Below are 57,058 nucleotides of genomic sequence, written 5' to 3'. Positions count from 1 at the left end.
TTGCAGGTGATGCCCTCCTCCGCGGTCTCGAGCGCCGTCACCTTGGTGAGACCGACGATCCCATGCTTGGCGGCGACATAGGCCGCCTTGAACGGCGAGCCGACCAGACCATGCGCAGAGGCGATGTTGATGATCCGGCCAAAACCGTTCCGGCGCATCGCCGGCAACGCGAGTCGCGTGGTGTGGAAGGCCGACGTCAGATTGATCGCGAGGATCTGGTCCCATTTCTCGACTGGAAACTGGTCGAGCGGCGCGACATGCTGGATGCCGGCATTGTTGACGAGGATGTCGAGCCGGCCGGATTGGGCGATGGTGGCCGCGATCATCTCGGCGATCGATTTGGGCCTCGTCATGTCTGCGGCCGAGTAGCTCGCCTTGATGCCGAACTCGGCGGCGATCTGCTCGCGCGTCCGGTCGATCTCGCTCGCGACACCGAGGCCGTTGAGCACGATGTCGGCACCTGCGGCAGCCAGCGCCCGTGCGATGCCGAGCCCGATGCCGCTGGTCGAGCCCGTGACCAGCGCAACCTTTCCGGCCAGCGCGCGCGCAGGTTGAGACGTCTGTGGCTTCAGCGGTATGTTCATGCGAGATCCTCCATTGGCGATCGCAGGGCTTGGCCCCGGCGCCCGCTTTCGCAGGACCATGAAGCGGCGCCGGCCCGAATGGAAATGCCGCCTGGCTTCCGAAACCATACGCGCCCGCTATTGCGGCCGGGATGTCATTCCCTGTCCCGATCGGCTAGAGTTCTGCTGCCCGATCCTGCTGGGGAGCCGATCCATGGAAATGCATCAGGTCCGCTATTTCCTCGCGGTGGCGCAGCTGTTGAACTTCACGCGTGCCGCCGAGGAGTGCAACGTGACGCAGCCGTCGCTGACGCGCGCGATCAAGCAGCTCGAGGCCGAGCTCGGCGGCGACCTGTTTCGTCGCGAGCGGCCCGCTGCGCAGCTGACCGAGCTCGGCCAGCGCATGCATCCGCTCTTGAAGCAGTGCTATGACGCCGCCGTCGGCGCGCGTTCCCTCGCCTCCTCCTTCAAGAGCGGTGAGATCGGCGCACTCCGCATTGCGCTGACACATTCGATCGATCTGTCGCTGCTCATTCCCCATCTCAACCAGATCAGGCGGCAGTTCAACCGGCTCGAATTCCGCTTCCTGCGCGGGACGAGCCGCGAGGTCGGCGAATTCCTGAAGAAGGGCGAGGCCGAGCTCGGGATTGCCGCCGAGATCGACGAGGCCTGGGAGCGGCTCGACGTCTGGCCCCTCTTCACGGAAACTTTTGAGCTCGTCGTCGGCGATGGCCATCGGCTGGCCGGCCGCAGCTCGGTCGAACTGGAGGACTTGCGATCGGAGCAGCTTCTGAGCCGGACGTTCTGCGAGCATTCCGGCCGGATCTCTGCGAGCCTGCGCGAACACGGCATCGATATCGAACATGGCCACGAAGTCTCGAACGAGCGCGATCTGATCGAGCTGGTCGAAGCCGACATGGGCATCGCCATGCTGCCGCACACCTCGCCCGTGCCGGAACGGCTGACACGCGCCGCGGTGACGGGGCTGGACGCCCGCCGTACCGTCAGCCTTTACGGGGTGGCCGGCCGGCAGCGCACGGCAGTGGGCAATGCCGTGATGCGCATGCTGCGCGGCGCGGACTGGCGAGAGCTGGCGGGCTAGTGCGCACGCTGTTTTTCCTTCTCCCCTTGCGGGAGAGGGTGGCTCGCCGCGACAGCGGCGAGACGGGTGAGGGGTTGTCTCAGCGCGCTAGTCTCTTGCATCGAGGGCGCAGAGAGAACCCCTCATCCGGCGCTTCGCGCCACCTTCTCCCACAAGGGGAGAAGGGAAGAAAGCGCGTTATGCGAAGCTCAGCTTTCCCCTGCGTGCATCCTCCAGCGCCGCCAGGAGATCATCGATCTCCATGCGCTTGCGGAAATCGGGATCGACGAAGCGGGCCTTCACGAGGCCGTCGCGGCCGACCACGAACACGGCCGGGATCGGCAGGACCCAGCCGTCATTGCCGTGGAATTTCGCCATGTCCTGATAGGACAACAGATGCTGGATCTCGGCGCCGAGCCAGATCGCGAGATTGAGCGAGAGCGCGTAGCCATTGTCGAGATCGGTCAGGATCGGAAACGGCGCACCGGCATCTGACTTCAGCTGCCGCGTATATTCCAGCGTTTCCGGCACGATTGCGACGACCTGTGCCCCTATCGCCTTGATGCGACCGAGTGCCTGGACCACCGCGCGGACATTGAGCCGGCAATACGGGCACCAATGACCGCGGAAGAACATCACCGCAACCGGGCCGCCCTCCAGCAGCGCATTCAGCGCGACGAGACGTCCACTCTCGTCGGGCAGCATGAATGGCGGCATCGCATCGCCCGGACGCGGCGCCGTCTCACCACCCCCGTTTCCGTTCAACCGCGCGACCAGGCGATCGACCGCCTCGCCATAGGCGGGGAACACCTTGCGGCTGGCGTCGGCATAGGCGCGGAGCTGGTCGTTCAGCGTACCGTCCATGTCGCGGCAGCGCTGGAAGGCAAGCCTGAGCTGTTCGGCGTCGGCGGGCGAGAGAGACGTCATCTTCTGCTCCGGCGTTCAGGGGACGAATATTAATTGCGTGGTCGGGCCGCCCGCAAGGGGGCGGCCGTCCTGCGCACGTGATCAGTTCACGTAGAAATTGCCGGTCGGATCCAGCCGCCCCGACGTGGAGTACAGCGTACCCTTGTCCATGAAGAAGACGGTATTGTCGGGAACCTTCTTCGCGTTCTTCATCATCGCGTCGTGGTTCTTCTCGGCCGGCGCCATGGCCATCGCCGACATCTTGCCGGGCCCGCCATAGACGTAGGCCATGCCAGCCTTGAAGTCCCAGGCGGCCTCAGAGAAGGCCGACGTGGCGATCACCGCGAAGGCCGCGGTAAAGATCAGGGTTTTGGACACTTTCGTCATGAGATGCTCCTCCGGATTGACGTGAACGCCCGCCAATCGGGCGCCCTGTCATCGGACGCCAGATCCCCCGGAGGCGGAAATGCCGATGCCCAATCGGTTCGATAGCCGCGGCGCATCAACATAGCGCCCGGCTATCGCATCGAAAGCGAGCCGGCATTTCAACATCGACGCGGTCTCGACGAAGCTCCTGCCATAGCCGGCGACCACCACGGTTGCGGCCAACACAGGAGAGTTCCCATGTCTAGGCATCACATCGTGTCGCGCGTGGTTTGGACAGGCGTTGCCGTTCTCGGGGCGCTGACATTTGCGACACCGGTTTTCGCCGGCGAGTGCCCCGCCGACAAGATCAAGCCGAACGCCCAGCAGATGGTCGATTACAAGCCGGTCGGCGTCACCGATGTCACGCTCGGTGCGATCGACCTCGGCAAGCAGCCGGCGCATATCGAGGGCCGCGAGCTGCGCTTCCGCAAGCTGACGATCGCGCCCGGCGGCATCGTGCCCTGGCACAGCCATGACGACCGCCCTGCTTTGATCTTCGTGCAGCAGGGCGAGATCGTCGAATACGCCTCCAACTGCGCCGATCCGATCGTGCACAAGGCCGGCGACATCCGTCCCGAAGTCTACGGCACCTCGCACTGGTGGAAGAACCTCGGCAAGGAGACGGTCATTCTCTATGTCGGCGACGTCCGCAAGGATCCGAACGACCACCACATGTAACGAGCGCACGGCCCCGGCGTATCGTTACCCGATGTGGTGCCCGGATCTCATGCCGGGCGCCACATCCCTCACAGGACAAGCGACCATGATCGATCTTTCCACCCCGATCAAACCGGGCGCGGTGCCCATGGATGGGCTTTCCGCAGATCTCGCGCTGCGTTCGCTCGTGATCGGCCTCACCGCATTCCTGACTGTCGTCGACCTGTTCGCAACACAGGCGATCCTACCCTCGCTGACGCGCCACTATGGCGTCACGCCGGCGGCGATGGGCTTCGCGGTCAATGCCAGCACCTTCGGCATGGCCGTCGCGAGCCTCGTCGTTGGCTTCTTCAGCCCACATATCAATCGTCGGAACGGCATCCTGCTCAGCCTGGCACTTCTTGCGATTCCGACGAGCCTGCTGGCGTCCGCACCCAATCTTGCCGTCTTTACCGCCTTACGCGTTGCTCAGGGCCTCTGCATGGCATCCGCCTTCGCGTTGACGCTCGCCTATCTCGGCGAGCAATGCAGCGCGATGGACGCCGGCGGCGCGTTTGCCGCCTACATCACCGGAAACGTCGCCAGCAATCTCGTTGGTCGGCTGATCTCGGCGGCCGTCGCCGATGGCCTTGGCCTCGCGTGGAATTTCTACGTTTTCGCTGCCCTCAATCTCGCCGGCGCGGCGCTGGTCTATTTCACCATCAAGCACGTCCAGCCGATGCATGCGATGAGCGCGACGGAATCGCCGCTCGCCGCGATGTTCGCACATTGGCGCGACCCGCGATTGCGCGCCGCCTACGGCATCGGCTTCTGCATCCTGTTCGCCTTCATCGGCACCTTTACCTTCGTCAATTTCGTTCTGGTGCGGCCGCCGCTCTCGCTCGGCATGATGGGACTCGGTTTCGTCTACGTCGTCTTCCTGCCCTCGGTGCTCACGACGTTGCTGGCGGGCAGAATAGCATCGCGCCTCGGACCACGGCCGACGATCTGGGGCTCGCTCGCCGTCGCCGGGATAGGTTTGCCGTTGATGCTGACGCCGCATCTGGGCGTGGTGCTCGCGGGGATGGTTCTGGTCGGCGTCGGCACGTTCTTCGCGCAAGCGACCGCCACCGGTTTCGTCGGACAGGCGGCCACCGACGGCCGCGGCATCGCCAGCGGCACCTATCTCGCCTGCTATTTCTGCGGCGGGCTCGTCGGCACGGCCGTGCTCGGACGGCTGTTCGACGCCTTCGGCTGGCAGGCTTGCGTGGCCGGCGTGGGTCTGGCCCTCGCGGCCGCAGCTCTGCTCACGATTGACTTGAAGCGCTAGCGCTAGTCGGCGCCTGCTGCGGAGGCTCGTCGTCGGCAATCGCGCGCCAGGCAGCGCCGTCGAGATCGTCGTATTGGCCGCTCCGCAGCGACCAGAGGAAAGCTATGAGACCGGCACCGCCGAGGGCCAGCGCCAGCGGGACCAGAATGACCAGGATCTCCATCACACGATCTCCCGCGAGGCGCTGCGCGCTCGCAACGAATTGAGCATCACCAGGATCGACGATCCGCTCATCGCGGCCGCCGCGATCAGGGGGGTCACGACGCCGCTGATCGCAACCGGTACAGCAAGCACATTGTAGCCGATCGCAAGCCAGAGGTTCTGCCGCATCAGGTGCAGCGCCTTGCGCGAAGCGTCGATGGCGGCGACCACGGGGGCCAACGGCCGGCCGAGGAAGACGAGATCGGCGGTGGCCTGGCTGAGATGCGCGGCCGAGATCGGCGACATCGAGACATGGGCTGCCGCCAGCGAAGGCGCATCGTTCATGCCGTCGCCGACCATCAGCACTTTGGCGCCGCGCTGTTTCAGTTCCCCGATCCGCGCGATCTTGTCGGCCGGGGTGACGCCGGCGCGCCATTCGGGAATGCCGAGCGCGTGCGCTGCCGCCTTCACCGCTGGCTCACGGTCGCCGGAAAGGATCTCGATGCCGATGTTGCGCGCCTTCAGCGCCGTGATCACGGCTTGCGCGTCGGGGCGCAGGCCCTGGCGGACGGAAAGGATGAACTTTTCGTTGCCCTTGCTGAATGCCACGATCGAGGCTTCGGGATCGAGCGTGGCGCCGCCGACCAGCGTCTCGGCACCGCAGAACGACGGACGGCCAAGGCGAAGCTCGACGCCGTCGACGGTCGCGCGGACGCCCTGACCGGATTCCTCGACAGCGCCGACGATCGGAGACTTCGCACCGGCAGCCTGCGCAACTGCGGCTGCGACTGGATGATGGCTCGACAGCGCGAGGCGGCCGGCGAGCGCGAAGATATCGGCAGGGATGTCGGCGGCATTCATGACTTCGAGATCGGGCAGCGTCAGCGTGCCGGTCTTGTCGAAGATGACATGGTCGGCTTCGGCCAGCCGCTCGATCGCGTCGCCCGCATTGAGCAGCACCCCCGCCTTGAACATCGCGCCCGAGGCCACCGTCTGCACCGTCGGCATCGCGAGCCCGAGCGCGCAGGGACAGGTGATGATCAGCACGGCGACGCCGGTCACGATCGCATCATGCCAGCTCGCGCCGGCGATGACCCAGCCGAGGATGGTCAGGAGCGCAGTCGCATGCACGACAGGCGCGTAGAGGCGCGAGGCGCGGTCGGCGAGCCGCATGTAGCGCGAGCGCGCCTGGAGCGCGTTGTCGAGCAGCCGCGTGATCTCGGCGAGCAGCGTCGCCTCCGAGGCCGCCGAGACCCGCACCCGCAGCGTGCCGGAGATGTTCATCGACCCCGCATAGACCGCCGTGCCCTGCTCGGCCGTGACATAAAGCGTCTCGCCGGTGATCAGGCTCTGGTCGATCTCGGAACGCCCCTCGATCACGGTGCCGTCGACCGCGCAGCGTTCGGCGGGCCGCAAGAGCACGATGTCGCCGGGATGGATCGCGGCGACCGGCACCTGCGAGATCTCGTCGGGACCAATGAACTTCGCGGCTGTCTCCGCCTTCAGCGCCGCGAGATTGCCGGCGACTGCACGGGTCCGCCGCCGCATGTTCTGGTCGAGGAAACGGCCGACCAGGAGGAACGTCAGCAGCATGATCGCGGCGTCGAAATAGGCGTGCTCGGCGTGATGGACGGTCTCGACCACGGACATGCCGAGCGCGAGGATCACGCCGATCGAGATCGGCACGTCCATGTTGGTGGTCTTGGCCGCCAGCGCGCGCCAGGCCGAACGAAAGAACGGCTGGCCGGCATAGGCCGCCGCCGGCAGCGCGATCAGCGCCGAGAGCCAGTGGAAGAAGTCGCGCTGCTCGGGCAGCATGTCTGAGACGTTGCCCGACCATACCGGGATCGACAGCATCATCACGTTCATGGTGGCGAACGCGGCGACGCCGAGGCAGCGCAGCAGGAAGCGAGATTCGGCGACCTCGGTTGCCTCCGCGCTCTCGGTCTCGAACGGATAGGCCTTGTAGCCGAGCTCTTCCAGCCGATCGATGAATCGGCCAGGATCGAGCGTGCCCGCCTTCCATTCCAGCGCGACGCGGCGGTCGGTGAGGTTCACCCGCGCCAGGGTGACATCAGGGATGGCGGACAGCCCGCGCTCGATCTTGGCCATGCAGCCGGCGCAATGGACGCCTTCGACGGCGAGATCGATGTGCTGGACGCCCTCGCCCGCGGTCCGGACGTAGTGCGAAAAATCCCGCGTGACCTGCATGACGAAATCCCTTCAGTTCAGGATCACGCGGTTGCGCGACAGGAACACACGTGCCCCCCGCGCCTCACCCTCGATCACCAGATCCCACTGGCCGGGCGCGACGGCGGCGGCATGGCCGCGATAGATGCCGATGCCGGCTTCCGTGAGCTCGACGGCGAGATCGGCGCGCTTGTCGGTCGGCCGCTCCAGTCGCCCGCCGAACTTCAGTCCGGCGATCGGCTGGCCGCCCGCATCGCGTGCTTCGACCTGAAGCACGGCGCCGCCGTCGTTGCGGCGCTCGATATGGGCGTTGACCTTCCATTTGCGCAGCGCCTGGTCCTGCGCCGCCGAGATTTCGCGGTCGTAGGTGAGGCCCGCGGCATAGGGGCTGTCGACGTCGGTACCGGGCAGCGTCGCAATCGCGAGCTTCATCATGGTCACGTTGACTCCGATCACGAGACCGAAGAAGGCGACCAACATCAGGAACACCTTGGTTCCGGTCAGCGGCTTGGAAGCCATGGCTGTCTCCTGATCCTTAAGGCGAGACGAAATTGTCGGTGGCGCTCGCGGCGACGCCCAGTCCGATGTCCATGACGTGGAAGCGGACCGGAATCGACTTCTCCGGATTATTTTCGGCCGGTGCGGTGACGAGCAGCCGCAGCTCGCTGGTGGAGTCGCGCGGAATCACGATGATCGGGCGGTCCGGCGTCACCGAATCGACGCCGACGACGTGCATCGTCGGGTTGACTGGCCCCTCCACGTCGATGGCAATGACGCGGTCGTAGCCGCTCTTGTTCAGCAGACGCACCGTGTAGGCATTGCGGATCGAGCCGTCGCTGAGCTTGACCGCGACCGGATTGCGGTCGTGCAGGACGTTGACGTCGAGCAAGCTGCGGGTCGCGAGCGTATAGATCATGATGCCGCCGACCGCCGCGATGATCGCGCTGTAGACGACCGTGCGGGCACGGACGATGCGGTAGATCGGCGCCTTGCCTTCCTGACGGCGCTGGATGTTGATGTCGTTGTCGTAGCCGATCAGCCGCTTCGGCCGGCCGATCTTGGTCATCACGTTGTCGCAGGCGTCGATGCAGAGCCCGCACTGGATACATTCGAGCTGCGGCCCGTTGCGGATGTCGATGCCGGTCGGACAAACCGCGACGCACTGATAGCAGTCGACGCAGTCGCCGACCTGCTGGCCGAGGGCACGCAGCTCGGCGGCCTTCTTCACCGAGGTGCGCTTCTCGCCGCGGTCGTAGCGATAGGTGACGTTGAGCGCCCATTCGTCGGTCAGCGCCGCCTGGATCCGCGGCCACGGGCACATATAGGTGCAGACCTGCTCGCGCATGAAGCCGGCGAGCACATAGGTCGACGCGGTGAGGATGCCGATCCAGACATAGGCGATCATCGGCGCCTGGAAGGTGACGAGCTCTTTGACCAGCGTCGGCGCGTCGTTGAAATAGAGCACCCAGGCGCCGCCGGTCCACCAGGCGATCAGCAGCCAGATCGAGTGCTTGAGCACGATCTCGTAGATGCGCTCGAGTTTGAGCGGGTCGGACGATTTGTCCTTCCTCATCCGCTCGCGCCGGTCGCCCTCGACGAGGCGCTCGACGGCATAGAACAGGTCGGTCCATACCGTCTGCGGACAGAGGTAGCCGCACCAGATCCGGCCGCCGATGGAGTTCATCAGGAACAGCGCGACCGCGGCGACGATCAACAGGCCGGTGAAGTAGTAGACCTCCTGCGGCCACAGCTCGATGAAGAAGAAGTAGAAGCGGCTGTTGGGGAGATCGATCAGTACGGCCTGGCTGGGAGCGCCGAGGCCGCGGTTCCAGCGCACGAATGGCAGGAGATAATAGACGCCGAGGCAGAACGCCATCAGGCCCCATTTGATCCGGCGGAACGTGCCGGAGACGCTCTGGGGATAGACTTTCTTGCGGGCAGCGTAGAGCGGCGCGTTGTCGTCGGCCGGCTTGAGTTCGTTCGGGTTGACGGTCTTGTTCATCGCGGAATCTTCTCGAGAGGTGCGATCAAACCTAGACCCGGCGCCGGCACGTCCCTTGATCCAACGCAAAACGGGGGCGCTTTTCTTCGCCCCCGCCGGAAGTCGTTGGCCGTGGATCGGCTTATTTGCCGCCGCCGAGCGAATGAACGTAGACCGCCATCGCCTTGATGGTGGCGGGATCAAGCCGCCCTTCCCAGGCCGGCATGACGCCGGCGCGGCCCTGGCTGATGGTCTCGATCAGACTCGCCTCGTCCGAGCCGTAGAGCCAGATCTTGTCGGTCAGGTTCGGTGCGCCCATCTCCTGGTTGCCTTTGCCGCCGTCGCCGTGGCAGGCGACGCAATTCTCCGCGAAGATCTTCTCGCCTTTGGCGGCATCAAAGCCCTTGCGGGTCGAGAGGCCCGACAGCGACCGCACGTAATTGGCAACCGTGACGATCTCGTCGCCCTTCAGCACGCCGTCCTTGCCGAAGGCGAGCATCTGGCCTTCATGCGTCTTGGCATGGCCGGAACGCGCGCCGTACTGGATGGTCTGCATGATCTGGTCGAGCGTGCCGCCCCACAGCCAGTCGTCGTCGTTCAGGTTCGGGAAGCCCTTGGCGCCGGCGCCGCCGGAGCCGTGGCACGGCGCGCAATTGTCGCCGAACACGGTCTTGCCCTTGGCACGGGCGAGCGCGAGCAGCGCGGGGTCCTTCGCGATGTCGGCCAGCGAGGCGGCGCCCAGCGCCAACATCTTGTCACCGCGGATCTTCTCGAGATTGGCGAGCTCGACCGCGACGTCGGCGCGCGACGAATAGCCGAACACGCCCGTGGTGTTGCTGGCGATCAGCGGCCAGGCCGGATAGACGATCCAGTAGCCGATCGCCCAGACGATGGTGAGGTAGAAGGCGATCACCCACCAGCGCGGCAGCGGCGTGTTGAGCTCCTTGATGCCGTCCCATTCGTGTCCGGTCGTGGACTTGCCGGTGACGGTATCGACTTCGCTATGATCGGTCATGGTCTCTCACTCCTCCCGCAACGGCAGGTGTGCTGCTTCGTCGAACGCAGCCTTGTTACGGGGCCAAAATGCGTAGGCGATGATCGCGAGAAAGATCGCGACGAACACCGGCGTCCAGATCGTCGTCACCAGCTCGGACGCGAGATTATGGACTGTCAGAATAGCTTTCATCGTTGATGCCTTCTCAGCGAAGATTGGCTTTCTCGTTGTAGATCTTGAAGTCGACCAGCGTGCCGAGCATCTGCAAGTAGGCGATCAGCGCGTCCATTTCGGTCGGCGTGCCGGTCTTGCCGTCGAAGTTGCGCACGACGGCCTTGGCGTAGCGCTTGCTGAAGGCATCGCCGCCGGCATTGTCCGGATCGGCCTGGGCCTTCAGGTCGGCGCCTGCGCTCGCTATCTGGTCGTCGGTGTAGGGCACGCCCACGGCCTTCAAGGTGCGCATGTGGTCGGCGATCGTGTCCGGATCGACCTCGGTGTGGCTCAGGAACGGATAGCCCGGCATCACCGATTGCGGCACGATGGCGCGCGGGTTGGTCAGATGGGTGACATGCCAGTCGTCGGAATATTTCGCTCCGACGCGGGCAAGGTCGGGACCGGTGCGCTTCGAGCCCCACTGGAACGGATGGTCGAACATGCTCTCGGCGGCGAGCGAGAAGTGGCCGTAGCGCTCGACCTCGTCACGCAACGGGCGGATCATCTGCGAATGGCAGAGATAGCAGCCTTCGCGGACGTAGACGTTGCGCCCCGCCAATTCCAGCGGCGTGTAAGGCCTGACGCCGTCGACCGCCTCGATCGTGCTCTTGAGGTAGAACAGCGGAGTGATCTCGACGAGACCGCCGATCGCAACCACGAGCAGGATGCCGACGACCAGGATGATCGAGTTCTTTTCGAAGACTTGGTGGCGTGTCCAGAATGACATTGCTTGAGCTCCTCATTCCGCCGGCTGAAGAGCGACGGGCATCTGGACTTCCTGCTCGCCGACGCGGACGGTCATCCAGAGATTGTAGGCCATGATCAGCGCGCCGATCAGGAACAGGCCGCCGCCGGCGGCGCGGATGATGTAGAAGGGATGCATCGCCTCGACGGTCTCGATGAAGGAATATTCGAGGAAGCCGAGCGAGGTGTAGGCGCGCCACATCAGGCCCTGGAGGATGCCGGACACCCACATCGCCGAGATGTAGAGAACGATGCCGAGGGTGGCGATCCAGAAGTGCCAGTTGACGAGCTTCAGGCTGTAGAGGCCCTTGCGATTCCAGGCCCACGGCACCAGGCAGTAGAGCGCGCCGAAGGAGACGAAGCCGACCCAGCCGAGCGCGCCGGAATGCACGTGGCCGATGGTCCAGTCGGTGTAGTGGCTGAGCGAGTTGACCACCTTGATCGACATCATCGGACCTTCGAAGGTCGACATGCCGTAAAAGGCGACGGAGACCACGAGCATGCGCAGCACGGGATCGGTGCGCAGCTTGTCCCAGGCGCCCGACAGCGTCATCAGGCCGTTGATCATGCCGCCCCAGGAAGGCATCCACAGCATGATCGAGAAGGTCATGCCGAGCGTCTGGGTCCAGTCCGGCAGCGCCGTGTAGTGCAGGTGGTGGGGACCTGCCCAGATGTAGAGGAAGATCAGCGCCCAGAAGTGGATGATCGACAGCCGGTAGGAATAGACCGGCCGCTCGGCGCGCTTCGGAATGAAGTAGTACATGATGGCGAGGAAGCCGGCGGTCAGGAAGAAGCCGACCGCGTTATGGCCGTACCACCACTGGAACATGGCATCCTGGATGCCGCCCCAGGCGACATAGGACTTCGAGCCGAACACCGAGACCGGGAGTGCCGGATTGTTGCCGAGATGCAGGACCGCGATCGTCACGATGAAGGCGAGATAGAACCAGTTCGCGACGAAGATGTGCGGCTCCTTGCGCTTGAAGATGGTGGCAAGGAAGACCAGCAGGTAGGCGACCCAGACGATGGTCAGCCAGAGGTCGGCATACCATTCCGGCTCGGCATATTCCTTCGACTGCGTGACGCCGAGCAGATAGCCGGTGCCGGCGATCAGGATGAAGAAGTTGTAGCCGAGCACAACGAACCAGGGCGCGAGATCGCCGGCCAGACGCGCGCGGCAGGACTTCTGCACGACGTAGAACGACGTGCCGATCAGCACGTTGCCGCCGAAGGCGAAGATCACCGCGGATGTGTGCAGCGGCCGCAGACGGCCGAAGCTGGTCCAGGGCAGGTCGAAATTCAGCGCGGGCCAGGCCAGCTGCGAGGCGATCATGAGGCCGACGAGGAAGCCCGCGATGCCCCAGAACATCGCCATGAAGGCGGTGAACTTGATCGGCCCCATGTTGTAGTTGGGCCGGCCATTGATCTCCGCCGGCGGCAGCGTGGCCGGCCGTTCGAAGTAGCGGTTCACGATAAAGAACACCGCAGCCAGGCTCGCCGCAGCGCTGAGCGCAGCATGAAAGGCAAAGGGCGCATCGAGCGCCTTGGCCGCAGCGATCACGCAGAGGAAGGCGGCGACTGCAAACACGACAGACAGGCCGCTTTCGCCGATGGTCATGGATTTGGAGATGGAGGGCTGGCTCATGCGGATTCTCTCTCGAAAGAACACGACGCCAGAAACCACATTCACCCTCGCGGGGAATTGATTGAAATCAAGATGGCCTTGGAGGTTAGTCGTAGCCGACGAATATTTTCTGGGTTCCTCCGTATTTCTTCGGTGCGGCCAGTTGAAGTGCCCTCTCCCCTTGTGGGAGAGGGCAGCGAGGACAGCGCGGCAAACTCGCTTGGGTGAGGGGTTGGTGCGGCGGGGAACGGTGTCTCTGTGGAGACATACCCCTCATCCGGCGCCGTAGCCGAAGCTTCGCTTCGGCGTTCTTAAGAACGGCGGCCGAAGGCCGCCTATGCCACCTTCTCCCACAAGGGGGAGAAGGGGAAAGGCATCGCGTCAGTCCCGCGCCGTCGCCTTGAGTGCCGCGATGACGTCCTCGCGGGCGATAATTCCGGCCAAATTCTGCGCGCCGTCGAGCACGATGATGCTCCTGATGCGATGCTCGACCATGATCTGGAGCACGCGCGTCAGCCGCGTCTCGGGGCCGACATAGATGAACTCGGGTGTCATGACGTCGCCGATCTTGCGACTCATCAAGTCGGGATAGCGCGGCAGCATCTGGCTCGGCGTGAAGGCGAAGCACTTCAGGATGTCGAACTTGGTGACGATGCCGACCACCTGGCCGTCATCCACGACCGGATACGAGTTGAAGTCGTCGGTCTCGAACATCTCGCTGAGCTCGAGCAAGTCGCGGTCGCGCTGCACCGTTTTGACGTTGCGTGTCATGTAGCGGTCGACGGTTTGTTCGAGAAATCTGTACATGGCGCGTCCTCCTCGAGTCGCTACTGGCCGGGCGGCCGGCCCTCAGTGCGACAGCAGCACGCTGCGGGCAGATTGTGTGACCAGATACTGGGTGACGCCGCCCAGGATCAGTTCACGAAATCTCGAATGACCATAGGCGCCCGCAACGATCAGGCCGGCGCCAACGTCGCCGGCGACCTTGTCCAATTGCGCGGCAGCGCTTTCGTTCCGCGCCGCCTCCGAGACGCGCGCCGTCGCGGTGACCCCGTGACGGGCGAGCCAGGCGGCCACGTCGCTGACGCCGGCCATCACGACCGAGCGGTTGTCGCCCTGCTCCGGAATTTCGACGATGGTGACGTCCCTCGCCTTGCGCAGCATCGGCAACGCGTCGACGACTGCCCGCCGCGCCTCTGGCGTATCCTTCCACGCCACCAGCACGCTGCGCAGATCGAGCCAATTGGCGTTATCGGGAACGACCAAAAGCGGCCTGCCAGCCTGCATCACCAGGTCCTTGGCGCTTGCGAGCGCAAAGGCGTCAGAGAAGGCGGGGCTCTGTCCGCCGCTGATGACGATGTCGGCGCAGCGCGCCTGCTCCAGGACAAAACGCGCCGGAAAATCCATGGCGCTGCGCCACTCTGCGTGTCCGCCGCGATTCCTGGTGGCGGCGCGGAACTGCGCCTCGAGACCGGCGAGCCGCCGCTTGACGGAGGCTTCGCCATCCTCGATCAGCACTTGTGCTTCAGCGCCGTCGGCGAAATAAAGCGGCGGCGCGAACTGAGCCGCGGCAACGCCGACGATGGCCGCCTCGAATCGCTCGGCAAGCTCGCCCGCGACCTGAAGGCGCGCCTCGTTGGACTGATCGAGCGCCAGGCAGACCATCACGGTCGCGTATGTCATCGGGATTCTCCGGCAGGCAATGAACTGCCGCGAAATCTAGCCTCGCCGACGCAAGGCAGGATGAGATAGATCAAATCGCCGGCCGTCATGTCGCAGGAATTCCGCCAATGAATTCAATCCGGCTTGCCTCCGAGCGAACCTTGAGCGACATTGTCATGAGCGGTAAGCACATCCTGCCGACCGCGCTTTAGCGAGGAGTGAAGTTTGGCGCCGACCCGCGTAACCCTTCCGGCAGACGATGGTCGGGGCGAGCATTTCCGGCTCCGCATCGAAGGATTCGGGGTTGGCACCTGGGATCTCGATTTGCGAACTCGGGACCTTGAATGGTCCGAGATGTCCAAGCGGCTGTTTGGCCTCGAGGGGGATGATGCCATCAGCCACGATCTCTTTCTGTCGCTGCTGGCCCCCAGCGATCGGGACCGCGTCTTGCAGGGAATCGAGCGCAGCTCGGAGAGCGGCGCAGGATTCGACGTGTCCTTCAAGGTTGGCGGTCCTTCGGGGAAGGGCCAATGGATCCGGGCCAGGGCCGGCGTGATCCGAGACGATTCCGGCTCGCCACGTCACCTCAGCGGGATATTCCTCGACATCAACGAGGAAAGACATCTGGAAGAGGCCCTGCGCTCTCAGGAGAATCATCTTCGCTCGATTCTCGAAACGGTGCCGGACGCGATGATCGTGATCGATTCGCGCGGCATCATGCAGCTCTTCAGCAGCGCCGCGGAGCGGCTGTTCGGCTACAGCAGACAGGAAGCCATTGGTCGGAACGTCAGCATTCTGATGCCGGAGCCTGATCAATCGCGTCACGACAGCTATATCGTGCGTTACCTCAAGACCAATGATCCCCACATCATTGGCATCGGCCGCATCGTGACCGGCAAGCGCCGCGACGGCACGACGTTCCCGATGCACCTTTCGGTCGGGCAGACGCAACGGGGCGGCGAGCTCTATTTCACCGGCTTCGTCCGCGATCTCACCGAACATCAGCAGACCCAGGCGCGGCTTCAGCAACTGCAGTCGGAGCTCGTTCACGTTTCGCGGCTGACCGCGATGGGCGAGATGGCCTCGGCGCTCGCCCACGAGCTCAACCAGCCGCTGGCGGCGATCAGCAACTACATGAAGGGATCGCGGCGCCTGCTTGCCGGCAGTGTTGACCCGAATACGACGAAGATCGAAAGCGCGCTGGACCGCGCCTCGGAGCAGGCCTTGCGCGCCGGCCAGATCATCCGCCGCTTGCGCGACTTCGTCTCCCGCGGCGAGTCGGAGAAGCGGATTGAGAGCCTGTCCAAGCTGATCGAGGAAGCCGGCGCGCTCGGGCTCGCCGGCGCGCGCGAGCAGAATGTCCAGCTCCGCTTCAATCTCGATCCGAAGGCGGACCTGGTGTTGGCCGACCGCGTGCAGGTCCAGCAGGTCTTGGTCAACCTATTCCGCAACGCGCTGGAAGCGATGGCGCAGTCGCCGCAGCGAGAGCTCGTGGTGGCCAACAAGCCCGTTGCCGACGACATGATCGAGGTCGAGGTTTCCGACACCGGCTCCGGCTTCCAGGACGACGTCATTCCAAACCTGTTTCAAACCTTCTTCACCACCAAGGAAACCGGCATGGGCGTAGGGCTGTCGATCAGCCGTTCGATCATCGAAGCTCACGGCGGCCGCATGTGGGCCGAGAGCAACGCATCGGGCGGGGCGACATTCCGCTTCACCTTGCCAGCAGCCGACGAGAACTGATTCATGACCACCAAGGGACATGTCTACGTCATCGACGACGACGCTGCGATGCGGGACTCGCTGAACTTCCTGCTGGATTCCTCCGGCTTCGGCGTCACGCTGTTCGACAACGCGAAAGATTTCATCGACACCCTGCCCGGCCTCGCCTTCGGCTGCGTCGTCTCCGACGTGCGCATGCCGGGCCTTGACGGGATCGAGCTTCTGAAGCGCATGAAGGCGCAGAACAGCCCGTTTCCAATCCTGATCATGACCGGGCATGGCGACGTGCCGCTCGCGGTCGAGGCAATGAAGCTCGGGGCCGTCGACTTCCTGGAGAAACCCTTCGAGGACGACCGTCTCATCACCATGATCGAGACGGCGATCCGCCAGGCCGAACCGGCGGCCAAGAGTGAGGCCATTTCGCAGGACATCGCCGCCCGCGTCGCCTCCTTGAGCCCGAGGGAGCGCCAGGTCATGGAGGGACTGATCGCAGGCCTTTCCAACAAGCTGATCGCCCGCGAATACGACATCAGCCCGCGGACCATCGAGGTGTACCGGGCCAATGTGATGACCAAGATGCAGGCGGGCAGCCTCTCGGAGCTGGTCCGCATGGCGATGCGCGCCGGCATGCTCAACGATTGAGCCAGGTCGCCTTGAGGCAGGTCAAGGCCCTTGGCGAGACCCGTGCTAGTCAAGCAGCATGATCGAGGTCAGCTCACACCATGCGCGGCCGTCGTCTCCCACAAAACCCACCGTCTATGTGGTCGACGACGATGCCGCCGTCCTGGGATCCCTGCGGTTCCTGCTGGAGACCGACGGCTTTGCCGTGCGGACCTTCAGGAGCGGCACGGCCCTGCTCAACGCGAGCGGTGCTCGGGGCGCGGACTGCTACGTGATCGACTACAAGATGCCCGACATCAACGGCATCGAGCTCGCCGGCCGGCTGCGCCAGTCCGACAGCGAGACCCCCGTGATCCTGATCACCGGCTATCCGGACGAGAACATCTCGGCCCGGGCGGCCGCGGCGGGGGTGAAAGACGTGGTCCTGAAGCCGCTTCTCGACGAAAACCTGCTCAAGCGCATCCGCCGCGCCATCCAGGAGCACCCCCGCGCCTGACCTACGGGATTCTACGTAAGGCAACTCCCTTAAGATATCGCTCGAAATTTTCGAAGCCCCCGATACCGCGTACCAATGCGTCATCACAACGGAGATGGCGCAGATGCTGACCCAGACGATCAACACCAAGGCAATCAATACCCAGATTGGTGGCAAGATTGCTCCTGCCCATCCCGTCACCGACCAGTTCGGCGCGATCACGGGCCATGTCGGCCTCGTCGCCACGGAGTTCTCCTACCGCAAGGACGAGGAGATCTATGGCGAGGACGAGCCGGCCGAATATGTCTATCAGGTCATCACCGGCGCGGTGCGCAGCTACAAGCTTCTCTCCGACGGCCGCCGCCAGATCGGCGCCTTCCATCTTCCCGGCGACGTGTTCGGGCTCGAATCCGGCGCCAGTCACCGCCTCGCCGCCGAAGCCATCATCGACACCACCGTGCGCCTCGTGAAGCGCGCCAGCCTCGAGAAGGCCGCCGGCATCGACGTCCAGGTCGCCCGCAAGCTCTGGGCCATGACGGCTTCCGAGCTGCGCCACGCCGAGGACCACATGCTGCTGCTGGGGCGCAAGACCGCGATGGAGCGCGTTGCGACCTTCCTGCTCGAAATGGACCGCCGCCTCGCCGTTGCTGGCATGATGGCGCTGCCGATGTGCCGCCGCGACATCGGCGACTATCTCGGCCTCACGCTCGAGACCGTGTCGCGTGCGCTGTCGCAGCTTCACACCCAGGGCATCCTGGGCTTCTCCGGCGCCCGCCAGATCGTGCTGCGCAACCGCCAGCGCCTGCACAATCTGGACGCCTGATCTCTCTTACCTCCCCCACCTACTTGGCCGGCTGAATTCGTTCAGCCGGCCATCTCTTTGGTCGCGGTCATACCCGCGCGCCGCGTCTCCGGCATCACGAACAAAATCAGCAGAAGCCCCGTCGCGGCGATGCCGGACAGTCCGATGAAGGCGGTGGCGTTGCCGAACTTGTCGCTGACATAGCCGCCAAGCGCGGTGCTCAAGGACGCGCCGATGCCGGTCGCCGTGCCGACGATGCCCTGCGCCAGGTTGAAGTGACCGCTGCCGAATGCGACGTCGGCGACGATCAGCGGAATCATCACCGCGAACACGGCCGCGGTGAGGCCGTCGAACACCTGCACCAGCACGAGCAGATAGGGATCGCGCACGGTTGCGAACAGCAGACCGCGAATCGTCAGCGCGCCGAATCCGATCAGGAGCAGCGGCCGCCGGCCCCAGAGTTGTGCCTTGCGCCCGATGCTCGGCGACAGCAGCGCCACGATCGCTTGCGGAACGACGATGCAAAAGGCGACGAGCACCGTCGCCCACTGGCTCGACCGCGCCGTCACCGCGCTCGCCATCAGCGGCATCATCGCGGCATTCGCGAGCTGCAACAAGAGCACGCTCAGCGCGAAGACAATCAGCGGACGCTGCCGGATCAGGTGCCAGACATTGGTGTCGCCGCGATCCGCGGCTTCAGGCGGCATCTCGCCGTGACAGCGTCTAATGTCGACCTCGTGCTCGCGGATGCGCGAAAGCGCGATCAGGGTCGGGATCGCGAGCAGGAAGGTGACCAGGAATACCGAGCGGCTCGAGAGCAGGTAGCCGGCGGTGCCCATCACCGCCGCCGCAACGCCGTTGCCGAGCGAGGCAAAGCGGGCATTGCGGCCGAGACGCTCGCCGATCGCGAGCGGGCCGACGAGGCCGAGGCTGATCGCGGCAATCGCCGGCCCCAGCACGCAGCTCGCCATCGCATGCAGGGTGGCGGCGGTCACCACGACGGGGAAGATCGGCATCGCGGCGTAGGCAAGCGCGCAGCAGCCGATGGTGGCAATCGCAAGGGCGGCCACCAGCCGTTCCGATTTTGCCGCATCGATGATCGCGCCGCCCGGCATCTGCCCGATCAGGGCGACGATGCCACCGATCGACAGCACGAGGCCGATCTCGACCTGGGTCCATTTCTGCGTCGTCAGATAAACCGCGATGAACGGACCGAATCCGGTCTGCACATCGGCGAGGAAGAAGATGAACCAGTCGAGCCCGCGCAGGCTCTGGCGCGACGGTGCCGGAAGGCCTGCAGCCGGCGACGCGGCGACGTTGTTCTGCTCAACGCGGCCGTCGCGATCTGCATGTTTCGGCTTTCTCGACAACAGCACAGGCGGTCAGCCCTCCGGGCACCTCACTGAATCGCTTGCAGCGGTTGAAGGCTGCCGGATGCGCCGAGCACGACGATCGGCGTATCTTCCTTGTATTCCGGCGCAGCCGCGACCTGCGCCTTGGTCAATTCCAGCGTGATGCTGTCCTTCTTGTTGGCGATCTTGCCGAAGCGCAGCGCGTTCCAGTCCACCACGATCTTGCGGCTGCCGACGCCGAGGAAGCCGCCGAAATCGATCGCCGCCGCACGCACATGGCCGGTGCGATCGACGATGACGTCGACGATGCGGCCCATGTCTTCGCCGGCGGCGCTGCGCACGTCACGGCCGAGGACGCCATGCGCCTCGCTTGCGCCGATGATGGTCACCGAGGGCGGCGGGGCGGCATCCTTGGGGGTGACCGGAACGGTCGAGGCCGGCGGCTGTGCCGTCGGCGGCGCATTCGCTTCGCTCGCGCCCGCGGGCTGATCCTCCGCGGCGCGCGAGGTCGCCACCGCCAGGCCCGAGACGATGGCTATGCCCAGGATCAGTGCTCCGATCGCACGCATCGCACCCTCCTCACGGCGCGCCGCTAGCGCGCCAGCACGATCGAGACCTGGATCTGGCCGCGCGTGCGCAACACCTCCAGCGCCACGTCGTCGCCGTGGCGGCTGACGCGCAGATCCACGCTGGACCCGCCCAGCCGCAGATCGCGCAGGATCACCTCGTTCAGAAACGTCGGCAGATGCGGATTGCGCAGGCGAATCTCACAGCGTGCCACGTCGAACTCGATGCCCAGCGCCGCCTCCAGCAGCGTGAACGACGTCGCGCTGGCCCAGGCCTGCGGCGCACAGGCGACCGGATAGAGCGTCGGGCCGCGCCGCTTCTCGCGCCGGAAGCCGCAGAACAATTCGGGCAGCCGGCGCAGGTCCATATAGGTCGCCGCGTCGAACAGCCCCTTGAAGACATGTGCCACCGAATGCTTGAGGCCGTAGCGCGCGAGCCCGAGCGCGATCAGCGCGTTGTCGTGCGGCCAGATCGAACCGTCATGATAGGACATCGGGTTGTAGCGCACCTCGCTCTGCGCGACGGTGCGGATGCCCCAGCCCGAGTAGAAATGCGGTCGCATCAGATCGGCGGCGACGAGACGGGCACGATCCTCGCGGATCATGCCGCTGAACAGCACCTGCCCGGCATTCGAGGTCCGCACCTTGCAGGGACGCTTCCTGCCGTCGAGGGCGAGCGCATAGGTGCCGAGCTCCTCACACCAGAACGCCTTCTCGAAGCGCTCGGCCAGCGCCTTGGCTTCGGCCTCGAGCTGGCGCACGCGGTCCGGCTTGCCGAGCCGCAGCGCGCAGCGCGCAGCGAGCTGCTTGGCCGCGTAGACGTAGCCCTGGACCTCGGCGAGCGCGATGTTGCCTTCCGCGAGCTGGCCGTCGGCATGGAAGATCGCGTCGTAGGAATCCTTCCAGCCCTGGTTGGCCAGCCCCTTCTCCGTCGCGCGCTGGTATTCGACGAAGCCGTCCTGATCGGGATCGCCAGGACCGTCGATCCAGGCGAGCCCCGCTTCGATCGCCGGCCACAGCTCGATCAACGTGGCCTCGTCTCCAGTGCGCTCGAAATAGCTTCCGGCGAGCAGGACGAACAGCGCGGTCGAATCGACGCTGCCGTAATATTGGGAGAACGGCACCTCGCCCAGCGCCGCCATCTCGCCGCCGCGCATCTCGTGCAGGATCTTTCCAGGCGCGGCGTCGGCGAGCGGATCGATCGCCTTCGCCTGGAAATGCGCGAGCCGTCTGAGCACGCCCTTGGCAACGCGCGGATCGATCCAGAGCATCTGTAGCGCAGTGATCAGGCCGTCGCGGCCGAACGTCGTCGAGTACCAGGGTATGCCGGCATAGGGATAACGCCCCTGCGGGGTCTCCGTCATCAGCATGTTGAGGTCGGCCATGGCCTGACACAGCACCTCGTTGAAGATGTTGTTGGAGGTCTCGATGCTGGCGGCGCCCATGGTCGACTGCCGCATCTCGCGGCGGTGGGCCAGGAGGCCCTGGAAGAACCGCGCCGGCTTTTCCGTCACCGGCCGGTTGCAGGAGACGGCGACGAACAGCGATCTGGCCTCGTGCGGGTCGAGCTCGAGCTGCCATGTCGCGGCATTGACTGACAGCCGCGTCGGGCGCGGGTCGAAATGCAGGCCGGTGGTGCGCTCGGCGTCGTCGAGGCCGCGATACCCGAACAGCACGTCGGTCGGGCCGAGCAGCCGGCTCGTGCCCGTCCCGCGGCGCGGGCGCCGCTCGCCGCGGACCTCGAACAGGTCGGCGAAGTCGTTGTCGAACAGCAGCGTCAACTCGAAGCTGGCGCGCGCGTCGCCGTGGTTCTGCACGCCGATGCGTTGATAGGCTGCACCGCGCCACAGGAAGATCGTGCGCACGATGTGCAGCAGATCCTTTTGGAACACGAGGCGGCCCTGACGGTAGATGTCGGGATTGGTCAGATCGACTGTCAACGCCGAATTGTCGTCGCGCAGGTTCGAGCCGAGCAGCAGCGGCTGGAGATCGTCGAGCACGAGCTCCAGCCGCGCCAGATAGCGCGTGTCGTGGTGAAACAGCCCGTCCGGCCCGCCCGCCGAAGCGCCGATGTCGCCATGGCTGTCGAGCACGATGAAGGTATCGTCGTGCTTGAGGGACCGCCGCGGCCGGGCGGCGGGTCCCGTCATCGGAATGTAGAACGTCTGCTCCGCGACGGCTTCGGCCGTCTGCGATATCGAAATGATCTGGGTTACGGTTTCGGCTGCCATGAGCTGCTCCCCTGCGCCTTGATTCGAAACGCAACCAACGAACGCGCCTGCTGGATCTACGCGGCGAACTTCGAGAGCCGGCTCATCTCCTGCGTCACCAGCTCACGGTAGGGACCGTGAGCCTGCATCAGCCGGTCGGGCGCGCCGTCCTCGATGATCTTACCGGCCTTGAGCACCACCACGCGATCAAAATTGCGCAGCGTCGCCAGGCGGTGCGCGATCGCAATCACCGTGCGGCCGCGCATCAGCCGCGACAGCGCCTCGCGGATCGCCTCCTCGGATTCGCTGTCAAGCGCTGCGGTCGCCTCGTCGAGCAGCAGGATCGGCGCGTCCTTGAGGAAGGCGCGCGCAATCGCGATGCGTTGGCGCTGGCCGCCCGACATCTTCACACCGCGGTCGCCGACCATGGTGTCGAGACCGTCGGGCAGGCTCTCGACGAAATCGCAGCGCGCCGCGATCGCCGCGCGCAGCACCTCGTCATCGGTCGCGTTCGGGCGACCATAGCGGATATTCTCGCGGATGGAACGATGAAACAAGGAGATATCCTGCGGCACGACTGAGATCGCCTCGCGCAGGCTCAGCTGCGTCACCTTCGAGATGTCCTGTCCGTCGATGGTGATGCTGCCCTCGTCGGTATCGTAGAAGCGCTGGAGCAGCGTGAACAGCGTCGATTTGCCGCCGCCGGACTGGCCGACCAGACCGACGCGCTGGCCGGGCTGCAGGCGCAGGCTGAACCGCTCAAAGATCTTCTCGCCGCCGGGATAGCCGAAGGTGACGTTGTTGTACGCGATCGCAGCGCCGCTCTTGACGAGAGGCTCGGCCTCGGGGTGATCGCGCAGCTCGTGCGGCACCAGCAGCGTGGCGATCGCCTCGGTCAGCCGCGCGACGTGCTGGGTGACGTCGACCAGCGCCACCGCGAGGTCGCGCGTGGCATTGAGAATGGATAGGCCAAGGGTGCAGACCAGCACGACGTCGCCGGTGGTCGCCTCGCCCCGCTGCCACAACGTGATCGCCCAGGCCATCAGCGCCACCGTCAACACGACGGTCACACCGGCATGCGTGAGCCGCAGCTTCTCCAGATAGCGCAGGCTGCGGCCGCGCGCGGTGAGCTCCCGGTTCACCGTCGCATCGAACCGCTCATGCTCGTGGCTGATGCCGCAGAAAGCGCGCACCAGCGGCATGTTGCTGATCACGTCGATCATCTCGCCGTCGACCACCGCGGCCTTGTCGGCGAAATCGTCATGCAGCGGCTTGCCGGCGGCGGCCAGGTGGAACATCGCGATCACCATGCCACCCGCGATCACGATCAGGCCGAGCGCCATATAGGGACTCACGGTTCCAATCAGCATGATTGCCGCAACTGTGGCAATGCAGGGCGGCAGCACGTTCCAGACGAACATGTTCTCGACCGTGAACACCGCGTTCGAGGTCGCCGTGATGCGGCTCGTCAGCATGCCCGGCATGCGATCGGAGAAGTAGCTCGGCGCGTGACCGGTCAGATGACGAAATATGTCACGGCGTAAATCACCCGTGACCCGGACGAAGGTGAAGCTCGCTGTCCAGCTCGCGATCCGCCACAGGAAGTTGTCGGCGGTGATCAGCGACATGAGTAAAATGAATGCCAGCCATACGCTGCCACCATGTGATGGTCCGGCGGACAGACTATCGACCAGGGATTTGACGCCATACTGCGTGCCCACGGAGCAGGCAACGGCTGCCACGACAGCGGTCAGGATCACCAGATGCGACGCAAGACGACGCCGGAGATAGCGCAGGACAAAAGCAAATGGCCTGCGCGCGTATCCAGAAAGCTGATCCATGTGGCTACCGACCCCGTCGTGATGATTTTCGGATGTTGTTTACCGATCGAACTGAACATCGACCGCTTCGCCTCGGTTCCCGGGCCGGGCGATCACGACATGCGGATGCGGACGATCTGAGAAGATGTGATGGCAGCATCGAGACGGCCCCGCACGTGTCGAATATGTAACGTTTGGAGGAAGGAACTTCGCAAGTGCGGGAACGTTCCCTTGTCTGGCATTGCCGGTGCCGTACTGGCGGGGGCTCTTCGATCATGATCGCACAAAGGAGATGGTGAGATGCGCATCGCGCAGGTTGCTCCGTTGACGGAGGCTGTTCCACCCAAGCTGTATGGCGGCACCGAGCGGGTGGTGCATTGGTTGACGGAAGAGCTGGTGGCCCTTGGACACGATGTGACGCTGTTCGCCAGCGGCGACTCGCAAACCTCGGGAAAGCTGGATGCGTTATGGCCGCGGGCGCTCCGTCTCGACGGTTCCGTGCGCGATCCCAATGCGCTGCACATGGTGCTCCTGGAGCGGGTGCGGCAGAAATGTGACGATGAGGAGTTCGACTTCCTCCACTTCCATCTGGACTATTACCCGTGGTCGCTCTTCCACCGGCAGCCGACGCCGTTCGTGACCACGCTGCACGGCCGGCTGGACCTGCCGGAGCACCAGCCGGTCTTCAACACCTTCACCAAGATGCCCGTCATTTCGATCTCCAATGCGCAGCGCCGCCCGGTGCCGCAGGCAAGCTGGGTGACGACGATCCACCACGGCCTGCCGGAGAACCTGCTGACGCCGAAGCCGGCTCGCCAAGAATATCTCGCCGTGCTCGGCCGCATCGCGCCGGAGAAAGGTGTCGACCGCGCCATCAAGATCGCGACCCATTGCGGCATCCCGCTGAAGATCGCCGCCAAGGTCGATCGCGCCGACCAGGATTACTATGACGAGCTGATCCGGCCGATGATCGAGAACAATCCGCTGGTGGAGTTCATCGGCGAGATCAGCGATCACGAGAAATCGGACTTCCTGAGCGGCGCGCTCGGCCTCTTGCTGCCGATCGACTGGCCGGAGCCGTTCGGCCTCGTGATGATCGAAGCCATGGCCTGCGGAACGCCGGTCGTCGCCTTCAACCGCGGCTCGGTGCCGGAGATCATTGACGAAGGCCTGACCGGCTTCGTGGTCGAGGACGTCATCAGCGCGGCAGGAGTGATCAAGCGCCTGCCGCAGCTCGACCGCGCCGCGATCCGCAAGCAGTTCGAGACGCGCTTCACGGCGCGGCGCATGGCACTGGACTATCTCGCCGCGTATCGCAGCCTGACCGAGGAACAAGCACCGCGGATCAAGCTGGTGAGCAGCGCGGAGTAGATTTTCTACACCGCCAGTGGAAGTGCCCTCTCCCCTTGTGGGAGAGGGCTCAAGAACCAAGCGGCACAGTCGCTTGGGTGAGGGGTTGCTTCCGCATAGAAAAGTTTCTCCGTGGAAAGAGACCCCTCATCCGGCGCTTCGCGCCACCTTCTCCCACAAGGGGAGAAGGGAAGAAGCCGACACCGCGCTTCCCTACACCACGCCCGTCCGCTTCGGCTCGACGATCTCGAACATGCGCGGGAATTCGTCCATCAGGCCCATCAGCTCGGCGAGCCGCATCGGATTGCCTGAGAGCTTGATCTTGCCGGCGGCGACCGCTTCCGGAAAGTTGGTCTGTTTCGCGATGACTTCGTCGAGCGTCGAGCGTGCCAGCGTGAAGCTGGCATCGGCGCCCTCCGCCTGCACGCCCTCGGTATAGGTCAGCGCAGAGTTTTCCAAATTGAGAACGAAGGTCTCGCCGGTGTCGGAAAAACGCCAGTTCAGCACGATGTGCTTGCCCTCCGCTTTCGGGCCGTTGAGGCGGATGCCGAGCACGTCCCAGAGCTGCGAGGTGCGCAATGCGGCCAGCGTCTCGCGCGGCATCGGCGGGCGCGCCGACACCTTTGGCATGCCCTGGCGCAATTCCTGGGCACCGAACAGATAGGCGTTGCGCCAGGTCGCGCTTTCGGCGGCATAACCGAGCTGCTCGAGCGTATCCGCCAGCAACGCGCGCGCCGCCTGATTGTCCGGCTCGGCGAAGACGAGATGGCCGAGCGCTTGCACGATGAAACGAAACTCGCCCTTGTCGAAATCCGTCCGCGCCCGCGCCAGAATGGCATCCGCGCCACCCATGTACTCGACATACTTCCTGCCTGATTCAACCGGCGGCAGCGGGTCGAGATTGACCGGATTGGCGTCGTACCAGCCGAGATATTTCTGGTAGATCGCCTTCACGTTATGCCGGATGTGGCCGTAATAGCCGCGGCCGTGCCAGGCAGCCTCCAGGCTCTTCGGCAACTGGATCGTTTCGGCGATCTCGGCGGCGGTGAGGCCGTGGTTCATCAGGCGGATGGTCTGGTCGTGCGCGAATTTGTAGAGGTCGCGCTGCTGCCGGATCATGGTGCCGATCCGATCCCTCCCCCACACCGGCCAGTGATGCTGGCCGCACATCGCCTCGGCCTTGCCGTCCCAGAGCAGCAGGGCCTCGCCCAGATATTTCGACCAGGCCAGCGCGTCGCGCACATCGGCGCCGCGGAACGGCAGCAGATTGTGGAAATTGTGGGTGCAGTTCTCGGCGAGGTTCAGAAGCCTGTAGCGCGGGACGAAGAAATGCATCTCCGCCGGCGCTTCGCTGTTGGGCGCCATCTGGAATTCGAACTCGACGCCGTCGATGACGCGCCTCTCGCCGGTGGCCATGATCAAATCGGTCGGGCGCAGCAGCGCGACCGAGCCTGCCGCCATCGACTTGCCGAGGCCGCAATCCACCTGCCCGCGCACGCCCTTGGCGAGGAACGGTCCGAACTGGTACTGCGCCCGGCGCAGCATCGCCGGTCCAGCGATGATGTTCTCGGAGACGGCGTGCTCCATGAACAGGTTCGGCGCGATGATCGGCACGCGGCTAGTCGCCAGCGCATCCTCCTCCAGCACGCCGCGCGCGCCGCCCCAATGATCGGTGTGGGTGTGCGTGAAGATGACGGCCGCGACCGGGCGCTTGCCCCGGTGCCTGAAGTAGAGATCGAGCGCGGCGCGCGCGCCCTCGATCGAGGTCAGGGTATCCACGACAATGACGCCACTGTCGCCCTCGATCAGCGTCATGTTAGCGATGTCGAGCCCGCGCACCTGATAGACGCCGGGCACGACCTCGAACAGGCCGTGATGCATGTTGAGCCGCGACTGCCGCCACAGGCTCGGATTGACGGTGGGCGGCGCTTCTTGCTCGGCGAGGAAGCCATAGGGCGCAAGGCTCCAGACCGTCCGCCCCTGCGGATGTGTGACCGTCGCATTCTCGATCGTGCCGAGAAAGCCGCGCGCCGCGTCGTCGAAATCCCGCGTGTCGGAGAACGGCAGCGCGTTCAGCATGGCCTCGTGTTGCGCGATGACGGACGGCGTTGCGCTTTTCGGCTCGCTGCTGTGTTCTGTCATTTCTGTTCTCCGGCCTGTCGCGGCCATCTAACCGCATCTCGCGGTTGATTGCCATCGGAGGAAGGAGCGAACCGTAGCCCGGATGGAGCGAAGCGCAATCCGGGGTTTCGATCCAGACGCGGGAAAGTCCCGGATTACGCTTGCGCTCCATCCGGGCTACGATTTGCCCTCTCCCCAGAACGAGACGGGGTTAAGCCGCTACATCCCCAGCAGCGTCGGCAGCCACAACGACAGGCCGGGCCAATAGGTCACGATCACCAGGAACGTCAGCATGGTCAGGAGCCACGGCCACACCGCGACCGTGAGCTCGGTGATGCCCATCTTGGCGATGCCTGAGGCGACGTAGAGATTGAGGCCGACGGGCGGATGGCACAGCCCGACCTCCATGTTGACGGTCATCAGGATGCCGAAATGGATCGGGTCGATGCCGAGCTTGACCGCGACCGGAAACAGGATCGGCGCCATGATCAGGATGATCGAGGACGGCTCCATCACGTTGCCCGCCAGCAGCAGCAGCAGGTTGACGACGAGCAGGAAGCCGATCCACCCCAGCCCCTGGTCGATCATCCATTGCGCCAGCGCCTGCGGCACGTTCTCGTAGGTCATCAGGAACGAGAACAGCACGGCGTTGGTGATGATGTAGAGCAGCATCGCCGAAAGGTTCGCCGATGACAGCAGCACCCGCGGCACGTCGCGCAGCTTCAGATCCTTGTAGATGAACACTGCGACGATGAAGGCGTAGACCGCGCTGACGGCCGCAGCTTCGGTCGGCGTGAACAAGCCGCTGTAGATGCCGCCGATCACGATCACGATCAGCAGGATGCCCCACATCGACTTGCGGAACGCATCCAGACGCTGGAGGAACGTGGCCTTCGGCATTCGCGGATAGTCGTTGCGCCAGGCACGATAGAACGTCGTGGCGCCGAGCAGCGTGGCGAGGACGAATCCCGGCACGATGCCGGCGATGAAGAGCTTACCGACCGAGCTGTTGGTGGAGACGGCGTAGAGAACCATCGGGATCGACGGCGGAATGAGAATGCCGAGCGAGCCGGAGGTCGTGATCACCCCAGCCCCGAACCGCTTCGGAAACCCTTGCGCGACCATCGCAGGCAGGATCACCGAACCGATCGCCACCACGGTCGCCGGCGAGGAGCCGGAAATTGCCGCGAACAGCGCGCAAGCGACCACGCCCGACAAAGCGAGACCGCCGTACCAATGGCCGACCAGCGCGGTCGCGAACGTGATCATCCGGCGCGCCACGCCGCCATGAGTCAGGAAGTTGCCGGCAAGGATGAAGAACGGGATCGCCATGATCTCGAAATTCTCGATGCCGGTGAACAGCTTCAGCGCCACCGATTCCGTTCGCACATCGGTCAGCGTGAACATGAAGCTGAGCACGGTCAGGCCCAGCGCGATCGAGATCGGCATGCCCGTCAGCATCAACGAGAGTAGAAGTGCGAACACGATGACGACGCGCAGGCCATGCGGCAGCGTGATGACGTGGCCGGCATGCGCAAAGCACAGGGCGACGATCAGGACCGGCAGCAGCATCAGGATCCAGCCGAGCGGGCTGCGCTCGTCCCGGACGACCTGGCTGGGTGTCACCGGGGCCGGATGCACCGGGTCCGCCTCGACGCCCTCGACGCCCGCCATGTCGTGATGCGGCAGCTCGCCGGTGCGGTAGAACGACCACGCGACCTGGAGGAAGCGGAAGCACATCAAGCCGGAGCCGAGCGGGATGGTGAGATACACCACCCACATCGGCGCTTCGAGATCGTTGGACTGCTGGCCGGTCTGCCACATCTGGCTGACAAACGCGGCGCCGAAATAGCTCACGATGGCGGTGAAGAGCGCGCCGCACAACAGCCCGAAGGTGATGACGCGGCGGCGCGATCCGCCCGGAAGGATGTTGACGAGCACGTCGACGCCGACATGGATGCCGGTGCGCACGCCGTAGGCGGCGCCGAACTTCGCCATCCAGATGAACATGTAAATGCAGAGCTCTTGCGCCCAGGACAGGTCGAGCGAGGCAAGCCAGCTGAACGTCGCGCGCGCGGGAACGGCGAGGAAGGCCAGATTGCGGGCCTCCGCCCATCTGGCGATATCGATCGACAGGCCGGCGCCGTAACGATGCAGCACCGCGACGAAGATGAGCGACGTCGCAGCCGCGATCATCGTCGCGATCAGCCATTCCTCGAGATGATCGAGCACACGGTTCAGCACACGCAGCAACTTGGTCCCCCCAGCATTGGCTCGTCCATTCAAGAGCGAAACGGCCGGGAGTGCGATTACCCCCGACCGTTGTTATTGTTCTTAGTAGGGCGCGGCCGTCAGTTCATCTTGACGTCGAGTTCCTTGGCGAGGAGATCGAGCACCTCCTGCCCGACCCGTCCCTTCGCCCATTTGTAGGTCGGCTGCATCGCCTCCTGCCACACCTTGCGATCGGCGTCGGTGAGATAATGCAGATTGGTCTTGCCCAGCTTCTTGATCTCGGCCAGCGCGTCCTCGTTCTCCTGGCGCGCGATCGAGTTGGTGTAGTCGGTCGCCTCCGCCATCGCCTTGTCGAGCTGGGTGCGGATGTCGGGCGGCAGGCCCGACCAGAATTTCGCGTTGACGATGACGGCATATTGCAGATGCGCGTGATAGGACACGGTGATGTCCTTCTGCACCTCGTAGAACTTCTGCGTCAGGTAGTTGGACGCCGTGTTCTCGCAGCCGTCGACCACGCCCGTCTGCAGCGCCTGGTAGACTTCGGAGAACGCCATGATCTGCGGGATCGAACCCATGATGCGAAGATATTGGTCGGCGATCTTCGATCCGGAGATGCGGAATTTAAGCCCCTGGAAATCGGTCGGCTTCAGCAAGGGGCGGTTGGCGGAGAGCATGTGGAAGCCGTTGTCCCAATAAGCGAGCCCGGTGATGCCCTTGGCCTCGAGCTTCTGGAACAGCCATTTGCCGACCGTGCCCTTCATCGCGTTGGCGTAGGTCTGGTCATCCCTGAACAGCCATGGCAGGTCGAGCGCCTCGAACTCCTTGACGCCGAGCGGCGCGAATTTCGCGGTCGACGGCGCGAGCATCTGCACCGAACCGAGCTGAAGCGCCTCGATCTCCTCCTTGTCCTTGTAGAGCGTGGAGTTCGGGTAGACTTCGACCTTGACCTTGCCGTCGGTGTACTTCTCGGCGAGCTCCTTGAACTTCAGCGCGCCCTTGCCCTTCGGGGTGTCATTGGCGACGACGTGGCTGAACTTGATGACGATGGGATTCTGGGCCTGGGCGACGGCAGGGACCAACAGAATAGCCGTGGCGGCGACTGCAAGAAGCAGCTTGCGCATGAAGTAACCTCCCAACAACCTGTCTAAACTGGGTCTTTTTGTTTTTCAGGTCAGTAGTGGCAGCAATCCGCCACCCGAACAACTAGACCTAAGCCCAATTTGCCGCAGCCAAGCTAACTTGACCGCTGCCAGATGCGCAACCCGGCGCCCGCTTCAGTCCAAGGAAACGAGCGCTTTTGCCGCATTGCGGCAGTGCCATTAGCCTTTGCGCTGGGCGACTATGAAGAGGCGCCGGAACGGGAACAGCGTCTGCCCCGCCGCATTCTTCGGGTAGGCCTTTGCGACCCGCATCCCATAGGCGGCTTCGAACGCAGCCTTCTCATCACCCTGCAAGACATCGAGATAGCGCGTCAACCAGGTCCCCTTGGTCCATTCCTTCACCGGGTTCTCGCCTTCGAGCACTTGCAGATATTCAGTTTCCCAGATGTCGATATTCTGCGAGAGCGGCGCGAGCAGGTCGTGATAGAAGGCCGGCCCTTCGACCGGCGGCGGGGTGACGAGATGCTCGACCTTGGACCGCCAGGGACCGTTCAGCGCGGTCTCGCCGATCAGCACATGCGACGGCGCGGTAAAATTGCGCGGCATCTGCACCGCAAGCATGCCCCCACGCGTCACCTTCTCCATCACCGACGGAAACAGTGCCGCATGATTGGGCAGCCAGTGCAGTGCGGCATTGGAATAGATCAGGTCATACTGCTTCGCTGGACGCCAATGGCCGAGATCCTCATGCGACCATTCCACGTCGGGCGCGGCCTTGCGGCCGGCCGCGACCATCTCGGCCGAACCCTCGACGCCGGTCACGGTGGCATCCGGCCAGCGCTCCCTGATCAGTTTTGTCACGTTGCCGGCGCCGGCGCCGAGATCGGCGATCGCGCGTGGGCCGAAATCCGGAATCCGCATCAACAGGTCGACGGCGGGCCGGAGCCGGTGGCCGGAGAACTTCAGATATTGCTGCGGGTCCCAGACCATCGCTGATGCCTTTTCTTTTTCGTGTTTCCTTCGCCGAAGCTCTTGGTTACCACTGCTCGTCCCGGTCGGGCAATTCGCAAAGCCCGCGGGACGGGGCAGGAAACGAAAGCAACAGCCAAGAAACAACAAGAGAGCGTGTGACCATGGACCTCGGGCTCAAATCGAAAACCGCAGTCGTCACGGGCGCAAGCATCGGCATCGGCCGCGCCATCGCCAAGGGCCTTGCTGCCGAAGGCGTGCGCGTCGTTGGCGTCGCGCGGCGGACCGATCTGCTCGCCGAGCTGGTGAAAGAGGTCGGCGGCGGGCTGATAACGCCGTTCGAGCAGGACGTGATGGCGAAGGACGCGGCGGAGAGGATCGCGGCGTTTGCAATCAAGGAGCTCGGCCATGTCGACATCCTCGTCAACAATGCCGGCGGCAGCCGCCCCCTCCCCGTCGATGCGCCCGACAGCAAATGGGACGAGGCGATCGCGCTGAACTTCACCAGCTACCGCCGTATCGCACATGCGCTGCTGCCGCAGATGATCGAACGCAAATGGGGCCGCATCGTCAACATCACCGGCAAGTCCGAGCCGGAAGGCCTCAACGCCGCCTTCGCCGCGAAAGCCGCCGTGCACGCCTGGGCCAAGGGCTTGTCGCGCGAGATCGGCGCGCACGGCATCACCATCAACTGCATCCCGCCCGGCCGCATCATGAGCGAGCAGATCCGCCGCAACTACCCGCCGGATTATCGCGAGCGCTTCGCGGAGGAAGAGATCCCGGTCGGCTATTGGGGCGAGCCGGAGGATCTGGCCGCGCTCGCAGTGTTCCTGGCCTCACCGGTGGCGCGCTACATTACGGGCACGGTGATCCCGGTGGATGGAGGCTTGCGGAGATACCAGTTTTAGGGGCGGGCTCAAGAATCCGCTCGCGCGCGAACGCATGCCATGTCCGGTTTGCCGGCAGGGCTATCGCGTATGATCTCTTGGAGCCGCCTGAGCAAGCGCCTCGTTCTTCGAGACGACCGCTTCCAGCGGTCTCCTCAGGATGAGGCTAATTGGCATCGAGGCCGTTGAAACTGCTTCCGCACACTCCGCCCTCATCCTGCGGAGCCCGCCAAAGCGGGCGTCTCGAAGGATGGGCCGCAGGGAATCCGCTTCCCATATGCGATTGCTCTGGGTTTGCCGCCGGACCTCACGGTTTGACGTAGCTCCAGCCCTGCTCCTGCAGCTCCATGACGCGGACGACACCGGATTTGACGACCGTGGCCTGTGGAATCAGGTTGATATCCTTGTTCTCCGCCTTGCGCATGTTTTCCTGGGTGTTGCCGCAAGCTTTGAAGGAGATTTCGGGATGGCTCATCGCGAGCACCTCGATGCGCGGCTTTACCGGCGAGGTGTCATCGCGCAGCATGTGAAGGCCAGGACCGAAAGTGACGACCTCGATCGACACTGGTTCACCGAGATCGCGGTAGTATTGCGCGACGTTGGTCGCATTGTTGAGTGTGAGGTTCATCATCGCAGGTTCGTTGGAATTGACCTGCAGTATCAGCCGATGCGGCTTCCTGGCGCTCTCGGCTTTCGTCGCCAGAGCCATCTTCGTGTTGTTCGCAGGATCCTGCTTGATCGCCTGATTCTGCGCCGGCTTGCTCACCTGCTTCTGTCGAGCCGGATGCTTCGGGTTGCTCGCTTGGCTCTTCTCACGCACCTGCGGAATCAACTGGTTGTCCTGCTGCGCCGCGCTTGGTCCGATCAGAAGCAGCATCGCCAGTCCGCTGATGACTGCCATCGCCCATTTTGGATTGATCATCTTGTATCTCCCATTTTCCCTGCCCATCACCTTCCTGGTCTGGCGACGGCATGGGGCCATTTGCATGCAGCCGCCATTTTCTTGCGCACATTTTCGAATCCGCTGAGCTGGAATTGTCCGTCTTGCACCGGACCAGCGCGGGTGAAAAGGCGCACAACGATGTGACCGTCGTCGGGTAGCGAGCTTAGCAACTTTACGACGTCGCCCCCGAAAGCGACGCCGGAGCCGAATGAGGGCGACGATGCCGTGAGTTGCATTGGCGTATCCGCATTCAGCCGAAAAGAGATGACGTATTCGTTGGCACTGCGTGACAGCGCCGGTCCGGTGACTACGACTTCCGTGCGGCCTCTGCGGCAGTGGATTGCGAGTTGCATCGCGGCGCCATCAGAGCCGCTAACGGATGAGGTGGTGGCGGTGACGATCGGCAGATAATCCACCGGCGAAGTGGTCTCGCTGACCAGCCAGCCGTCATCTGCCCCCCGCCGACTTGGCGGAGGGATCTTACGTGATAAGTCTTGCAGACATTCCAGCCGGGCTTGCCCCTCCATCGCCGAACAAGCCCGAAGTGTTTCCATGGGATCGCCAGTGTTTTGCGCGTAAGCGATTCCGCAGGCGACATTCAAGGCGACGGCGAGCCGAGGAGCGGCAGTCTTCATGGCCCCGCCTGTACGCTGCGCGCCTTGCGATCCAGCCATTCCTGCGCGGCTTGGAAGCGGGTAAGCCCGGGAACGGATGCCGCGAGATTGATCGACCGCCATTTCGGATCGAAGCCCGGAGCCTGCAGGCGGTCGATTCGCGAGAACAGGTACTCGACAAGGCGTGCCACACGTTGATAGCGATTGGAGCGTGGCGGCCAGTTGAACGCAACGAGCGCCGTCGGCACCGCGATGGTCGGGACCCGCTCGCCTTGCTTGATCAGATTGGGATACTCATTGGGGTCCAAGGTCGCAGGCAGATAATAGTCCTCGAACTTCCTGTCGTAGTGCACCGGGAGGAACTTGAATCCGGCCTCCCAGCGGCCCTTTACGAAGGCGTCGACGGGTTTCGATGTGATGAACACGACGGCCGACATCTCGCCTTTGCGCATCTGCTCCAGGGCCACTTGATGCGGAATGAATGTCTTGTCGACATCGATGCCGAGACGGCTGAAGATCAGTGGTCCTGAATAGGCAGCTGCGGTGCCCAGGGTATTGAAGTTCACCTTCTTGCCGGCAAGATCCTGCAGGCTCGCGATTTCCGGTCGCACGAAAATGTGCAGCTCGGATGGAAAGAGATTGAGCAGATACGTGATGCGGCTTCGGATCTGCGGTGCCTGAGCCTGATATTCTTCGAGCGCGTCGGAATTTATGATGGCGGTATCGACGCCACGCAAATAGAGCAGCGCATTCAGATTGTCGGTGGCGCCCCGGGTGACGATCGGCAGGAGATGCAGGTCTGCTCCGTCGTCGACGACCCGGGCCATTTCGGCGGCGAGGCGGATCGGCGCGCCCTCGAGCAGGCCGCCGGCGAGCCCGACCGTCCAGGCGTTCATCCGGTCCTTTTCATTCTCTTGCGGGAGCGGCCGTCGGACGAGCTGAGCATCGGCCCTGGTATTTCTCGCGGTTTGCGCTTCCAAGCAGGCCGTTTGAAGCATCATCGCAACCGGCACCAAGCAGGTGAGCAGGAGCAACGAGAGTGACTTTGGCGCCTTGTTCATGTCGTTCTCTTCTGAATCAGCCACCACAACCTTTCGTCCCGCCGAAATGCAACGAGCCCATTCTCAGCGCTGCAGCGCATCCAGCCGTTCCTTCGCTTCGCGAATACCGCCCCGGTATGCCCTGGCGTAGAGCTCTCGCGCCTTGGCCGCTTCGCCGCGCGTTCCATAGGTACCCCAGGCGGACAGAACCGCCGGATCATAGGTCTCCGCGAGCATGAAACTTGCCTGCGCAATGTCCTTCTCGGCCGCGAGCTCGAGGACGATGCGCGCTGCACCGATATTACCCTGATCGAGCAACGCCCTGGCGCGCGGGATCAATCTGGCCGCCGCCTCGTTTTGGTTTGCGGCTGTCGGCGGCTCCGCTGCGGTCACTTCCACGTTCTGCGTCGCCGGCAAGATCGGGGCTTCATTCGCTTGCTCCACCGGAAGGCGCGCATCGGTGGGGGCCCATGCCGATGCACGGTCTCTTTGCTTGGCTTCGGTCGCGCTCCGCTCCTGTTGCAGCGACTGCTGCAGTTCAGCAATCTCTCGGTCTGCGGCCTGTCTCTGCTGCGAGGCCGCATCGTTCGCCTCGCGCAATTGCACGTTCCGGGTTTCGATCTCACGGCGCATTTCGGCGAGTTCTCTCGCCAGTGCGGCGGCGTGCGCCTGGGCTTCTTCGAGAGCGCGACGTTGTTGTTCGGCATTGGCCGTTGCCGCCTTCGCCGCTTTGGCCTCGGCGACAAGGTCGGCGTTCTTCCGCTGCTCATCTTGCAAAGACTGTCGCAGCTCTGCGATCTCCCGCTCCGTCGCCTCCGTTTGTTCCGCGGCCGCAGCTTCCGCCATGAGCGATCCGCGAGGAATTCCGGCGAGTTCGCTCGCGAGTGCGGCGGCGCGTGCCTGCGCCTCGTGGCGTTCTTGCTCCGCGCTCGCCGCTGCTGCCTGCGCGGTGTTCGCCTGCTTCACGAGGAGGCCGCTTCTTTGCCGCTCCTGTTGTAGGGACTGCTGCAGTTCTGCGATCTCTCCCGCCGCCGCCTCTCTCTGCTGCCCGGCCACATCGTCCGCGTTGCGGGATTGTGCCTTACCGGCATCGATCTCGCGGCGGGCTCCGGCAAGTTCGTTCGCGAGCTCGGCGCTGTGGGCTTGCTCCTGTTGAAGTGATTTCCGCAGCTCCTCACCGGCGAGTTCCGCCGTCTGCGTGCGCTGGACTGCCTCGTCGAGCTCTCTGTTCGCCTCGGCCAGCTCGTTGGCGAGCGCTTCAATGCGCGGAGCCTCTTCGTCCAGCCGCGGCTGTGGTCGCACCACGCTTGCCGGCTCCGCCTGCATCAGAGCTCCGGCCGTTTCGCGCTGAAGGAGAGCTAGCGATCCGGTCGTGATTTCCGGCCGCTGATCGAGGCTGAGGGCGCTCTCGTCGCCGGCGCGCGTCATGTCCGGAAAGGGTTGCGCGCGGAATGGCTCGAACACCCCGAGCAAGGAAGCCCCAACGAGGATGACGGGAACAAAAATTGCCACCGCCATAAGCCAACTGCCCGATCGTTCCTCCTCTGGATCGACATCCTCGATCACTGGACACCAATGGGTCGGCGCAGGATTGATTGGAGAGCCGTCCTGCCAGACCCATTTGCCCGCCTCCGATGACCAATGGCCGACCTCAACAGCCCCGGTCGCATCTTCCACCCAGATGCCTTCTCCGTTCCTCGGTGCAGTCTCAATTGGTCGGCGCATGGATCACGCCTCCCTCGACAGCAACTCCAATGGAGCGAATAGCCCGGCCTGTTCGCATGGTTACAGTCCTCGATCAGAACACGCTTAGATCGAAATAACTGTCTATAATGATTAAATAATTAAATATATTAACTATATAATTTTGACCCTGCGCAAAAGTCAAATTAAATCAACCGGTACGGCATGGCCGGCACCAGAGCATCGGCCGAAGCACGTCTGGTCCATCCCGACGGAACTCCAGATCGAAGGCCGCGCCGCGGTCTGGCGCGCTGTTCAACGTCGCCATCAACAGATGAATGCGCGCTCTGTCTTCCCGTTAGGGAAGAGTCCCCTCTCCTGGCGCGGTCGTGCGAATTCATGGGCTAATGGCGAAGTAGATATGCCGCTCGGCCACATCGCAATCGAGATAACAGGCAGGCCCACACCTCGCGTGATCGCGGCGGCATCGACCGCAGACTAGTGCCGATTTGCGATCAGGTTCGGCGCCGATGCTGCCCTGGACTACACCGGCGAGAGGTGGCGCGATGAGCTCAACGAGCTGACGTCGTCCGGATCAGTTGACGACAGCGAGCATCCGGTCAGTTGGGCGCGCGGCGATGAGATGAGCGGATGCGCTGAACTTGCTCGCGAAGCGGACATCGCGCATTCAAGCGAACCTATGCGGGCCTTGTGACCCCTCGTTGGCAGCATAGCATTTTGCCGGTGTTTTGCCCGACGTGTCAACGTCGTGGCGACGACGGGTGTCATCCCAGCGCAATTTGAAAATCCCTTATCGATCAAGCCCATCTCTACTGTGCATGGGGTTGTTTTCGCACTTTTTGTCTGAGCGCATAGCCGCGGACGGCGCGCATACACCGCATGCGTGCTTGTCTCTGTGGCAGGCCGCCCGGCCGTAGTACATGCCGAAAGCCCCTTTTGGCCACGCCGCCGGAGCAACGCGCCAGGCAATGACAATAAGAGAATGACAATCACGTTACCTGCCGCCGCGCGCGAGCCCGACCACACCATCTCCGACGGCCTGCCAGCCGCGCAGCGGCGCTGGGCCATCGCGGCGATCTTCACCGCGCTCGCGATGGCTTCGCTCGACACCGCGATCGCCAACATCGCCCTGCCCGCCATTGCCGCCGACCTGCATGTCACGCCGGAGCAATCGGTCTGGGTCGTCAACGTCTATCAGATCGCGCTGGTGGCGACCCTGCTGCCGCTCGGGGCGCTTGGCGAGATCGTCGGGCACCAGCGCATCTATCTCGGCGGCCTGATCCTGTTCACTGTCGCCTCGCTGCTCTGCGCGGTGGCGTGGTCGCTGGACAGCCTGCTCCTCGCGCGCACGCTGCAAGGCTTAGGGGCCAGCGGCATCATGAGCGTCAACACGGCGCTGGTGCGCTTCGTCTATCCGGGCCGGATGCTGGGCCGCGGTTTCGGCCACAACGCGCTCGTGGTGGCCACCGCCTTCACCTTCGGACCCTCGATCGCCTCCGCCATCCTCGCGCTCGGCCCGTGGCCGTGGCTGTTCGCCGTCAACATCCCGTTCGGCCTCATCGCGATCGGCATCGGCTTTACGATGCTGCCGAGGACACCGCGCGCCGATCACGGTTTTGATTTTATCGGCGCGATCCTGGCGTCGGCCTGCCTCGGCCTATTCATCACCGGCATTGGCAGCGCCGCCCACAATTTGTCGCCGGTGGCCGTGGGAATCGAGTTGGTCTCGGCCCTCGCCTTCGGCTTCATCCTGACGCGCCGCCACGCCGACCATCCCGCGCCGATGCTGCCGATCGACTTGTTCAGCCGGCCGATGTTCGCGCTGTCGGCGGCGACGGCGGTGTGCTCCTTTGCCGTGCAGGGCCTCGCCTTCGTCTCGCTGCCGTTCTACTTCGAGGACGTGCTCGGGCGCTCGCAGGTCGAGACCGGCTTCTTCATGACGCCGTGGCCGCTGGTGGTCGGCATCATGGCGCCGATCGCCGGACGCCTGTCCGACCGCCACGCGGTCGGCCTGCTCGGCGGCATCGGCCTCGTGCTGCTCGGCCTCGGCATGGCGCTGCTCGCGATGCTGCCGGCCAATCCCGCCATTGCCGACATCATCTGGCGGATGGTGATCTGCGGCATGGGGTTCGGCTTCTTCCAGGCACCGAACATGAAGGCGGTGATGTCGAGCGCGCCGCCGCATCGCAGCGGCAGCGCCTCCGGCATCGTCGCCACCGCGCGCCTGACCGGCCAGACCACGGGCGCCGCGCTCGCCGCGGCCTGCTTCGCACTCGCGGGCCACGACGGCGCGACATTGGCGCTGGCGCTCGGCGCAGGCTTTGCCGCGCTCGGCAGCGTGATGAGCTTCCTGCGACTGGCAGTGAAGTAAGCTCTCAGGCCAGGTGTCAGGCCGCCGTCACGTCGACAGTCGCCGGAGTGGCGGTTTCGTTGTCCAGCGCCGCCAGGCGCGCATCGATGGCAGCGATGACCTTGCGCGAGAACGGTCCGAGATGGGCGTAGGCGGCGATCATCTGCACGGCGATGCGCGCCGATGACGTGTCGCGCTTGGCGCAGTTCATGAAGGTCTGCCATAGCGGTCCGCGCGCCTCGGGAAGGGCACTGACCACCTTGTGCACCGTCTCCATCGCGCCGAGCTTGGCGCGGATATCGCCTTCCGCGAGCTCGTGGCGCTGCCGCGAGCGATCGAGCAGCGTCATCAAGCGGTCGACGCGTCCTGCATAGGCTGCCGGGCTGTAGATGTGCTCGAGCACCCGCTTGTAGTCCATCAGGATGTCGCGCAGCGGGCGCACCGGATCGAAGTTGATCCCGGACGTGCACTGATCGGCGCCGATGGTCGGCGCCACATCGTGGCCCGCGTGGAGCCGGCCTTCGCGCTCCAGCCGGCGCGTCAGCTGCGTGTTCGGCAAGGCATAGAGCAGGCCGACCATGCTGACGGGGATCGCCGCCTCCTCGATGAACTCGATCATGGACTCCGCCATCGAGACCTTCTCGTTGTCGAAGCCGACGATGAAACCCGCGGTGACGAGAATGCCGGCAGCGTAGATCTTGTGAATGCTCTCGGCGATGTTGCGCCGCGTGTTCTGCTTCTTCCGCATCGCGACCAGGGTCGCCGGATCCGGACTTTCGATGCCGACGAAGATGCCGAAGAAATTGGCCGCCCCCATCAGCTCCAAGAGCTCCGGATCGTCGGCGAGGTTGACCGAGGCTTCGGTGGAGAATTCGAACGGATAGCCGTGGGCGCGCTGCCATTCGGCGAGTTGGGGCAGGAATAGCCGCAGCGACTTCTTGTTGCCAATGAAATTGTCGTCGACGAAGTCGAGATGACCGCGATAGCCCATTTGGTAGAGCGTATCGAGCTCGCGCAGGATCTGCTCGTTCGTCTTGGTCCGTGGGACGCGTCCATAGAGCTCGATGATGTCGCAGAACTCGCAGGTGAACGGACATCCGCGGGAATACTGCACACCGAGATAGAGGTAGTCCTCGAACTTGAGCAGGTCGAAACGCGGCACCGGCGTCTTGGTGACGTCGGCCTGGAATTTCGGCGCGGTGAAGACGCCGGACCGCGCGCCGCTGTCCCAGGCCGTGATGAATTGGTCGATGACGCTCTCAGCCTCGCCGAGCACCCGGAAGTCGGCCCGCTCGTAGATGTGGGGGCTCGAGGTGGGATCGGGACCGCCGACCACCACCGGCTTGCCAGCCGCGCGGCAGAGCTCGATCAGACGCAGCGTGTCGGCCTGCTGCGGCAGCATTCCGCCGGTGAAGACGACGTCGGCCCAGGCGAGATCGTCGTCGCCGAGGGGCGCCGTGTTGCAATCGATCAGCCGGACCGTCCAGCTCTCGGGCAGCATTGCGGCAACGGTGATCAGACCCAGAGGGGCGGCAGGGCGCTTGACGCCCAACACTTTGCAGGATTCGCCAAAGGTCCAGAAGGACTCCGCCGAGAACAGCGGGTAGAGCATCAGCACGTTGCAGGGACTCGGCACGTTCATGGAACTCCTGTTGGCGGCGGCGCAGTGTATCAAAGCGCCTGCGTCTTGCACCCCGGCAAAAGGGACAAACTGTCGCCGCTATACAGCGGCGATCCGGCCCGGAACCGGCGTTCACGGCCGGACGTCGCCTCAAGCCGTGGATTGGCGCCCACGGAAGAGGCGCCAACCCGAATCGATTGAGAAGGGATGAGGCAAAACAACGCTCCGGTCCATACTTTCAAGCAGGAGGGCCATGCATCCCGGCCACCCCGCGGACTGTTGATTTGAACAGTTCCAGTTTGCCGGACACATTCCGCCGCTGAGTTCAATCGGTGGATTGGGCCAATCAGGGGACTTGCGATGGCAAACCTAACAATCAACGGAAAAACCTTCACACTCGACGTCGAGCCGGATACGCCGCTGCTCTGGGCGATCCGCGAGAATGCCGGCCTGACCGGCACCAAATACGGTTGCGGCATCGCACAATGCGGCGCCTGCACGGTTCACATCGACGGCGTGGCGATGCGCTCCTGCGGCGTTTCGGTCAGCGAGGCCGAGGGCAAGAAGATCACAACGATCGAAGGGCTCGCATCCGGGAATTCGTTGCACAAGGTGCAGGAAGCCTGGATCGCCCAGGACGTGCCCCAATGCGGCTATTGCCAAAGCGGCATGATCATGGCGGTCGCGGCACTCTTGAACGAGAAGCCGAAGCCGACCGACGCCGACATCGACGAGGCCATCACCAATATCTGCCGCTGCGGCACCTTCCAGCAGGTGCGCGAGGCGATCCACACGATCGCAAGCGCGTAAGGAAATCCCACATGAACAAGCATGTTTCGCCGCGGCTCAACCGCCGCGCCTTCGTCATCGGCACGGCCGCGGTCGGTGCCGGTCTCGCAATCGGCTTCGACATCCCCTTCGGCGGCCCCGCCGTGGTCCGCGCCGCCGACGGTTCGCCCGAGGTCGGCGCCTGGGTCGTGGTCCGGCCCGACGACACCATCGTGATCCGCATCGCCCGCTCCGAGATGGGCCAGGGCTCGCTGACCGGCCTCGCCCAGCTCGTCGCCGAGGAGCTCGAATGCGACTGGACCAAGGTCACGACCGAATATCCGACGCCCGGCCAGAGCGTCGCCCGCAAGCGCGTCTGGGGCGATTTCTCGACCGGCGGCAGCCGCGGCATCCGCTCCTCGCAGGACTATGTCCGCAAGGGCGGCGCCACCGCGCGCGTGATGCTGATCCAGGCCGCCGCCGATGCGTGGAAGGTGCCGGCATCCGAATGCACGGCCGCGAACAGCGTCATCACCCATACGCCTTCGGGCAAGACCACGACCTACGGCAAGGTCGCCGAGGCTGCGGCGAAGCTGACGCCGCCGGCGAACGTCAAGGTGAAGGATCCGAAGGACTGGAAGCTGATCGGCAAGGGCGTGAACCGGCTCGACACCGCCGACAAGACCACCGGCGCCATGATCTACGGCATCGACGTCAAGCTGCCGGGCATGCTCAACGCCGCGGTCAAGGACTGTCCGGTGTTCGGCGGCAAGCTGAAGAGTTTTGACGAGTCCAAGATCTCCGGCATGAAGGGCGTCAAGAAGGTCGTCAAGGTCGGGGACACCGCGGTCGCCGTCGTTGCCGACACCTGGTGGCACGCCAAGACCGCGCTGGAGGCGCTGCCGATCGTCTGGGATGAGGGCGACAACGCCAAGGTCTCCAGCGAGTCGATTGCGAAATGGCTGACTGAAGGCCTCGACGACGCGCAGCCGGCCTATGTCGGCAACAAGAACGGCGACGCGAAGGCCGCGATCGCCGGTGCCGCCAAGAAGATCGAGGCGGTCTACAGCTATCCCTACCAGAACCACGCCACGATGGAGCCGATGAACGCCACCGCGCTCTACACGGCGGACAAATGCGAGGTCTGGTGCGGCACGCAGAATGGCGAGGCGGCCTTCGCGGCGGTGCTGGAGGCGTCGGGCTTGCCGGCGGAAAAGTGCGACGTGCACAAGGTGATGCTCGGCGGCGGCTTCGGCCGGCGCGGCCAGACCGACTATGTCCGTCAGGCGGTCATGATCGCCAAGCAAATGCCGGGCACACCGATCAAGCTGTTGTGGTCGCGCGAAGAGGACATGGCGCACGGCCGGTATCACCCGATCACCCAGTGCAAGATGACCGGCGCGTTCGACGCCAACAACAATCTGGTCGCGCTGCACTACCGCCTGTCCGGGCAGTCGATCCTGTTCTCGCTGCGCCCCGAAGCGCTGCAGAACGGCATGGATCCGGCGGCATTCCAGGGCGTCGCCCAATCCGGCGAGGCCGCGTTCGGCTATTCGGTGCCGAACCTGTTGATCGAGCATGCGATGCGTAACCCGCACGTTCCGCCCGGCTTCTGGCGCGGCGTCAACGTCAATCACAACGCGATCTACATGGAATGCTTCATGGACGAGCTGGCCCAGGCCGCAGGCCAGGACCCGCTCGAATTCCGCCGCAATCTGATGGGCAATCACCCCAAGCACCTCGCGGTGCTCAATGCCGTGGCCGAGAAGATCGGCTGGACCACGCCGGCGCCGCAAGGCGTCTATCGCGGCATCGCCCAGGTCATGGGCTATGGCAGCTATGTCGCCGGCGCCGCCGAAATCTCGGTGACCGACGGCAGCAAGATCAAGGTGCATCGCATCGTCGCCTCCACCGACCCCGGCTATATCGTCAATCCGGCGCAGGTGGAGCGGCAGATCGCGGGCTCCTTCGTCTATGGCCTCTCGGCGCTGTTCTACGGCGGCTGCACCGTCAAGGACGGCAAGATCGAGCAAACCAACTTCGACACCTACAACTCGATGCGCATCAACGAGATGCCGAAAGTGGAGACGGTGATGGTGCCGAGCGGCGGGTTCTGGGGCGGCGTCGGCGAGCCGACCATCGGCGTCGCGGCGCCCGCGGTGCTCAACGCCTACTTCGCGGCGACGGGCAAGCGCATCCGCTCGATGCCATTGCGCGACCAGAACATCACCTTCGCCTAAGAGAGCGCTGCGGCTGCCACAATGGCAGCCGCAGCATTTTTCTGGACAAGCCTCATGAACGCGCCGGTGACACGGCGGAATGCCATCCTCGGCATCACCGCCGCGGCCACATCGCTCGCCGCACCTTCGATCCTGCGCGCGCAATCGGCGGGCCGCATTGTCGTGGTCGGCGGCGGCTTTGGCGGCGCGACTTGCGCCCGCGCACTCAAGCGCGCTGACGCGAAATTGCAGATGACCCTGATCGAGCCGAACAAGACCTTCATCTCCTGTCCCCTCAGCAACGAGGTGATCGCGGGCCTGCGCGATATGGGAGCGCAGCAGTTCGGCTACGACAAGCTCGCCGCCGAGGGCATCAGCGTCGTCGCTCAGGCCGCGACGACCATCGACACGCAAAAGCGCAGCGTGACGGCGGCCGATGGCGCCACGTTTGGTTATGACCGTCTCGTGCTCTCGCCGGGCATCGACTTCCATGTCGAGGCTCTGCCCGGCTACGACGACGCTGCGTCGGAAAAGATGCCGCACGCCTGGAAGGCTGGCGCACAAACCCTCTTGCTGCGCAGGCAGTTGGAGGCGATGGCGGACGGTGGCACGGTCGCGATTGTGATCCCGGCCAATCCCTCGCGTTGCCCGCCGGCACCTTACGAGCGCGCCAGCCTGATCGCGCATTATCTCAAGACCACGAAGCCACGCTCGAAAGTCCTGATCCTCGATGCCAAGGACGCCTTCTCCCAGCAGCGGCTATTCGAGAGAGCTTGGAAAGAGCTCTACGGCGACATGATCGAGCGGGTCGCGCTGTCGCAAGGCGGCCGCGTCACCTCAGTCGACCCCGCGACCAGGACCATCGTCACCGAGTTCGGCAACTACACGCCTGACGTTGCCAACGTCATTCCACCGCAGCGCGCCGGGCGCATTGCCGAGATCGCGGGCGCTGCGGATGCCACCGGCTGGTGCCCGATTGATCCCGTCACTTTCGAATCGAAGCTCGTCAAGGACATCCACGTCATCGGCGACGCCTGCCTTGGCGGCGGCATTCCCAAATCGGCTTCCGCTGCAAGCACGCAAGGCAAGGCTTGCGCCGTCGCGATCATCGCTTTGCTCGCGGGCCGCACGCCGGAAGCGCCGCGGCTGACGGGCGTCTGCTACACCACCGTCGCACCCGGCTACGGCTTTTCGCTTGCCGGCACCTACCAGCCGAAAGGCGACATCTTCGCCGAGGTCGAAGGCGGCGCGACCAGCCCGGTCGATGCCCCGCGCGAGCTGCGCGCCCGCGAGGCAGCCGAGGCGGAGCACTGGTTTCAAAACATCACGGCAGACACCTTTGGCTAACGCATGATGAGACCGGGCTGTCGCCACGAACACGGTGCGCTCCCTCCCCCGCCACTGGGGGAGGGCTGGGGAGAGGGTGTCTCCACAATCGAGAGCCCCCAAGAGGAAAGAGCCCTCACCCGCGCCTTCGGCGCGACCTCTCCCGCAAGCGGGAGAGGTAAGTGGAGCTCGCGGCTAGATTTCTCGTCACACAACCGATTGATTGTCGCTGCGCTGGTCGCAGCAAATCTTACACTTGCGGGTGGTGCGACTGCCGAAGACCTAGTGCCTTACAAAATCGTCGGCGACGGCATTCCGGCTTCCCTCACCGGCTCGCCGGGCGATGCCGCGCGCGGACGCGCGCTGGTGCAGGCGCGCACGACGACCTGCATCCTCTGCCATTCCGGCCCCTTCCCGGAAACGCGTTTCCAAGGCGATCTCGCGCCTGATCTGGCCGGCGCAGGGAACCGCTGGACGGCAAGCCAGTTGCGGCTTCGGCTGGTCGATGCGTCGCGCTTCAACCCGCAGACCATCATGCCGTCCTACTATCGCAAGGATGACCTCGTGCGTGCTGGACGCAGTTTCACCGGCAAGCCGATATTGTCGGCCGCGGAGATCGAGGACATCGTGGCCTTTCTTGCAACGCTTCGGGATTAGGACTGATCATGCCAACCACGCGACGCCAATTCTTGAGTCTTGCCGGCAGCGTGACGGCCGCCGGCGCGATTCCGATCGTGACGCTGCGGCCGGTCGAGGCGACCGCGGTGATGCTAACCGCCGCGATCCGCAACGTCGTCGGTGAAGCGCAATTGCGCACCGGCAAGGTCAAGCTCGACATTCCGCCGCTGGTCGAAAACGGCAACACGGTGCCGATGACGGTGAGCGTCGCAAGCCCGATGACCGCGGACGATTACGTCAAGAGCATCCACGTCTTCAACGAGAAGAACCCGCAGCCGAACATCGGCAATTTCCATCTCAGCCCCGCCTCCGGCCGGGCCCAGGTCTCGACCCGGATCCGGCTCGCCGACAGCCAGAAGGTGGTGGCGATCGCACGCCTGTCCGACGACAGCTTCTGGCAGGTCGCCGCCGACGTCGTCGTGACGTTGGCCGCCTGCACCGAGGAGATGAACTGATGGCCGCCCTCATCAATGTTCCCGCAAAGGCCAAACGCGGCGAGATTATCGAAATCCGCGCGCTGACCTCGCACATCATGGAGACCGGCTTCCGCCACACCGTGGACGGCAAGCTGGTGCCGCGCGACATCATCACGAGCTTCAGCTGTCGCTACAACGGCGCCGAGATCTTTCGCGCCGATCTGTTTCCGGCGATCGCCGCGAATCCATATTTGTCGTTTTTCACGGTCGCCAAGGAGAGCGGCAAGTTCGAGTTCGAATGGATCGGCGACAACGGCTATTCGTCCACCGCATCGGCATCGATCATCGTCGAATGAAGTCTTGGTGCGCGATAGTGGTGGCGGCGCTGACCGCCGCGGCCCCTGCCCTGCTCGCCGGTGAAATCCCGCCTGAGGCGCGCCGCTCCGGCTATTCGTTCATGGGACCCGACACGCGCGCGATGCAGGATGATGATACGTCCAATCCGGGCATGCTGTTCGTGCTCGACGGTCAGGCACTGTGGGGAAAGAAGACCGGCAGTGCGGAGAAATCCTGCGCAGATTGCCATGGCGATGCACATAGCAGCATGAAGGGTGTCGCGGCGCGCTATCCGGCTTTCGACAAGGCGCTCGGCCGTCCCGTCACGCTCGACCAGCGCATCAACCTCTGCCGCGGCAATCACCAGCAGGCGACGCCTCTGCCCTATGAGAGCCGCGATCTGCTGGGGTTGTCAGCTTTCGTCGCCCATCAATCGCGCGGCGTTGCGATCACCGCTGGCGACGATCCACAGGTAAGACCCTTCATCGAACAGGGTCGCGACCTCTTCATGCGGCGCGAGGGCCAGCTCAATCTCGCCTGCGCCAATTGCCATGACGATAATTTCGACAAACGTCTTGCCGGCGCGCCGATCACGCAGGGACAGCCGACCGGCTATCCGCTGTATCGACTGGAATGGCAGACGCTGGGTTCGCTGGAGCGACGGCTGCGCAGCTGCATGACCGGCGTGCGCGCCCAAGCCTATGATTACGGTTCGCCCGAGCTGGTCGCGCTCGAGCTCTATCTGATGTCGCGAGCGCGCGGCCTGCCGATCGAGACGCCCGCGGTGCGGCCGTAGGCGATAACAGCCTGGACTGGCCGTCGTCTAAGCCGTCGAAGCCTTCATCGCCTCCAGGACTGCGGCCGAGCTAGCCACCCAGCCGAAGATACCGCCCTGGGCCTTGATCATCTTCAGGCCCATCTCGTGAAACTCGGGAAAGTAGGATGCGCAGCCGTCGGAGATGACGACGCAGCGATAGCCACGGTCATTGGCCTCGCGCACAGTGGTGTTGACGCAGACTTCCGTGGTGACGCCGCACACGAGCAAATTCTCGATGCCGTATTTTTCCAAGACGTTGCCGAGCTCGGTGGCGTAGAATGCACCCTTGCCCGGCTTGTCGATGACGATCTCGCTGTCGAGCGGATAGAGCTCGGGAATGATGTCGTGGCCGGCCTCGCCGCGGATGAGGATGCGCCCCATCGGGCCAGGATCGCCGATGCGCAAGGACGGCGCACCGCGCTCGACCTTCGCCGGCGGCGCGTCGGAGAGATCGGGCAGATGGCCTTCCCGCGTGTGGATCACCAGCATGCCGGTGTCGCGCGCCGCCTTCAGCACTGCGCCGATCGGCTTCACCGCGCGCCCGAGCTGGCTGACGTCATTGCCGAGCGTCTCGCCGAAGCCGCCTGGCTCGAGAAAATCGCGCTGCATGTCGATGATGAGAAGCGCGGTGGCGGGCCAGTCGAGCCGGATCGGCTCGGGCTCGGCGCTGATGACGCCCCCTGCCGGCCTGGTTGAGTTCAGCATGATGCCACCCCCTGCGAGAACACCCGTTGCTGGAACTTCTGCAAGCGCCGTGCCACCGCTCGGCCCCTACCGCCCCGTCCTGTACAGCCGCCGATACTCGTCCTCATACGGCGCATACGACTCCTTCAGCGTCGCCATGTTCAGCAGCATGGTGGCGACCAGCGCATTCGCCTTGTCGAACACGCGCGTCTTGGCCCAGGCGCTTTCGGTGCGACGGCTGCCGGAGAGCGCGACCACTTCGCGCTCCACTTCGTACTCCTCGTCGACGAACAGCGGCCCCTGCACCAGCCTGATCTCCTGATCGGCGAACAGGCCGACCGCCGGTCCCTTGGCCGGCAGCGGATCGTCCTTGGAGCGGTACTGGAACAGCACGCTCAGCATCTCCGTCGGGATGATGGGCTTGCGCCACGGATTGTCGGCGCCGGAATAGTACGGCGAGTTTTCGGTAATCACGGCGAGCTTTTGCCGGAGCGAGAACGGATAGAGGTCGCCCATGGTCTGGTCGAAGGCCATATGCACCGTTTGCCGCCTGCTCGTCTGCGCCACCTTCACGTCACGCAGGATCACGGGATCGGTGAGCGGCTTGAGCTCGGCAAGGCGCGCCTCGAGCGCGGTCACTGCGTGCGGCTCGCCGACCGAGGCTGTGCCGCGCAGCACCTCGGTGCCATCGCGCTTGACCATCTGGATCTGGCACTGGCGGGTAGCAGGCAGCGGCTTTGACAGGATCGCCTGCACCTCCTCACCCTCGTAGCAGACGCTGCGGTAATGCGCGGAGAGGCACCCCGTTTCGAACCAGGCGCGTCCCCACAGCCGTTCGCCGAGCGGTGCGAACTGGCTGAAATGCGTCGGCCCTTCGATGGTGCCGCCCTTGAAGCCGAGCTTCCGCGCGGTGGCGTCGTCATGAATCGAGGCGTGCGCGTCGTAGGTTTGCGCCTGCAGCATCTGGCGCGGCCGGCGCCACGGCCCGATCAGGGCCTCGGCCGTCTCAGTGATCTCGGTGTCGAATGCGTCTGCAGCCATGGTGTTCTCCACAAGCAGCCATGACTAGCAGGAGCGCCACGGATGCGGCCAGCGATATTGACTTCGCCTGTGCATGCTTTTGACTGTCACAATTCGCGTCGCGCCGCCGCAATCCTTCTCGCAGCGCAAACCCCACACCCGAACGAGAGCCGAGGACTTCCGAAATGACGCTGATGCAGGTCGAGCTGGACGATAAATACCGGCTCGAATCGAAGCGGATCTTCCTGTCGGGCACCCAGGCCCTGGTCCGCTTGCCGATATTGCAACGCGAACGCGACCGGCTTCAGGGGCTCAATACCGGCGGCTTCATCTCGGGCTATCGCGGTTCCCCGCTCGGCATGTACGACCACGCGTTGTGGCGCGCGAAGTCTTTCCTCCAGCAGCATGACATAGCCTTCGTCCCCGGCCTGAACGAGGATCTGGCCGCGACCGCCGTCTGGGGCAGCCAGCAGGTCGGCCTGTTTCCCGGCGCCAAGGTCGATGGCGTGTTCGGCATCTGGTACGGCAAGGGGCCGGGCGTCGATCGCTCGGTCGATGCGCTCAAGCACGCCAACGCAGCGGGCACCTCGCTCAATGGCGGTGTGCTCGCGCTGGCCGGTGACGACCACGGCTGCCAGTCCTCAACGCTGGCGCATCAGAGCGAGCAGGTGTTCGCGGCAGCGCTGATCCCCGTGATCAATCCCGCCACGCTCCAGGATTATCTCGACCTCGGCCTCTACGGTTTCGCGCTGTCGCGCTTCTCCGGCTGCTGGGTCGGCTTCAAGGCGATCAGCGAAACCGTCGAGAGCTCGGCATCGATCTATAGCGACCCCGAACGCATCCAGATCAGGCTTCCCGACGATTTCGAGATGCCGCCCGGCGGCCTCAACATCCGCTGGCCGGATCCACCGCTGGACGCCGAGAGGCGCCTGTTCGGGCCGAAGATGGAAGCGGTGCAGGCCTTCGCCCGCGCCAACCAGCTCGACCGTATCGTGCTCGATTCAAAACCCGCGCGGCTCGGCATCATCGCGACCGGGAAGGCCTATCTCGACCTGCGCCAGGCGCTCGCCGACTTGGGGATCACCGACAAGGACGCGCAGGACCTCGGCCTACGCATCTACAAGGTCGCGATGACCTGGCCGCTGGAGGAACGCGGCGCCAAGCGTTTCGCGGAAGGCCTTCAGGATGTCCTCGTGGTCGAGGAGAAGCGCGGCTTCATCGAAGACCAGCTGATGCGCATCCTCTACAACATCGATGCGTCCAGGCGCCCGACCGTCACGGGCAAGCGTGACGAGCGCGGCGCACCGCTGCTGCCGAGCGAGGGCGAGCTGACGCCGACCATCGTCGCCTCTGCGCTGGTGGCGCGCTTACGTAAGCTCGGCCACCACAGCCCGGTGCTGGAGCAGCGCCTGGCGCGGCTCGAGGCGTTCGACAACCCTGTTACCACCAGCACGCCAATCAAGCTCGCGCGCACGCCGTTCTTCTGCTCGGGCTGCCCGCACAACTCCTCGACGCGCGTGCCCGAAGGAAGCCGCGCCATGGCCGGCATCGGCTGCCACGGCATGGCCCTAAGCATGCCGACCCGCCGCACCGATCTGATCTCGCATATGGGCGCCGAAGGTGTGAACTGGATCGGGCAATCGCCCTTCACCACCGAGAAGCACATCTTCCAGAACCTCGGCGACGGCACCTACACCCATTCCGGCCTTCTCGCCCTCCGTGCCGCCTCGGCCGCCGGCATCAACATCACCTACAAGATCCTCTACAATGACGCCGTCGCCATGACCGGCGGCCAGCCGGCCGAAGGCAGCTTCAACGTCGCGCAGATCGCGCATCAGGTCTGGGCCGAAGGCGTCAAGCGGCTTGCGATCGTCTCGGACGATCCGAGCAAATATCCGCAAGGAAATTACTTCCCGCACGGCGCGACCATCCACCACCGCCGCGAGCTCGACGCCGTGCAGCGCGAGCTGCGCGACATCAAGGGTCTCACGGTCATCATCTACGACCAGACCTGCGCCGCCGAAAAGCGCCGCCGGCGCAAGCGCGGGCTCTATCCCGATCCCGCCAAACGCGCCTTCATCAACGAGCTCGTCTGCGAAGGCTGCGGCGATTGCTCTCAGGCCTCCAACTGCGTCTCGGTACAACCGCTGGAGACTGAGTTCGGCCGCAAGCGTCAGATCGACCAGTCGAACTGCAACAAGGACTTTTCCTGCGTCGAAGGCTTTTGCCCGAGTTTTGTCACCGTGCATGGCGGCAGCCTGAAGCGCATGAAGACGTCAGCAGTCGATTCCGGCCAGCTGTTCGCCGATCTGCCGCTGCCGCCGGCGCGCGAGCTGGACGGCCCCTACAACATCCTCGTCACCGGCATCGGTGGCACTGGCGTCATCACCATCGGCGCGCTGCTCGGCATGGCCGCCCATGTCGATGGTCGCGGCTGCTCGGCGCTCGACTTCACCGGCCTGTCGCAGAAAAACGGCGCCGTGATGAGCCATGTCCGTATCGCGCCGAAGCCGGAAGACATCTCCGCCGTCCGCATCACCACCGGCGGCGCCGACGTCATCCTCGGCTGCGACATGATCGTCTCGGCCGGTCCCACTGCGCTGAGCCGCGCCGAGCGCGGCGTGACCAGGGCCTACATCAACGCCGACCTGCAGCCGACCGCGAGCTTCGTGCAAAACCCCGATCTCGATTTCGAGATGGGCGCGATGCAGACCGTGCTGCGCGACGCGATCGGCGACAAGAACCTCGACATCATCGACGCGACAGGCATTGCCGCGGCGCTGATGGGCGACAGCATCGCCACCAACCCCTTCATGCTCGGTTTCGCCTTCCAGAAGGGTGCGATCCCGCTGTCGCTCGAGGCCCTGCTCCGCGCCATCGAGATCAACGGCGCGGCGATCGAGATGAACAAGCTCGCTTTCACATGGGGACGGCTTGCCGCCCACGATATGTCGCGGGTGCGCAGCGTCCTCCAGTTCAAGAACAGGGCGGCCGCGCCGACGAAGTCGCTCGACGACATCATCGCGACCCGCGCCGAGTTCCTGACCGGCTATCAGGACAAGGCCTATGCCGAACGCTACCTCGCAGCTGTCGCCAAGGTGCGCAGGGCGGAGAGCGCGGCCTCGCCGCGCTCCACGGAGCTGACGCAGGCAGTCGCAAAGAACCTGTTCAAGCTGATGTCCTACAAGGACGAGTATGAGGTCGCGCGGCTCTATACCGACGGCAGCTTTGCCAAGAAGGTGTCGGAAAAATTCGACGGCGACTTCACGCTGAAATACCACCTCGCGCCACCGATCTTTGCGAAGCGCGATAACGCGACGGGCCGCCTCCAGAAGCAGGAGTTCGGCGGCTGGATGATCCATGCTTTCCGCGTTCTCGCGAGGCTCAAATTCCTGCGCGGCACCGCGTTCGATCCGTTCGGCCGCACCGAGGAGCGCAAGACAGAGCGCAAGCTGATCGAGGATTATCTCGGCATGATCAATCAGCGGATTGCGAGACTGAAGGCCGAGCAGATCCCGCTGCTGGCACAGCTTGCGCGCGTGCCGGAGACGATCCGCGGCTTCGGTCACGTCAAGGAAGTCAACATCAAGCAGGCGGCGGCCGAGACAGCGCGGCTGGAAGCGGAGCTGGAGAATAGCCGCTTTGCGGCGGCTGCGGAGTGACGGGAAGCGCGAGCTGTCTCCACACGTCATTGCGCGGAGCTCGCGACAAAACTGCGTAGCAATTTTGCGCTGATGCGACGAAGCAATCCAGGACTGTCCCCGCGGAAAGACTCTGGATTGCTTCGCTGCGCTCGCAATGACGAGATTGTCGGACGCGCTCGCCACACACTCGGTGTCATCGCCCGGCTTGACCGGGCGATCCAGTACGCCGAGACAGTTGTGATTAAGCCGATAAGCCGCGGCGTACTGGATGCCCCGCCTCCGCGGAGCATGACAGCGGGTGGAGATGGCTAGACCGACGTCGTGGCAACGCTTGATGCGACCGACGCTGCACCACCCTCCGCCAAATGCCGCCCCGCGATGTACCCGAATGTCAGCGCTGGCCCCAGCGTGATGCCCGACCCCGGACAGTTGCCGTTCATGATCGAGGCCATGTCGTTGCCGCAGGCATAGAGGCCGGCGATCGGGGTGCCATCCGCGCGCAGCACGCGGGCCTGCGCATCGACCCTCATGCCGATCGCCGTGCCGAGATCGGCCGGATGGATGCGCATCGCGAAGAATGGCGCGCGGACAATTGGCGCGACGCAAGGATTGGGCTTGTGAGCGGCATCGCCGAGATGACGCTGGTAGATGGTGCTGCCGCGGCCGAATTCGGGATCGCGGCACTCTTTCGCACCGGCATTGTAGGCCGCGATCGTCGCCGCGAGCGTGGACGGCTTGATGCCGATCTTTGCCGCGAGCTGCGCAACGTCAGAACCCTCGGTCAACTCGCCGCTCGCCACATAACGCCGATAATTGCGCGTGAACGGCTTGATACGGCCGAGACCGTAGCTCCACAGGAACTGGCGGTCACAGATGAGGTAAAACGGCCGGTCCGGCTCGCCATTGCCGTCGCGCAGCATGGCGAGCACGAATTCGTGGTAGGATAGCGCCTCGTTGACGAAGCGCCGACCTGCGGCATTGATGGCGATCACGCCGGGCTTGGCGCGGTCAGTCACCGTGTGCGCAAAGACGCCACGGCTGCCGTCGGCACGGCGGAACAGCGAGGCCGGCACCCAATAGGCCGGGCTGGTCGCGTCCGTGTTGAGCGCGGCACCGGCAGCAGCCGCAAGCCGAAGCCCGTCGCCTGTCCCCGATGGGTTGGTGGCCGAGACAAAACCAGCAGCGGCCGGGAAGAACCGTTTGCGCAAGCGCGCATCGTGCGAGAAGCCGCCGGTCGCGAGCACCACGCCGCGGCGCGCCGCGATCAGGCGGTCGCGGGCGCCGTGGCGGATCACCACACCAGCCACGCGATCGCCTTGCATCGACAAGTCCTCGACATCGGCGCTGAAGAGGATCTCGACCTGCCGCGCCAGAAGCGAGGCATACAGCCGCGCGGCGAGCGCATTGCCGAGATGCAACGTGGTGCCGCGCGGCGCGCGCAAGCGCTGCCACGCATACGCTGAAACCAGTCGCGCGGCGCGTAACGTCGAGCGCAGCGATTTTCCGGCCCGGCGCAGATGCGGAATGTCGAGACCGTTGACCATCATTCCGCCGAACAGCGTGGATTCCGGCAGCGGCGGCCGCAAGCGCGCAAAAGCCTTGCCGAGCCGCGCGCCGTCGAACGCCACCGGCTCCAGCACGCGCCCGCCGGACGTCGCACCCAGCCGCTCCGGATAATAGTCCGGATAGGTCTTGACCGGCTGGAGCCGCAATTCGGTGTTGGCTTCGAGATAGGCGAGCGCCTCGGGTCCGCGCGCGAGGAAGGCGGCGCGCAGGCCGGCATTGGCCGGCTCAGGCACCGTGCTCGACAGATACTGCACGGCGTCAGCGACGCTGTCGGACAGCCCCGCCTCCTTCATCTTGGGATTGGCGGGGATCCAGACCATGCCGCCGGACCACGCCGTGGTGCCGCCGACGAAGGCGGTCTTCTCGATCACCAGCACACGCAGCCCTTCGGCGGCCGCAACGGCCGCCGCTGTCATGCCGCCGGCACCGGCGCCGATGACAACGACATCGTAGGTCTCATGTGCCGGCATCATGCGGCAAGGTTCCGGGAGCGAGGCATGACCCCGTCATACCTCGCTCACCGGCCCGCAGCTAGCGCGCCTTCTTGCGCTCGACCGGGTCGATGTCGATCGCCCGCAGGCGGCCGAGTCGCAGCATGTCCATGGCCAGCCGCCGGCCGATGCGGTCGCGGTCGAGCACGCGGATCAGGTCGTCGACGCCGTTGATCTCGACACCGTCGAGCCTGACGACGACATCGCCGGGCAACAGGCCCGCTTTCGCGGCCGGGCCGTCAGGCTCGATCTGCATCAAGAGCGCGCCCATCTTGTTCTCGACACCGGCCAGCACGGCCTGCCGCCGCGGGACCGGCGCGGTTTGCCCGGCAACGCCGATATAGGCGCGGCGGACGTAACCGTGGCGGATGATCTCCGACAGCACGAATTGCGCGGTGTTGCTGGCGACCGCAAAGCAGATGCCTTGAGCACCGCTGATGATGGCGGTGTTGATGCCGATCACCTCGGCATTCGAGGACACCAGCGGGCCGCCGGAATTGCCCGGGTTGAGCGCGGCATCGGTCTGGATCACGTCCTCGATGGTGCGCCCGCTGACCGAGCGGATCGAGCGGCCGAGCGCCGAGACCACGCCGGCGGTCACGGTCGATTCGAAGCCGAGCGGATTGCCGATCGCGATCACGAGCTGACCGCGCCGCAGGTTCTTGGAATTGCCCAGCGCGGCATAAGGAAGGTGGCGCACGCCATTGGCGCGCAGCAGCGCAAGGTCGGTGTCGGGATCGACGCCGAGCACCTGGGCATCGCCGACATGGCCCTCGACGTCGCGCAGCCGGATCTCCTTGGAGGAACCGACCACATGGCTGTTGGTGAGGACGAGTCCGTCCGGCGAGATCACGATGCCCGAGCCGAGCCCGCCGCGCTCGCGGCCGTTTGGCACTTTTGGCCCGGTCTCGACCCGCACGACCGCAGGGCCGACGCGATCGGTCACGTCGATCACGGCATTGGAATAGGCGTCGAGCAAGGCCCGGTCATCGACCGGGGCAGACGCCGTCGTTCGCGATGACGATGCGTCACCGGCGATATCTGAGGTGAAGTCCAACATGGCAAGAGTCCTTGAGGCTCACACAGATGGTGGCCTGTTCCCTCCAGCGCAAGTGGCCCAACCGGGGCGCAGGGCTGGGCTGCTAGGGTGCCCGCCTCAGCGAGCCGCCTCTTGCCTTGACCGGATCGAGCAGCGACCAGTCCCCATCCGGGAGCACATGGCCCTTGGGAAATGGTGCACGCAGCTCGAGCCCGAGCGAGCCCAGCACGCGGTCGTCGCGGTAGTAGCATTGCAGCACGACGCGGACGAGCGTTGCGGCGGCGACGCCGCCGTGCTTGCGAAACTCCTGCGCCACCGCATCGCGCTTGGCAGCATCGAGCTCGGCGAGCGGCGCTCCGGCGAGCCGCGCCAGATGATCCAGCGCCGCCGCCACCAATTTGGTGTCGCGGCCGAGAGTTGCCAGCATGTCGGCCTGGATTGCGGAGTCGTCGGCGCCGGGAACACGATATTCCTCGCTCGCGGGAATGATCATCGCGGCGATGGTGCGCAGGTCCTGGCGGTGCCGAGGCGTGAGGGTGGGTTGATCAATCATTGGGTCCTCGCGTCGGAACGTTGCGGCTAAGGTGATGGTGCGAACCCTCCCCCGCTTGCGGGGGAGGGTTGGGGAGAGGGTGCATCCACAGAGGGACTCCCCAAGAGGAAAGAGCCCTCACCCGCCGCGCTCTTCGAGCGCGCCGACCTCTCCCGCAAGCGAGAGCTTTGCGCAATCGGTCGCGCAGGAGTGAGGCGCGATTTCAAGGATTTTTTTGCGGCCTCGGGCGGGGCGCGAACGGTGGATCGGGCCGTTTTCGCGGCTGAATCGATGGCCGTGGGCGATGGCGGTCACGCCATCCCCCTTGTCGGACGCAGCACCGCCCATCGTTTGAGGTTCATGGCGAGGCAAAGCAGACGCAGATGCGTCTGGTTGCGCGCCAAGCCCAGATAGCTAGCGCGCGCCCAGCCATAGACGACCTTGAGGCGCGCGAAGACCTGCTCGACCGGCGCGCGGCGCCGCCCCACAGCGTCGTTGAAGCGCTTCTGCCGGTCGGTCAGCGGATGATGTT

At 64.6% G+C, this 57,058-nt stretch carries 52 protein-coding genes and 1 pseudogene (1 of these 53 cut by a window edge); 19 read left to right on the top strand and 34 right to left on the bottom strand.

What is annotated here, in order from left to right; all coding sequences use genetic code 11:
* Window positions 1-584, bottom strand: the 5' portion of a protein-coding gene (locus BLV07_RS28855) for a 3-hydroxybutyrate dehydrogenase (RefSeq protein WP_091892733.1). The gene continues 241 nt to the left of window position 1, outside the view; 584 of the gene's 825 nt are visible here — the first part of the coding sequence; it begins with the start codon at window positions 582-584; its stop codon lies off the left edge, out of view.
* A gap of 193 nt (window positions 585-777) precedes the next feature.
* Between BLV07_RS28855 and BLV07_RS28850 the strand changes: the two genes are divergently transcribed.
* The gene (locus tag BLV07_RS28850) at window positions 778-1,665 is read left to right on the top strand and encodes a LysR family transcriptional regulator (RefSeq protein WP_091892731.1); all 888 of its coding nucleotides are present in this window, start codon (window positions 778-780) and stop codon (window positions 1,663-1,665) included.
* A gap of 177 nt (window positions 1,666-1,842) precedes the next feature.
* On the opposite strand, the gene BLV07_RS28845 is transcribed toward BLV07_RS28850, so the two are convergent.
* The gene (locus BLV07_RS28845) at window positions 1,843-2,571 is read right to left on the bottom strand and encodes a peroxiredoxin-like family protein (RefSeq protein ID WP_091892729.1); all 729 of its coding nucleotides are present in this window, start codon (window positions 2,569-2,571) and stop codon (window positions 1,843-1,845) included.
* An 81-nt stretch (window positions 2,572-2,652) separates the two neighbouring features.
* Window positions 2,653-2,937: a hypothetical protein gene (locus BLV07_RS28840; RefSeq protein ID WP_091892814.1), complete on the bottom strand. Its 285-nt coding sequence runs from the start codon at window positions 2,935-2,937 to the stop codon at window positions 2,653-2,655.
* 237 nt (window positions 2,938-3,174) lie between these two features.
* Between BLV07_RS28840 and BLV07_RS28835 the strand changes: the two genes are divergently transcribed.
* Both BLV07_RS28835 and BLV07_RS28830 read left to right on the top strand, forming a co-directional pair.
* Window positions 3,175-3,654 (top strand): cupin domain-containing protein, encoded by a 480-nt coding sequence (locus BLV07_RS28835; protein ID WP_091892727.1) that lies wholly within the window; start codon window positions 3,175-3,177, stop codon window positions 3,652-3,654.
* An 85-nt stretch (window positions 3,655-3,739) separates the two neighbouring features.
* Window positions 3,740-4,942: an MFS transporter gene (locus BLV07_RS28830; RefSeq protein ID WP_091892726.1), complete on the top strand. Its 1,203-nt coding sequence runs from the start codon at window positions 3,740-3,742 to the stop codon at window positions 4,940-4,942.
* Here BLV07_RS28830 and ccoS read toward each other — a convergent pair.
* The 10 genes from ccoS to BLV07_RS28780 all read right to left on the bottom strand — a co-directional run bounded on the left by ccoS (window position 4,920) and on the right by BLV07_RS28780 (window position 14,512).
* Window positions 4,920-5,105, bottom strand: a complete 186-nt coding sequence (ccoS, locus tag BLV07_RS28825) for a cbb3-type cytochrome oxidase assembly protein CcoS (RefSeq protein ID WP_091892724.1) — start codon at window positions 5,103-5,105, stop codon at window positions 4,920-4,922. The two genes, BLV07_RS28830 and ccoS, sit on opposite strands and share 23 nt — an antisense overlap.
* Window positions 5,105-7,294 (bottom strand): cation-translocating P-type ATPase, encoded by a 2,190-nt coding sequence (locus BLV07_RS28820; RefSeq protein WP_091892722.1) that lies wholly within the window; start codon window positions 7,292-7,294, stop codon window positions 5,105-5,107. The genes ccoS and BLV07_RS28820 overlap by 1 nt, the downstream gene beginning before the upstream one ends.
* A gap of 12 nt (window positions 7,295-7,306) precedes the next feature.
* A complete protein-coding gene (locus tag BLV07_RS28815) occupies window positions 7,307-7,792 on the bottom strand; it encodes a FixH family protein (RefSeq protein ID WP_091892720.1) in 486 nt (161 codons plus the stop codon).
* 16 nt (window positions 7,793-7,808) lie between these two features.
* Window positions 7,809-9,275 (bottom strand): cytochrome c oxidase accessory protein CcoG, encoded by a 1,467-nt coding sequence (ccoG, locus tag BLV07_RS28810; RefSeq protein ID WP_091892718.1) that lies wholly within the window; start codon window positions 9,273-9,275, stop codon window positions 7,809-7,811.
* Between the two features lie 121 nt (window positions 9,276-9,396).
* On the bottom strand, window positions 9,397-10,269 hold the full coding sequence (ccoP, locus tag BLV07_RS28805; protein WP_091892716.1) for a cytochrome-c oxidase, cbb3-type subunit III: 873 nt from the start codon (window positions 10,267-10,269) through the stop codon (window positions 9,397-9,399).
* Window positions 10,270-10,275: 6 nt separating this feature from the next.
* Entirely contained in the window at window positions 10,276-10,440 is a 165-nt protein-coding gene (locus tag BLV07_RS28800) for a CcoQ/FixQ family Cbb3-type cytochrome c oxidase assembly chaperone (protein WP_063691463.1), read from the bottom strand.
* Between the two features lie 13 nt (window positions 10,441-10,453).
* Window positions 10,454-11,188 (bottom strand): cytochrome-c oxidase, cbb3-type subunit II, encoded by a 735-nt coding sequence (gene ccoO / locus BLV07_RS28795; RefSeq protein WP_091892714.1) that lies wholly within the window; start codon window positions 11,186-11,188, stop codon window positions 10,454-10,456.
* 12 nt (window positions 11,189-11,200) lie between these two features.
* A complete protein-coding gene (gene ccoN, locus BLV07_RS28790; protein WP_091892712.1) occupies window positions 11,201-12,850 on the bottom strand; it encodes a cytochrome-c oxidase, cbb3-type subunit I in 1,650 nt (549 codons plus the stop codon).
* Between the two features lie 360 nt (window positions 12,851-13,210).
* Entirely contained in the window at window positions 13,211-13,636 is a 426-nt protein-coding gene (locus BLV07_RS28785; RefSeq protein ID WP_091892710.1) for a CBS domain-containing protein, read from the bottom strand.
* A 42-nt stretch (window positions 13,637-13,678) separates the two neighbouring features.
* A complete protein-coding gene (locus tag BLV07_RS28780) occupies window positions 13,679-14,512 on the bottom strand; it encodes a universal stress protein (protein WP_091892709.1) in 834 nt (277 codons plus the stop codon).
* 204 nt (window positions 14,513-14,716) lie between these two features.
* Between BLV07_RS28780 and fixL the strand changes: the two genes are divergently transcribed.
* The 4 genes from fixL (at window position 14,717) to BLV07_RS28760 (ending at window position 18,132) form a co-directional block, all read left to right on the top strand.
* Window positions 14,717-16,234, top strand: a complete 1,518-nt coding sequence (fixL, locus tag BLV07_RS28775; RefSeq protein WP_091892707.1) for a sensor protein FixL — start codon at window positions 14,717-14,719, stop codon at window positions 16,232-16,234.
* A 3-nt stretch (window positions 16,235-16,237) separates the two neighbouring features.
* On the top strand, window positions 16,238-16,855 hold the full coding sequence (fixJ, locus tag BLV07_RS28770; RefSeq protein WP_091892705.1) for a response regulator FixJ: 618 nt from the start codon (window positions 16,238-16,240) through the stop codon (window positions 16,853-16,855).
* Between the two features lie 58 nt (window positions 16,856-16,913).
* A complete protein-coding gene (locus BLV07_RS28765) occupies window positions 16,914-17,330 on the top strand; it encodes a response regulator (protein ID WP_091892703.1) in 417 nt (138 codons plus the stop codon).
* Between the two features lie 103 nt (window positions 17,331-17,433).
* A complete protein-coding gene (locus BLV07_RS28760; RefSeq protein WP_176945822.1) occupies window positions 17,434-18,132 on the top strand; it encodes a helix-turn-helix domain-containing protein in 699 nt (232 codons plus the stop codon).
* Window positions 18,133-18,173: 41 nt separating this feature from the next.
* On the opposite strand, the gene BLV07_RS28755 is transcribed toward BLV07_RS28760, so the two are convergent.
* Genes BLV07_RS28755 through BLV07_RS28740 form a run of 4 tightly spaced genes read right to left on the bottom strand, consistent with a single transcriptional unit; the run spans window position 18,174 to window position 24,080 of the window.
* Window positions 18,174-19,487 (bottom strand): MFS transporter, encoded by a 1,314-nt coding sequence (locus BLV07_RS28755; protein ID WP_091892699.1) that lies wholly within the window; start codon window positions 19,485-19,487, stop codon window positions 18,174-18,176.
* A gap of 23 nt (window positions 19,488-19,510) precedes the next feature.
* Entirely contained in the window at window positions 19,511-20,032 is a 522-nt protein-coding gene (locus tag BLV07_RS28750) for a PRC-barrel domain-containing protein (RefSeq protein ID WP_165405311.1), read from the bottom strand.
* A 23-nt stretch (window positions 20,033-20,055) separates the two neighbouring features.
* Window positions 20,056-22,260, bottom strand: coding sequence for an amylo-alpha-1,6-glucosidase (locus tag BLV07_RS28745; RefSeq protein WP_091892697.1), 2,205 nt, complete (start codon window positions 22,258-22,260; stop codon window positions 20,056-20,058).
* 56 nt (window positions 22,261-22,316) lie between these two features.
* Window positions 22,317-24,080: an ABC transporter ATP-binding protein gene (locus tag BLV07_RS28740; RefSeq protein WP_091892695.1), complete on the bottom strand. Its 1,764-nt coding sequence runs from the start codon at window positions 24,078-24,080 to the stop codon at window positions 22,317-22,319.
* Between BLV07_RS28740 and BLV07_RS47830 the strand changes: the two genes are divergently transcribed.
* Window positions 24,003-24,200, top strand: coding sequence for a hypothetical protein (locus tag BLV07_RS47830; RefSeq protein ID WP_176945818.1), 198 nt, complete (start codon window positions 24,003-24,005; stop codon window positions 24,198-24,200). The genes BLV07_RS28740 and BLV07_RS47830 overlap by 78 nt on opposite strands.
* A gap of 159 nt (window positions 24,201-24,359) precedes the next feature.
* Window positions 24,360-25,430, top strand: coding sequence for a glycosyltransferase family 4 protein (locus tag BLV07_RS28735; RefSeq protein WP_091892693.1), 1,071 nt, complete (start codon window positions 24,360-24,362; stop codon window positions 25,428-25,430).
* 192 nt (window positions 25,431-25,622) lie between these two features.
* Here BLV07_RS28735 and BLV07_RS28730 read toward each other — a convergent pair whose 3' ends face one another.
* From BLV07_RS28730 to BLV07_RS28715, 5 genes and pseudogenes are all read right to left on the bottom strand, one after another.
* Window positions 25,623-27,551 (bottom strand): alkyl/aryl-sulfatase, encoded by a 1,929-nt coding sequence (locus BLV07_RS28730; RefSeq protein WP_091892690.1) that lies wholly within the window; start codon window positions 27,549-27,551, stop codon window positions 25,623-25,625.
* A 198-nt stretch (window positions 27,552-27,749) separates the two neighbouring features.
* Window positions 27,750-29,030 (bottom strand): TRAP transporter large permease, encoded by a 1,281-nt coding sequence (locus tag BLV07_RS50135; RefSeq protein ID WP_244551238.1) that lies wholly within the window; start codon window positions 29,028-29,030, stop codon window positions 27,750-27,752.
* A gap of 216 nt (window positions 29,031-29,246) precedes the next feature.
* Window positions 29,247-29,726: pseudogene (locus tag BLV07_RS50130) on the bottom strand (TRAP transporter small permease); the annotation flags it as partial.
* A 155-nt stretch (window positions 29,727-29,881) separates the two neighbouring features.
* Window positions 29,882-30,883: a DctP family TRAP transporter solute-binding subunit gene (locus tag BLV07_RS28720; RefSeq protein ID WP_091892686.1), complete on the bottom strand. Its 1,002-nt coding sequence runs from the start codon at window positions 30,881-30,883 to the stop codon at window positions 29,882-29,884.
* A 198-nt stretch (window positions 30,884-31,081) separates the two neighbouring features.
* Window positions 31,082-31,852 carry a methyltransferase domain-containing protein gene (locus BLV07_RS28715; protein ID WP_091892683.1) on the bottom strand — a complete coding sequence of 257 codons (771 nt, stop codon included), beginning with the start codon at window positions 31,850-31,852 and terminating at the stop codon, window positions 31,082-31,084.
* Window positions 31,853-31,995: 143 nt separating this feature from the next.
* Here BLV07_RS28715 and BLV07_RS28710 point away from each other — a divergent pair, with 143 nt between their 5' ends.
* Window positions 31,996-32,739, top strand: coding sequence for an SDR family NAD(P)-dependent oxidoreductase (locus tag BLV07_RS28710; RefSeq protein ID WP_091892681.1), 744 nt, complete (start codon window positions 31,996-31,998; stop codon window positions 32,737-32,739).
* Window positions 32,740-33,025: 286 nt separating this feature from the next.
* On the opposite strand, the gene BLV07_RS28705 is transcribed toward BLV07_RS28710, so the two are convergent.
* From BLV07_RS28705 to BLV07_RS28690, 4 genes are all read right to left on the bottom strand, one after another.
* Window positions 33,026-33,640 carry a DsrE family protein gene (locus BLV07_RS28705; protein WP_244551237.1) on the bottom strand — a complete coding sequence of 205 codons (615 nt, stop codon included), beginning with the start codon at window positions 33,638-33,640 and terminating at the stop codon, window positions 33,026-33,028.
* A gap of 26 nt (window positions 33,641-33,666) precedes the next feature.
* A complete protein-coding gene (locus BLV07_RS28700) occupies window positions 33,667-34,296 on the bottom strand; it encodes a hypothetical protein (RefSeq protein ID WP_244551236.1) in 630 nt (209 codons plus the stop codon).
* The gene (locus tag BLV07_RS28695; protein ID WP_502690239.1) at window positions 34,293-35,276 is read right to left on the bottom strand and encodes a TAXI family TRAP transporter solute-binding subunit; all 984 of its coding nucleotides are present in this window, start codon (window positions 35,274-35,276) and stop codon (window positions 34,293-34,295) included. Before BLV07_RS28695 ends, BLV07_RS28700 begins: the two co-directional genes overlap by 4 nt.
* Before the next feature lie 123 nt (window positions 35,277-35,399).
* Window positions 35,400-36,992: a coiled-coil domain-containing protein gene (locus BLV07_RS28690; protein ID WP_143035513.1), complete on the bottom strand. Its 1,593-nt coding sequence runs from the start codon at window positions 36,990-36,992 to the stop codon at window positions 35,400-35,402.
* 1,009 nt (window positions 36,993-38,001) lie between these two features.
* Here BLV07_RS28690 and BLV07_RS28685 point away from each other — a divergent pair.
* On the top strand, window positions 38,002-39,390 hold the full coding sequence (locus BLV07_RS28685; protein WP_091892675.1) for an MFS transporter: 1,389 nt from the start codon (window positions 38,002-38,004) through the stop codon (window positions 39,388-39,390).
* Window positions 39,391-39,406: 16 nt separating this feature from the next.
* Here BLV07_RS28685 and BLV07_RS28680 read toward each other — a convergent pair whose 3' ends face one another.
* Window positions 39,407-41,011, bottom strand: coding sequence for a B12-binding domain-containing radical SAM protein (locus BLV07_RS28680; RefSeq protein ID WP_091892673.1), 1,605 nt, complete (start codon window positions 41,009-41,011; stop codon window positions 39,407-39,409).
* Window positions 41,012-41,350: 339 nt separating this feature from the next.
* Between BLV07_RS28680 and BLV07_RS28670 the strand changes: the two genes are divergently transcribed.
* The 7 genes from BLV07_RS28670 (at window position 41,351) to soxA (ending at window position 47,529) form a co-directional block, all read left to right on the top strand.
* Window positions 41,351-41,800 (top strand): (2Fe-2S)-binding protein, encoded by a 450-nt coding sequence (locus BLV07_RS28670; RefSeq protein WP_091892669.1) that lies wholly within the window; start codon window positions 41,351-41,353, stop codon window positions 41,798-41,800.
* A gap of 11 nt (window positions 41,801-41,811) precedes the next feature.
* Window positions 41,812-43,998, top strand: a complete 2,187-nt coding sequence (locus BLV07_RS28665; protein WP_091892667.1) for a xanthine dehydrogenase family protein molybdopterin-binding subunit — start codon at window positions 41,812-41,814, stop codon at window positions 43,996-43,998.
* Window positions 43,999-44,052: 54 nt separating this feature from the next.
* Entirely contained in the window at window positions 44,053-45,324 is a 1,272-nt protein-coding gene (locus tag BLV07_RS28660) for an NAD(P)/FAD-dependent oxidoreductase (RefSeq protein ID WP_091892805.1), read from the top strand.
* A 198-nt stretch (window positions 45,325-45,522) separates the two neighbouring features.
* Window positions 45,523-45,960 carry a sulfur oxidation c-type cytochrome SoxX gene (gene soxX, locus BLV07_RS28655; protein ID WP_091892665.1) on the top strand — a complete coding sequence of 146 codons (438 nt, stop codon included), beginning with the start codon at window positions 45,523-45,525 and terminating at the stop codon, window positions 45,958-45,960.
* Window positions 45,961-45,968: 8 nt separating this feature from the next.
* The gene (locus tag BLV07_RS28650) at window positions 45,969-46,436 is read left to right on the top strand and encodes a SoxY-related AACIE arm protein (protein WP_091892663.1); all 468 of its coding nucleotides are present in this window, start codon (window positions 45,969-45,971) and stop codon (window positions 46,434-46,436) included.
* Window positions 46,436-46,753 (top strand): thiosulfate oxidation carrier complex protein SoxZ, encoded by a 318-nt coding sequence (gene soxZ, locus BLV07_RS28645; RefSeq protein WP_091892661.1) that lies wholly within the window; start codon window positions 46,436-46,438, stop codon window positions 46,751-46,753. Before BLV07_RS28650 ends, soxZ begins: the two co-directional genes overlap by 1 nt.
* On the top strand, window positions 46,750-47,529 hold the full coding sequence (soxA, locus tag BLV07_RS28640) for a sulfur oxidation c-type cytochrome SoxA (RefSeq protein WP_176945821.1): 780 nt from the start codon (window positions 46,750-46,752) through the stop codon (window positions 47,527-47,529). Before soxZ ends, soxA begins: the two co-directional genes overlap by 4 nt.
* Before the next feature lie 27 nt (window positions 47,530-47,556).
* On the opposite strand, the gene BLV07_RS28635 is transcribed toward soxA, so the two are convergent.
* Both BLV07_RS28635 and BLV07_RS28630 read right to left on the bottom strand, forming a co-directional pair.
* Window positions 47,557-48,255 (bottom strand): cysteine hydrolase family protein, encoded by a 699-nt coding sequence (locus tag BLV07_RS28635; RefSeq protein ID WP_091892656.1) that lies wholly within the window; start codon window positions 48,253-48,255, stop codon window positions 47,557-47,559.
* A 66-nt stretch (window positions 48,256-48,321) separates the two neighbouring features.
* Window positions 48,322-49,275: a hypothetical protein gene (locus BLV07_RS28630; RefSeq protein ID WP_176945820.1), complete on the bottom strand. Its 954-nt coding sequence runs from the start codon at window positions 49,273-49,275 to the stop codon at window positions 48,322-48,324.
* A gap of 164 nt (window positions 49,276-49,439) precedes the next feature.
* On the opposite strand from BLV07_RS28630, the gene BLV07_RS28625 reads away from it, so the two are divergent.
* Entirely contained in the window at window positions 49,440-52,916 is a 3,477-nt protein-coding gene (locus tag BLV07_RS28625) for an indolepyruvate ferredoxin oxidoreductase family protein (protein WP_091892652.1), read from the top strand.
* A gap of 290 nt (window positions 52,917-53,206) precedes the next feature.
* Here the strand turns inward: BLV07_RS28625 and BLV07_RS28620 are convergent, their stop codons facing one another.
* The 5 genes from BLV07_RS28620 to BLV07_RS28605 form a co-directional block, all read right to left on the bottom strand.
* On the bottom strand, window positions 53,207-54,937 hold the full coding sequence (locus BLV07_RS28620; protein ID WP_091892650.1) for an FAD-dependent oxidoreductase: 1,731 nt from the start codon (window positions 54,935-54,937) through the stop codon (window positions 53,207-53,209).
* A 58-nt stretch (window positions 54,938-54,995) separates the two neighbouring features.
* Window positions 54,996-56,015 (bottom strand): S1C family serine protease, encoded by a 1,020-nt coding sequence (locus BLV07_RS28615; RefSeq protein ID WP_091892648.1) that lies wholly within the window; start codon window positions 56,013-56,015, stop codon window positions 54,996-54,998.
* A gap of 82 nt (window positions 56,016-56,097) precedes the next feature.
* Entirely contained in the window at window positions 56,098-56,547 is a 450-nt protein-coding gene (locus BLV07_RS28610; RefSeq protein WP_091892645.1) for a hypothetical protein, read from the bottom strand.
* A gap of 117 nt (window positions 56,548-56,664) precedes the next feature.
* Complete coding sequence (locus BLV07_RS47825; protein ID WP_176945819.1) at window positions 56,665-56,841, bottom strand: hypothetical protein; 177 nt, start codon at window positions 56,839-56,841, stop codon at window positions 56,665-56,667.
* On the bottom strand, window positions 56,838-57,058 hold a 221-nt coding region (locus tag BLV07_RS28605), incomplete at its 5' end, for a transposase (RefSeq protein WP_143035512.1). The genes BLV07_RS47825 and BLV07_RS28605, both read right to left, overlap by 4 nt.

Source organism: Bradyrhizobium sp. Rc2d (genome assembly GCF_900099855.1).
Lineage (GTDB): Bacteria > Pseudomonadota > Alphaproteobacteria > Rhizobiales > Xanthobacteraceae > Bradyrhizobium.
The sequence above is the reverse complement of the archived record's forward strand: the minus strand, read 5'-3'. Positions and strand labels throughout refer to the sequence as shown.

Bases quoted from the DNA above. Each gene is read 5' to 3' on its own strand.
- BLV07_RS28850 (WP_091892731.1), top strand. From the start codon at position 778: ATGGAAATGCATCAGGTCCGCTATTTCCTCGCGGTGGCGCAGCTGTTG.
- BLV07_RS28845 (WP_091892729.1), bottom strand. From the start codon at position 2,571: ATGACGTCTCTCTCGCCCGCCGACGCCGAACAGCTCAGGCTTGCCTTC.
- BLV07_RS28840 (WP_091892814.1), bottom strand. From the start codon at position 2,937: ATGACGAAAGTGTCCAAAACCCTGATCTTTACCGCGGCCTTCGCGGTG.
- BLV07_RS28835 (WP_091892727.1), top strand. From the start codon at position 3,175: ATGTCTAGGCATCACATCGTGTCGCGCGTGGTTTGGACAGGCGTTGCC.
- BLV07_RS28830 (WP_091892726.1), top strand. From the start codon at position 3,740: ATGATCGATCTTTCCACCCCGATCAAACCGGGCGCGGTGCCCATGGAT.
- ccoS (WP_091892724.1), bottom strand. From the start codon at position 5,105: ATGGAGATCCTGGTCATTCTGGTCCCGCTGGCGCTGGCCCTCGGCGGT.
- BLV07_RS28820 (WP_091892722.1), bottom strand. From the start codon at position 7,294: ATGCAGGTCACGCGGGATTTTTCGCACTACGTCCGGACCGCGGGCGAG.
- BLV07_RS28815 (WP_091892720.1), bottom strand. From the start codon at position 7,792: ATGGCTTCCAAGCCGCTGACCGGAACCAAGGTGTTCCTGATGTTGGTC.
- ccoG (WP_091892718.1), bottom strand. From the start codon at position 9,275: ATGAACAAGACCGTCAACCCGAACGAACTCAAGCCGGCCGACGACAAC.
- ccoP (WP_091892716.1), bottom strand. From the start codon at position 10,269: ATGACCGATCATAGCGAAGTCGATACCGTCACCGGCAAGTCCACGACC.
- BLV07_RS28800 (WP_063691463.1), bottom strand. From the start codon at position 10,440: ATGAAAGCTATTCTGACAGTCCATAATCTCGCGTCCGAGCTGGTGACG.
- ccoO (WP_091892714.1), bottom strand. From the start codon at position 11,188: ATGTCATTCTGGACACGCCACCAAGTCTTCGAAAAGAACTCGATCATC.
- ccoN (WP_091892712.1), bottom strand. From the start codon at position 12,850: ATGAGCCAGCCCTCCATCTCCAAATCCATGACCATCGGCGAAAGCGGC.
- BLV07_RS28785 (WP_091892710.1), bottom strand. From the start codon at position 13,636: ATGTACAGATTTCTCGAACAAACCGTCGACCGCTACATGACACGCAAC.
- BLV07_RS28780 (WP_091892709.1), bottom strand. From the start codon at position 14,512: ATGACATACGCGACCGTGATGGTCTGCCTGGCGCTCGATCAGTCCAAC.
- fixJ (WP_091892705.1), top strand. From the start codon at position 16,238: ATGACCACCAAGGGACATGTCTACGTCATCGACGACGACGCTGCGATG.
- BLV07_RS28765 (WP_091892703.1), top strand. From the start codon at position 16,914: ATGATCGAGGTCAGCTCACACCATGCGCGGCCGTCGTCTCCCACAAAA.
- BLV07_RS28760 (WP_176945822.1), top strand. From the start codon at position 17,434: ATGCTGACCCAGACGATCAACACCAAGGCAATCAATACCCAGATTGGT.
- BLV07_RS28750 (WP_165405311.1), bottom strand. From the start codon at position 20,032: ATGCGTGCGATCGGAGCACTGATCCTGGGCATAGCCATCGTCTCGGGC.
- BLV07_RS28745 (WP_091892697.1), bottom strand. From the start codon at position 22,260: ATGGCAGCCGAAACCGTAACCCAGATCATTTCGATATCGCAGACGGCC.
- BLV07_RS47830 (WP_176945818.1), top strand. From the start codon at position 24,003: ATGCGACGCAAGACGACGCCGGAGATAGCGCAGGACAAAAGCAAATGG.
- BLV07_RS28740 (WP_091892695.1), bottom strand. From the start codon at position 24,080: ATGGATCAGCTTTCTGGATACGCGCGCAGGCCATTTGCTTTTGTCCTG.
- BLV07_RS28735 (WP_091892693.1), top strand. From the start codon at position 24,360: ATGCGCATCGCGCAGGTTGCTCCGTTGACGGAGGCTGTTCCACCCAAG.
- BLV07_RS28730 (WP_091892690.1), bottom strand. From the start codon at position 27,551: ATGACAGAACACAGCAGCGAGCCGAAAAGCGCAACGCCGTCCGTCATC.
- BLV07_RS28720 (WP_091892686.1), bottom strand. From the start codon at position 30,883: ATGCGCAAGCTGCTTCTTGCAGTCGCCGCCACGGCTATTCTGTTGGTC.
- BLV07_RS28715 (WP_091892683.1), bottom strand. From the start codon at position 31,852: ATGGTCTGGGACCCGCAGCAATATCTGAAGTTCTCCGGCCACCGGCTC.
- BLV07_RS28710 (WP_091892681.1), top strand. From the start codon at position 31,996: ATGGACCTCGGGCTCAAATCGAAAACCGCAGTCGTCACGGGCGCAAGC.
- BLV07_RS28705 (WP_244551237.1), bottom strand. From the start codon at position 33,640: ATGATCAATCCAAAATGGGCGATGGCAGTCATCAGCGGACTGGCGATG.
- BLV07_RS28700 (WP_244551236.1), bottom strand. From the start codon at position 34,296: ATGAAGACTGCCGCTCCTCGGCTCGCCGTCGCCTTGAATGTCGCCTGC.
- BLV07_RS28695 (WP_502690239.1), bottom strand. From the start codon at position 35,276: ATGATGCTTCAAACGGCCTGCTTGGAAGCGCAAACCGCGAGAAATACC.
- BLV07_RS28685 (WP_091892675.1), top strand. From the start codon at position 38,002: ATGACAATCACGTTACCTGCCGCCGCGCGCGAGCCCGACCACACCATC.
- BLV07_RS28680 (WP_091892673.1), bottom strand. From the start codon at position 41,011: ATGAACGTGCCGAGTCCCTGCAACGTGCTGATGCTCTACCCGCTGTTC.
- BLV07_RS28670 (WP_091892669.1), top strand. From the start codon at position 41,351: ATGGCAAACCTAACAATCAACGGAAAAACCTTCACACTCGACGTCGAG.
- BLV07_RS28665 (WP_091892667.1), top strand. From the start codon at position 41,812: ATGAACAAGCATGTTTCGCCGCGGCTCAACCGCCGCGCCTTCGTCATC.
- BLV07_RS28660 (WP_091892805.1), top strand. From the start codon at position 44,053: ATGAACGCGCCGGTGACACGGCGGAATGCCATCCTCGGCATCACCGCC.
- BLV07_RS28650 (WP_091892663.1), top strand. From the start codon at position 45,969: ATGCCAACCACGCGACGCCAATTCTTGAGTCTTGCCGGCAGCGTGACG.
- soxZ (WP_091892661.1), top strand. From the start codon at position 46,436: ATGGCCGCCCTCATCAATGTTCCCGCAAAGGCCAAACGCGGCGAGATT.
- soxA (WP_176945821.1), top strand. From the start codon at position 46,750: ATGAAGTCTTGGTGCGCGATAGTGGTGGCGGCGCTGACCGCCGCGGCC.
- BLV07_RS28635 (WP_091892656.1), bottom strand. From the start codon at position 48,255: ATGCTGAACTCAACCAGGCCGGCAGGGGGCGTCATCAGCGCCGAGCCC.
- BLV07_RS28630 (WP_176945820.1), bottom strand. From the start codon at position 49,275: ATGGCTGCAGACGCATTCGACACCGAGATCACTGAGACGGCCGAGGCC.
- BLV07_RS28625 (WP_091892652.1), top strand. From the start codon at position 49,440: ATGACGCTGATGCAGGTCGAGCTGGACGATAAATACCGGCTCGAATCG.
- BLV07_RS28620 (WP_091892650.1), bottom strand. From the start codon at position 54,937: ATGATGCCGGCACATGAGACCTACGATGTCGTTGTCATCGGCGCCGGT.
- BLV07_RS28615 (WP_091892648.1), bottom strand. From the start codon at position 56,015: ATGTTGGACTTCACCTCAGATATCGCCGGTGACGCATCGTCATCGCGA.
- BLV07_RS28610 (WP_091892645.1), bottom strand. From the start codon at position 56,547: ATGATTGATCAACCCACCCTCACGCCTCGGCACCGCCAGGACCTGCGC.